The sequence below is a fragment of the Streptomyces sp. NPDC091682 genome, assembly GCF_044756625.1.
Classification (GTDB): Bacteria; Actinomycetota; Actinomycetes; order Streptomycetales; family Streptomycetaceae; genus Streptomyces.
Map to the genome: position 1 here is coordinate 1 of NZ_JBIVTH010000011.1, position 57,671 is coordinate 57,671.

Below are 57,671 nucleotides of genomic sequence, written 5' to 3' on the forward strand. Positions count from 1 at the left end.
GCCGCAACCACCACAGCCAACCCGTCGACCGGCAGAAAGTCTGCAGGTCATTGCGGCTGTCGCACCCTCACCAGACCCCTAAGTCAACGGCATTGGCCTTAACTAGGCCCCCGCTGGGGCCGGCCCTCTAGGGGGCCGGCCCCAGCGATGCGGGCGACGCCTGATCCGTCGATCTTGCTGCACGGGAGCGCCGGGCCGGCCCCGAGTACGTCCCGGTCGCGGTTCAGGCCGCCGCCCACCACCCTCTTCGCCGCTCCGAGCGCATCGTCGCCGGGCCCGCCGGAGAGCCACGCGTTCGGGTCTGAGCTCGGGGCAGGCTTCGGGTCGGCGGCGAGCGCCGGAACAATCGCGCCGCAGGGGCTGATCGTTCGGCCGCCCGGTACGGCACGGTTCTCGGGCACGGTGAACCTTCCGCAGCGGCCCCCTCCCGTTCGGGGATCGGCCCCGCCGTCCTGGGACAGGGGCCCGGCTCGTAGCGGGCGTCGGCCACGGTGCGGGAGGCGGGCGACCGTGCGCCGCTCGCTCCAGGTATCCGCACCGGGCGGTGGCCAGCGCTTCGATCGGCTGGGGCGTCCGGGGGCAAGGACCCGGTACGAAGCGTGATGCGACGGCCGTGCTGAATCCGGTGCCGGTAGCGATGGCGGTGGCGGTGGGCTTGGGCGTTCCGCTGGGCCGCGACCGCCGGCGTCGGGCTCAGTGCTGCCAGGAGGGCCAGACCGGCCCCGGCAACCGCCATCCCGTCAGGATAGCCGTGCTCTGCCATGTGATCCCGTTCCTCTGCCGCTCGACGGCCTGGCCGCCGGGCGACGCAACGGCAGCATGGGCGGAACGCACGCGGTCGACGCCACCGGGCGGTCCGAACACGTGCACACGGACGGCCGCCGGCCCCGCGCACCGCACCCCTCTCGGAGGCCTGGGAATCCCTCCGCGCCGATCAGAAAGCGGGAACGCGAGCCGAAGCGCACGCCGAAGCTCATGGCCCTTCTCGACCAGCACGGACCCTGAACGCCGCCGCGGGCCACAGGTGCGCACCGTGCTGGGCGATTGCTGATACCAGCGTGCCCGGAGGGGCCCCTGAATGGGGCTCCGAATCGCACGGATGCCCAGACATCAGGCGTTCGACGTGGACGGACCCGGGCCGGTCCCGGGTCGGCGTCCCGCCAGCCCGCCGGGTCGCTGTGGCCGCCTCGGGCGCCGGCTCCGCACCTCCGGGCCGTCGCCGCACGCTGCCGACAGCCCGAAGAGGTTAGAAAATGGAGTGATGAGCAACTATCTGGGAGGACTCCGGCGCTGGCTGCTCCGTTCTGGCACGCCCTCCTCCGCCCGCTCTCGGCCTCCCCGCTCAGGGGACCGCCAGGAGGCCCGGGACCCGGCGCGGCCCCCCGAGGGAGGGTCGCGGCGGCCGCAGCGCCTGTCTTCCCTCCTGAGCGCGCGCAGCGTGGCCGGTGAGGTGTTCCTCCTCCAGCTGGCCGTCGTCGTCCTCCTCGTCGCTGCCGCGGTCGTGGCGCTCGTGGTGCAGGGCCGCAGCGCCGCCATGATGGACGCCCGGAACCGCACCCTCGCCGCCGCCGGGACCTTCGCGGAGTCTCCGGGGATCGTCGCCGCCGTGCGCGGCCCCCACCCCAGCGCGGTGCTCCAGCCCAGCGCCCAGGCGGCCGCCAAGATCGCCGCGGTCGACGGCATCAACGTGTACACGCTCGACGGGCTCACCCTCGCCCACAGCGACCCGCGGCAGATCGGCAAGCACGTCGTCGGCCCCTTCGCCAAGGCAGCGGCCGGCCGGTCCTTCACCGAAACGTTCACCGGGTCCCTGGGGCAGTCCGTGGTCTCGGTGGTCCCCGTCAAGGCCGCCGACGACAGCGTCATCGCGGTCGTCACCTCCCCCGTCACGGTCCAGAACGTGCAGAACATGCTGAACGGGCAGCTGCCCGTCGTCCTCGGCAGCGCGGCCGCCGTGCTCGCCCTGTCCGCGGGCGGCACCGCTCTGGTGAGCCGCCGACTGCTGCGCCGGACCCACGGCCTGGGACCGGCCGAAATGACCAGGATGTACGAGCACCACGACGCGGTGCTGCACGCGGTCCGGGAGGGCGTGCTGATCGTCGGCGCCGGCGGCCGACTGCTGCTGGCCAACGACGAGGCGCGTCGGCTGCTGGACCTGCCGGCGGACGCGGAAGGGCTCCCCGTCACGGACCTGGGCCTGGAGGAGGGGATCGCCGAACGGATCGCCTCGGGCCGGTCCGCGACCGACGAGGTGCACATGGCGGCCGATCGGCTACTGGCGGTGAACATCCGGCCCACCGCCCCCTACGGGTCCGCCGGCACCGTCGTCACGCTGCGGGACACCACCGAACTGAGGGCCCTGTCCGGCAGGGCCGAGGTGGCGCGCGAGCGCCTGAAGCTGCTCTACGACGCGGGGGTGCAGGTGGGTACGACCCTGGACGTCGGGCGCACCGCGGAGGAACTGGCCGAGGTGGCCGTCCCGCGGTTCGCCGACGTGGTCACGGTCGACCTGCTGGACCCGGTGCTGCGCGGCGAGGACCCGCCCGAGCTGAACACCGAGATGCGCCGCACCGCCGCCGTCGGCCATCTGGACGACCACCCGCTCTACCCCGTCGGCAAACTGATCCGGTTCGTTCCCGACAGCCCCATGGCGGCCGGGCTGGCGGGCGGCCGTGCGGTCCTGGAGGCGGACCTGCGCACCGCCCAGCTCTGGCGGACCCAGGACCCGGAGAACTCCCTGCGGATCCTGGACCACGGCATCCACTCCTTGATCGTGGTGCCGCTGCGGGCCCGGGGCGTCGTCCTGGGGATGGCGGGCTACTGGCGGGGGCGGAACTCCCCGGCGTTCGACGAGGAGGACGTGTCCTTCGCCGAGGAGCTGACCGCAAGGGCGGCACTGTCCATCGACAATGCCCGCCGTTACACCCGCGAGCACACCGTGGCCGACACCCTGCAACGCAGTCTGCTGCCCCGGCGGGTACCGGAGCAGTCCGCCGTCGAGGTCGCGCACCGCTATCTGGCCGCCGAGGCCGGGGTGGGCGGCGACTGGTTCGACGTCATCCCCCTGCCCGGCGCCCGGGTGGCGCTGGTGGTCGGCGACGTGGTCGGCCACGGTCTGCACGCCGCGGCCACCATGGGGCGCCTGCGGACCGCGGTCTACAACTTCTCCACCCTCGACCTGCCTCCGGACGAGCTCCTGAGCCACCTGGACGAGCTGGTCGCCCATATCGACACCGACGAGCAGGAGTGGGGCGGGATCACCGGAGCCACCTGCCTGTGCGCCGTCTACGACCCCGCCACGGGGCGGGTGACGGCCGCCACCGCCGGGCATCCGGGCCCCGCCCTTCTCCGGCCCGACGGCACCGTGACCTTCCCCGAGGTACCGGTCTCCCCGCCGCTGGGCCTGGGCGCGGGGCTGCCCATGGAAACCGCGGAGCTGACCCTGCCCGAGGGCTCCGTGCTGGCGCTGTTCACCGACGGGCTGATCGAAAGCCGCGACCGTGATCCGGACGCGGGGCTGGCAGCGCTGCGCGCCGCGCTGGCCGGGCCCGCCCGCGCGCCGGAGGAGATCTGCACCGCAGTGATCGACGCGGTGCTGCCGGCCAGGCCCGACGACGACGTCGCCCTCCTGGTGGCCCGCACCCTCCGGCTGGACCCCGAGCGGATAGCCGAGTGGGACGTGCCGCCCGACCCGGCCGCGGTGTCCCGGGTGCGCAACGCCTGTGCCCGGCGGCTCGAGGAGTGGGGCCTCGAAGACATCGCCTTCACCACGGAACTCATCCTCAGCGAACTGATCACCAACGCCATCCGGTACGGAACCGAGCCCATCCGGGTGCGGCTGCTCCACGACCGCAGCCTGGTCTGCGAGGTCTCCGACGGGTCCAGCACCTCCCCGCACCTGCGCCGGGCCGACGACAACGACGAGGGCGGCCGCGGCCTGTTCCTCGTCGCGCAGTTCGCCCTGCGCTGGGGTACGCGCTACACCGATCGCGGCAAGATCATCTGGAGTGAGCAGGCCACCCACGAGGGCTCCGCACCGGTCGTGACGGTGGCGGGAGAGGCGCTCCTGGCCGGGTGGGACGACGAGCCGCTGTGAGAGGCCGACGGGACGGGAGCCACGGCACCGGGAGCCATGGACAGCGCGGCGGCGGGGAGCCCGGCTGCGGGAAACGCGGCGGACACCGCCGGCTGGGACTGCGCCGCCGGAGCCACTGAACGTACGCTGGTCTCGACCGGTACGCGACCGCCCGCCAGGAGCCTTTGTGCCCGCACCTCGTCTCCGGACAGCCGCCGTCGCCGCCCTCCTGGCCTGCGCGGCGGCGCCCCTCGGCGCCTGCGGGGACAAGCCCGCCCCCGTGCCCAGGGCCCCCGCGGTGGCCACCTCCGCCGCGGACGCCGGCGGCATGGCGGCACTGACCGCGGCGGCGAAGAAGGAGGGCTCGCTCAACACGATCGCGCTCCCGAGCGACTGGGCCAACTACGGCGCACTGATCGACGGCTTCGAGAAGAAGTACGGGATCAAGGTCACGGTGGAGAACCCGGAAGGCACCAGCCAGGACGAGATCGACGCCATCAAGGAGCACCGGCGCGACGGACGTGCCCCCGACGTGATCGACGTGGGCGGCTCGTTCGCCCGGTCCGCGGCCACGCAGGGCCTGCTCGCCCCGTACATGGTCGTGCCCTGGGACAGCATCCCCGAGGACCAGAAGGACCCGCGCGCCCGCTGGTACAACAACTACGGCGGCTACATCTCGATCGGCTGCGACGCCAAGCGCATCGCCACCTGCCCCTCGACCTTCGCCGATCTGCGCAAACCCGAGTACAAGGGCAAGATCGCGCTCAACGGCGACCCGACCCAGTCCGGCTCCGCCTTCGCCGGCGTGTACGCGGCGGCCCTGGCGAACGGGGGTTCCTTCGGTGACATCCAGCCCGGGATCGACTTCTTCGCCGAACTGCGCAAGAACGGCAACTTCATCCCGGTCGAATCCACCCCGGCCACGATCGAGAAGGGCCAGACCCCGATCAGCATCGACTGGGACTTCCTCAACCTCGGATACGCCGACGGTTTCCGCAGGAAGGGCGCGGACGTCGACTGGCGGACCGCCATCCCCTTCGACGGCAGCTTCGCCGAGTACTACGCCAACGGGGTGAACAAGGACGCCCCGCACCCCGCGGCGGCCCGTCTGTGGCAGGAGTACGTCTTCAGCCCCGAGGGCCAGAACATCAGGCTCGGCGCCTACGCACGCCCCGTCCTCATGGACGCCATGGAGGAGGACGGGACCCTCGACGAGGCGGCCGCGGAGAACCTGCCGACGGTCGAGGGCACGCCGTCGTTCCCGACGGAGGCGCAGCAGCAGAAGGCGAAGGAGACCGTCAACCGCAACTGGGCCAAGGCCGTCTCGGACTGACGACCCCGGCGGCCCCGGCGACCCCGACGGCCCCAGCGGCCCCAGCGGCCCCAGCGGGGTGGCGGGGCGAATCGGCACCCTGGTGTCCGGCCCGTCAGGGCCCCGGTGGGGTCCGCGCCGCGCCGGAACGGTAGCGGTCGGCCGCCGAGAGGAAGGCGTCGTTCTCCTCCGGCAGCCCGACGGTGACGCGGACGCCGTCCCCGGGGAAGGTCCGCACCAGCACGCCGTGACGGGCGCAGAAGTCGGCGAAGCCCGCGGCCTCCTCCCCCAGGGGCAGCCACACGAAGTTGGCCTGCGAGGGGGTCACCGGATGGCCGTGTCGCGTCAGCAGGGCCTGCAGCCGGTACCGTTCGCGGACGATCGCCGCGGAGCGCGCACACACCTCCTCGGGGCGGTCGAGTGCGGCCAGCGCCGCGGCCTGGGCGAGCCGGCTGACCGCGAAGGGGACGGACACCTTGTGGACGGCGGAGACCACGGCCGGCGCCGCCACGCAGTAGCCGATCCGCACGCCGGCGAGCCCGTACGCCTTCGAGAAGGTGCGCAGCACCGCCACGTTCGGGCGGTTCCGGGCGAGCTCCACCCCGTCCGGCACGTCGGGATCGTCGACGAACTCCCGGTACGCCTCGTCCAGTACGACCAGGATCCGGTCGGGGAGGCGGTCGAGGAACGCGCGCAGCTCGCGGCCCCGGACCGCCGTTCCGGTGGGGTTGTTGGGGTTGCAGACGAAGACGACGCGGGTGGCGGGGGTGACCGCCGCCAGCATCGCCTCCAGGTCGTGCCGGTGGCCCGCGTCCAGGGGGACGGTGCGGGCGCGCACTCCGGCGACCCGGGCGAAGACCGGATACGCGTCGAAGGACCGCCAGGCGCACAGGACTTCGTCCCCGGGGCCGCAGAACGCCTGGATCAGGTCGCGGCACAGGCTCACCGACCCGCAGCCGACGGCGATCCGCTCCCGGGGGACCGCCAGGTCGGCGGCCAGTCGGCCGACCAGGGTGTCGGAGAACCACTGCGGGTAGCGGTGGCCCTCGACGGCGGCGCGGGTGATGGCCTCGACCACGGCGGGCGGTGGCGGCAGCGGCCCCTCGTTGGAGTTGAGCAGGACGGCGTCGGGCGCCGTGCCGGGAATGTTGTAGTCGGGAACGGTGGCCAGGTCGGCCCTGATGGCGACACCCATGGAGCTCCTCGGAGTGTGCGGACTCGGTCAGTTCGGGGCGAGGCGGAACACGTCGTCGGCCAGTAGCCGGATGCGGCGGTGGTCGGCGAGGAGTTCCTCCGGGCGGTCCCCGGTCAGGAAGACCCGCAGCGGGCTGGACAGCAGGTCGTTGGTGGGACGCATCCGGTCGCCCGGGACCAGCCGGGGCACCGCCAGGTGCACGGTGTCCAGGGCGCGGATCCGGGCCAGGGCGTCCTCGTCCACTGCCTCGACGAGACCGCCGCGGGTGGTGCGGACGTGGACGACCATCCCCTCGTGGTGCTTTCGGTACAGGCTGTCGCCGGGGTGCCCCCGCCGGTACTCCTCGGGGCGGACACAGGCGAGTGCGAGCAGGTCGGCCTGGTTCCCGTCGAGGCACGAGTCGTGGTGGCCCGGGTCCATGATGCCGTCGAGCCGTGCGCCCACCTCGACGAGCACCGGCCCGGCGGCCGTCATCATGATCTCCGCGTGGGCGGCGCCGAACCGGATGTCCAGGGCGTCGAGGACGGTGTCCAGGTAGGTGACGAGGGGTTCGACCACCCGCGCGCCGGGGTCGATCAGGACGTCCCGGTCGTAGACCGGCCGGGTTCCGACGAGGGTCTTGTCGTAGCGCCAGACGCCGCACACGTGCCGGGCGCCGCCGGGGCCCCTGACCACGTCCACGATGTACTCGGTGCCGTCCAGGAAGGACTGTGCGAGCAGCTCGTCGTTGTGCCGGCCGAAGATGTCCCGACTGCCGAGGATCTCGGCGGCAGCGGCGCGCACTTCGTCCGGGCCGCGGCAGACGGAGACCTTGTCCGTGGAGGCCGAGCTGAGCGGTTTGACGACGATCGGGTAGCCGGTGGTCCGCGCCCAGGCGAGCACCTCCTCGACGTCGCCGGACTTCAGCTGGTCGGCGCAGCGGATGCCGGCGGCGCGCAGCGCCTCGATCATGCGGTACTTGTCGCGGCGCAGCGCGGAGGTGGCCGACGGGTTGCCGGGCAGGCCCAGCAGCTCGGCCGTCCGGTCGGCCGGCGGGACCCCGGTCTCCTGGCCGGGCAGCACCCCGCACGGGTGGTAGGAGGCCAGCTCCCGCACCGTACGGGCGGGGTCGGCCGCGTCCTGGACCACGTTGGCGAGGTACGGGCGCAGGTCCGGCGGGGGTACGCAGTCCAGGAACTCGGGCGTGCTCTGCAGGTGCACGACGTCCGCGCCGAGCCGGCGGAAGGCGGCGGGCAGGTACTTGCCGACCGAATAGCCGTCGACGATCACGCCGACGGGCGCGGCGGCGGGGAGGGGGGCGGAGGTGGAGGGCACGGTGGATCCCTTCTTCGGGGGTGTGCTCACGCGGCGGCGACGCTGACGCGGTGGACGGTCCGGGAGATGCCGGGCGGCAGGTCGGTGGCGACGTGGTAGGTGGTGTCGGTCTTCCACAGCAGCAGGTCGTGCGGGGTCCAGCGGTGGGTGTACGTCCGGTCGGGATCGGCCAGGAGGGTGTCCACGAGGTCGAAGAACTCCTCGTTCTCGTTGGCGTCGAGGCCGACGACCCGGTCCATGTAGGCGCGGGAGCCGTACAGGAAGCGGCGGCCGGTGTGCGGGTCGCGGCGGACGACGGGATGTTCGACGGCCGGGTACTGGCGGGCGACGAGGGCGCGCACCTCGGCGATGGACAGGCCCACGTGCTCGGGGGCGATGCGCTGCTGCTTGGTGAGGGTGTGCAGCCCGATGCGGTCCCACAGCAGGTCGTGCCACTCCTCGGGCAGCCGGTCGTACACGTCGGCGGCGCTCGCGAAGACGGTGTCGCCGTGCCCCTCGGGCACGTGGACGCCGTGCAGCACGGTGTAGGCGGAGGGGGCGGCGTCGAAGGAGGAGTCCTGGTGCCAGAAGTGGCCGACCCGCTCGATCCCGATCGGCCGGCCGGCCTTGCGCTCGTTGGACGAGACGAGGATCTCGGCGAAGTCGGGGTGGCGCCAGTCCGCCAGCAGGAAGGGGACGGGCCGGCCGATGCGGGCGGCGAGGCCTATCTGCTGCTGCGGGGTGAGGCCGATGCCGCGGACGACGACGAGGTCGCGCTGGTGCAGGGAGTCGACGACGTCGGCGAAGACCTCGGGGCGGGTGAGTTCGGTGTGGGTGAGTCCGGTGTACTCGACGCCGATGAAGGGGGTCAGGTCGCGCTTGTGCACGGTTCCTCCTTGTGCCAGGTGTACGGGTGGGTGCGGGCGGCGAGCAGCAGTAGGCAGGCGGCGCAGACCGCCGCTCCGGCGGCCGCCCACGGGGCGCCCGGGTGGCCGGGGGCCGAGAGGTGCAGGGCGAGTTGCGGGGCCGCGATGAAGGCCAGGTTGACGCCGCTCGAGAACAGGCCCATGGTGCGGTCGGGCGCCGGGCCGGGGAGCCGGCTGACGTAGTCGAGCAGTGCGGGGAAGACGACGACCTCCCCCGCCGTCCACAAGAGGGTGGCGAGCACCAGTTCCGGCCCGGTGTCGGCCAGGGCCATGAGCAAGAACCCGGCGCCCGCGAGGGCATAGCCGATCAGGAGGGTCGCCAGGTGTCCGACGCCCGCCGTGCGGATGTTGACCGGGACCTCGAACAGGACGATCCCGACGGCGTTGACGGTGAAGACGACGCCGGCCCAGTAGCCGGGCAGGCCGAGGCCGACGATGACGTGGGCGGCGACGAAGACCGAGGGCAGCGCGTAAGCCAGCTGGATGGGCAGCGAGAGGCCGAACGCGGTCCAGAACCGCGTGCGTTCGGCCGCCGTCGGGCGGAGGGTGCCGTGCGGGGCGGCGTCGTTCCCCGTACCGCCGCCGCTGCCGGTGTCCGCGTACGGTCCTACGCCGGCCGGCCGGCGTTCGCGGCGCAGGTGCAGGAGTGCCGCGGCCGCCAGCACGCACAGGGCGTTGGCCCAGAACACGGAGTGGGGGTCGAGCGCGTAGAGCAGGGCCCCCAGGAGCGGGCCGGCTGACAGTCCGAGGTTGATGGCGAGCCGGTAGCAGGAGAACGCGACCTTGCGCTGCTCGGGCCGTGACCCGGCGATCGTGGCCGCGTAGGCCGCCGGGGTGACGATCTCGTACGCGAACCCCCAGAGCAGCACGCCCGCGGCGAGCGCGGGCAGGCCGTGCAGCAGCGGCACCACCGCGACCGCGGCCGCGCCCAGCAGAAGGCCGGCGCGCATCAGCGCGTACGGGTGAAGCCGCCCGAGGAGGCGTCCGGCGGCCAGGTCCGCGGCGAGGGCACCGATCCCGAAGCCGGTGACGACCAGGCCCGCCCCGGCCGGGTCCAGGCCCCCGCCGCCCAGCAGGTGGGGGGTGAGGAAGGGGTAAGCCATGGTGCCGGTACGGAAGAACAGGGTGGTGAGGAACAGGGTCCGCAGGGGCGGGGCGAGCCCGGCCACGGTCCGCAGGGTCTCAAGTGGCACGGCGGTTCCCGGCCGTCCGGGAGGCGAGCACTGCGCCGGGGTTGAACAGGCCCGCCGGGTCGAGGGCGTCCTTGAGGCCCCGGTGGACGCGCAGTGCCACCGGTCCCAGTTCGCGTTCCAGCCAGTCCTGCTTGAGCTTGCCGACCCCGTGCTCGCCGGTGATGGTGCCGTCGAGGGACAGGGCGAGGGCGAGGATCGCGTCGAACGCGGTTCGGGCGCGGGCGTACTGCGCGGTGTCGGATGCGTCGTAGAGGACCGTGGGGTGCATGTTGCCGTCGCCCGCGTGGCCGACGACCGCGACGGTGAGCCCCGCGTCGGTGCCGATCCGCGTACAGCCCTCGATCAGTTCGGCGATGCGGGTACGGGGCACCGCGACGTCCTCGGTCATGCAGGCGCCCCGGGCTTCGAGGGCGGCGAGGCTCACCCGGCGGGCGCGCAGCAGCAGGGCGCCCTCCGCCGGGTCCTGCGTGGCGTGCGTGTATACCGCGCCCGCCTGCCGGAACACGCGTTCCATGTGGTCGAGTTCGGCTTCGCGGGCGGCTTCGGGAGCGTCGGACTGGCACAGCAGCAGGGCCTGGTCCCGTTCGCCGACGAGCTCGGTGCCCAGGTAGGCGGCGGATGCGCGCAGCGAGGTCGCGTCCATGATCTCCATGAGGGAGGGCACGAGGCCGGCCCGGACGATCCGGTTGACGCTGGCGCCGGCCCGGGCCACCGAGTCGAAGGCCGCGATGACGGTGCCGGGTGCGGCCGGCAGCGGGCGCAGGGCGAGGGTGGCCCGCGTGATGATGCCGAGGGTGCCCTCGCTGCCGACGAGGAGACGGGTGAGGTCGTAGCCCGCGACGCCCTTGACGGTGCGGCGGCCGGTGCGCAGGAGGGAGCCGTCGGCGAGGACCGCCTCCAGGCCGAGGACGTAGTCGCCGGTGACCCCGTACTTGCCGCAGCACAGGCCGCCGGCGTTGGTGGCGAGGTTGCCCCCGAGGGTGCACGTGTCGAGGCTGGAGGGGTCGGGCGGGTAGTACAGGCCGTGGGCGGCCGCGGCGGTCTTCAGGGCCTGGTTGACCACGCCGGGTTCCACGACGGCGAGCCGGTCGTCCGGGTCGAGTTCGAGGATCCGGTTCATCCGCGTCGTGGCCAGGACGATGCAGCCGTCGACGGCGTTGGCGGCGCCGGTCAGGCCCGTTCCGGCGCCCCGGGGAACGATGGGGACGCCGGCCGCCGCACAGGCCCGTACGCATGCCTGCACCTGCTCGACCGAGGCGGGCAGGACCACGGCGAGCGGCCGGCCGTACGGGGCCAGCGGCATCATGTCGTGGGCGTACCCGGTGGTGGCGTCCGGGTCGGTGACCAGCGCGCCGTCGCCGTCGAGGGCGGCGCGCAGGGCGTCCAGGAGGGCGGCGGTCATACGGGCCGCCCGTCGGTCCCGGTGACGAGGATGGCCTGGGCGGGGCACAGGTCGGCGGCTTCCAGGACGGCGTCGGCGAGGTCCTCGGCCGGCTCCGGGTCCAGCAGCAGGACGACGCCGTCGGCCTCGTCCTGGTCGAAGACCGTGCCGGCGGACAGGACGCAGTGGCCGGCGCCGACACAGCGCTCGGGATCGAGGGTGACCTTCACGGGTCGGCTCCTTGGGGGCAGGGGACGGACGGTGGCCGGGCGGTACGGGCCGCAGGGCGGTACGGGACGGTGGCCCGTGCGCGGTGGTGGGGTCACCAGGTCACGGGCAGCGCGTGCACCCCGTACACGGCCATGTCGGACTTGAAGCGGATCTCCTCGACGGGCACGGCGGTGCGCAGCGTCGGGATCCGGCGGGCCACGGCGGCATAGACCTCCTGGAGCTCCACCCGGGCCAGTGCCTGGCCCATGCACTGGTGGGGCCCGTAACCGAAGGCGAGGTGGCCGTGGGCGCGGGCGGCGGGGTCGAACTCCTCGCCGGCGGGGAAGCGTTCGGGGTCCCGGTTGGCGACGTTGATGGCGGCGACGACGCCCTCGCCGGCCCGGACCAGCCGGTCGCCGACCGTGACGTCCTCGACGGCGATCCGGCGGATGCCGCGCTGGACCACGGTGAGGTGGCGCAGCATCTCCTCGACGGCACCGGCGAGCAGTTCGGGGTCGTCGTGCGCGCCGAGGTCGGCGAAGTGGTCGGGGTGGCGCAGCAGGGTCAACACCCCGAGGGAAATCATGTTGGCGGTGGTGTCGTGGCCGGCGGTGAGCAGCAGCAGGGCCATCGCGGCGAGCTGGCGGCGGGTCATGGTTCCGCCGGGTCGGTGCCGGGCGGCCATGCGGCCGATGAAGCCGTCCCGCGGTTCCCGTTCGGCCGCTGCGACGAGTGCCTCCAGGTAGTCCTGGAGGGCCTGTCGGGCGGCGGCGGCGCTCTCGGTGGTGCCGGCGACGACGTTCATGGTGTGGGTCAGACCGCGGAAGAGCTCGCGGTCCTCGAAGGGCACGCCGAGGAACTCGCAGATGACGGTGAGCGCGACGGGCAGGGCAAGGTCGGCCACGAGGTCGGCCTCGGTGCCGCGGAGCATGCGGTCCAGGCAGCCGTCGACGACGGCGCGCACGGCCGGACGCCACCCTTCGGCCCGTTTCACGGTGAACTCGCCGAGCACCAGGCGCCGTACGGCGTCGTGCTCGGGATTGTCCATGACGAGCAGGGTCGGTTCGACGGCGGTCTCGGCGAGGGCGACCGCGCTGGACAGCGGGTAGCCGGGGCGACTCTTGTCCGCGCTGAAGCGGGGGTCGGCCAGGACGGTGCGGGCGTCGTCGAAGCGGGTGAACAGCCAGGGGCGGACCCCGTTCCACAGTGTCACGCGGGGCGCGGTGCCCGCGTCGCGGATCTCGGTGACCTCCCGCGGCGGGGCGAACGGGCACTGCCGGTCCATGGGGTAGTGGGGCTCGGCCGACGGGACGGCGGCCTTCGGGCCGGGTGTCGGGTCGGTCGTCGGGGCGGGTGTCGGGTCGGTCGTCGGGTCGGTCATGCGCGGGTGCTCCGGTCGAGGTTCTGCCACCAGCGGCCGACGAGGGCGTCGTCCAGGGCGGGCGGGAAGATGCCGTGGGCCCGCAGGGCTGCGAGGGTGGCGTCGTTGCGGTGGTCGGGCAGGCGGGCGTCCGGGTGGTCGCGCAGGTCCCGGAGGTGTTCGCGGTAGGCGAGGGCGGGCAGCACGGTGCCGTCGGCCTCGGCGTCGGCCAGGCGACCGAGCCAGGTGTCCAGCGGGACCGCGGGGGTGGTCCGGCCCGTGCGCCGGTCGTGTACGGCGTGCAGTTCGGCCAGGGGCGTCCGCCGGGGGTGGTGCAGGTGGTGGACGGTGCCGGGGGCTCCGTCGGCGAGGGCCAGGGCGACCAGGGCCCGGGCCATGGTGTCCACGGGCAGTGCGTCGGTGGCGAGCCGCGGGTCGTCGGGGTGGCAGCCGAGGGCGGTGGAGGTGACGAGGAGCCGGCTGAGGAAGTCGTCCTCGCTGACGGCTCCCGTCGTGCTGCCGCCGGCCCGGCCGAGCCGGTAGATCCGGGCGTCGGCGCCGCGTTCGAGGGCCTGGGCGACCAGGCGTTCCGCGGCCCACTTGGCGGCCGCGTAGCCGCGGCCGCGGGGGTGGCGTTCCGCGGCGGCCGGGGTGGCCTCGGTGATCGTGCGCGGGCGGGCGTCGCCGGGTCCTTCGCGGAACACGCCGAGGGTGGAGACGTGGTGGAAGCGGGCCGGGCGGCCCTCGGCGCAGATCCGCAGGAGTTCGGCGGTGCCGCCCACGTTGGCGGCCGCCAGGTGGTGGAAGCCGGACACGTGGTGGACCTCGGCGCCGAGGTGGAGGACGGTCCTCGCGCGCAGGACGCGCTCCCGGTCGGTGGCTCCGAGACCCAGGCCGGGCCGGGTCAGGTCGCCGGGGACGGGCACGATCCGCGGGTCCGAGGCGTCGGGGCGCAGCCCGTGGCGGCGCAGGGCGGTCGACAGCCGCCGGCGGGCGGCGCCGGTGTCCGCGGCCCGGACCAGGCACAGGACCGGGCCCGTGGTGCGGTCCAGGAGCTCGGCCAGGACGTGGGAGCCCACGTATCCGGTGGCTCCGGTGAGCAGGACGGCGTCGTGCGGGTCGCAGGGGCCGGGGCGCTCGGCGAAGACGATGGCGGGGTCGAGCCGCGCGTCGTCGGGTCCCACGGGCCGGGCTTCGGCCGCCGGGCCGGACGCCTCCAGCCGCCGGGCCACCTCCCGTACGGTCGGCGCGGCGAGGAAGTCGGAGACGGCGATCCGGACGCCGTGCTCCCGCTCGATGCGGCCCAGGAGCCGGATGACGCGCAGGGAGTGACCGCCCTGTGCGAAGAAGTCCTCGTCCGGAGAGCCCACCGGCCCGCCCAGCACGTCCTCCCACAGGGCGAGCAGCCGCCGTTCGGCCCCGTTCAGGGGGCCGTCGGCGGCTCCGTCGCCCAGGTGCGGCCGCTGCCGGCGCACGGCGGCCAGGTGGGCGGCGAGCGCCGGCCGGTCGGCCTTGCCGTGGCTGCCGGTCGGGATGGCGGGCACGGGCACGGCCAGCCGGGGCACCATGTGGGCCGGGAGCAGCCGGACCAGGTGGGCGCGGACGTCCCGGGGTGCGGCCGTTCCGACGTAGCCGACGGCGAGTTCGGCGTCGGCCCCAGCGCCGAGGAGGACGGCGACGGCCTCCCGGACACCGGGGTGCTCCGCGAGCGCGGCTTCGATCTCGCCGAGCTCGATGCGGAAGCCGCGCAGCTTGATCTGGTGGTCGAGCCGGCCCAGGTAGTCGATCGATCCGTCGGACAGCCGGCGCACCCGGTCCCCGGTGCGGTAGCAGCGACCGGCACCCGGAAGCGCGGGATGGCTGGTGAACGACGCGCCCGTGCGGTCGGGGTCGCCCAGGTAGCCGTCGCCGAGTCCGGCGCCGGAGAGCCACAGTTCGCCGGGTACACCGGTGGCCGCCAGTCGCCCGTGGCGGTCCACGACGTGGGCCGCCGTGCCGGACAGGGCGGTGCCCACGGGCACGCGGGCCCGGGCGTCCGCGGGGTCGGCGCGGTGGGTGGTGGCCAGGATCGCCGCTTCGGTCGGGCCGTAGCCGTTGACGACCACCCGGTCCGCGGCGAAGTGACGGGTGTCGTGGACGTCCGCGGGCTCACCGGCGACGAGCAGGACGCGTACGTCGCCCAGGTCGGGTCGGTCCAGGGCGCGCAGCAGGGAGGGCACGGTCACCATCACGGTGACCCCGGCGGTGCGCAGGGTGCGGGTGAGGGCCGGGCCGTCTGCTCGGGTGGCGTCGTCCGCGTACACCAGGGTGGCGCCGGAGACGAGCGGCATGAACTGTTCGAAGGCGGCCACGTCGAAGCCGGGCGAGGTCAGTTGGAGCCACACGTCGTCGGCGGTGAAGGGGTGCCGGTCGAGGCAGGCGAGGAGGGTGTTGGCGACCGCGCGGTGGGAAACGGTGACGCCGCGGGGGCGCCCGGTGCTGCCGGAGGTGTAGATGACGTACGCCGGGGCGGCGGGGTCTGCGACGGGTACGGCGGGCGGAGTCCGCTCGCCGGGGGCGGTGAGGGCCTCGACGTCCAGGACGGGCGGGCCGGAACCTTCCGTGCCCGGTCCGAACAGCGTCTCGGCTGTGTCCTTGGCGCAGACCAGCGCGCCGACACCGGCGTCGGCAATGCAGTGGCGCAGGCGCAGCGGCGGGTACGCCGGGTCGAGCGGCACGTACGCGGCCCCGGCCTTGAGCACCCCGAGGAGGGTCGTGGCGAGGAGCGGGGAGCGCTCGAGGCACACGGCGACGCGGTCGCCGGGCCGGATCCCGCGGGTGGTGAGGCGGGCGGCCACGGTGTCGGCGTGCCGGTCGAGTTCGGCGTAGGTGAGGCTGATGTCGGTGCCGACGACGGCGACCTTGTGCGGGTGGGCGGCGACCTGCCGGGCGACGAGGGCGGGCAGGGTGGTCTGCGCTGCCGGGGGGCCCGGCTCCGGGGCGCGGCCCAACCGCTCGTACTCCCCCGGTTCGTACAGGGTGACGCCGCGCAGTGGCGGGTCACCGTCCGCGAGGCGGTCGAGCACTGCGGCCAGCTGGCCGGCCAGCCGCTGTGCGGTGGCACGGTCGTAGAGGTCGGTGCTGAACTCGACTTCGACGTCGAGGTCTTCGCCCTCCTCCTGGAAGGTGAAGGACAGCTCGAAGGTGGCGGTGTCGCGGTCACCGGCGTCCCAGGGTGCGGTCCGCGCGCCGGGCAGCTCCAGTGGACGCGGGCGGCGCTGGCGGTGGTTGACGACGGCCTGGAAGGGGACGGCCGCGCGGCCGGTGGTGGCGGGGGCGAGCTCCCTGCCCACGGCCTGGAAGGGGACGTCCTCGTGGTGCAGGGCCTCGGTACAGGCTGCCCGGACGCGGGTGAGCAGGACACCTGCCGTGGTGTCCGCGTCCGCCTCGACGCGGACGGGCAGCAGGTTGACGAAGCAGCCCACGAGGTCCTGTGCTCCGGCCCGGTTCCGCCCGGCGGCCAGGGCGCCCAGGGTGAGGGTGTCGCGTTCGGTGTGGGCGGCCAGGACCGTGTACACCCCGGCCAGGTGGAACATGTACGGGCTGACACCGTGCCGGCGGGCGGCCTCGGCGTGGCGCGCGTGCTGCGCGGCGCCGATCCGCTGCCGCACCCGGTCGCCGGATCCGCTGAGGACGGCGGGGCGGGGCCGGTCGGTGACCAGGTCGAGGGCGGCGCCGCCGCCGGCGAGCGCGCCCTGCCAGAACCGGGTCGCGGCGGTGAGCCGTTCGGGGCGGGGTGCGAGGGAGCCGCGCAGGTGCTCGGGGTAGCCCGGGTCCAGGGGCGGCAGGTCCGCGGCCGGGTCCGCGTAGAGGGCGGACAGCTCGGACGTGAAGAGGTCCAGGGACCAGTCGTCGGCGATGGCGTGGTGGACGGCGAAGTGGAGCAGCGTGCTCCGGGCGTCCAGGGTGAGCACCAGGGTGCGCAGCAGCCGGGTGCCGTCGGCGTCCGGCTCCGCCGTGCGGTGCTCGGCGGCCAGGGCGCGGGCCAGGGCCTGGCGTTCGCCGGCCGGAACGCCGGTGAGGTCGATGTGGCGCACCGCCGCGCCCGGGTCGGCGGTCAGGCTCTGCCGCCAACCGTCGGCGTCTCGCCGTACGACGGTGCGCAGGGCGGCCTGGCGCCTGCCCAGTAGGGTCAGGGCGTTCCGCAGCCGGGCCCGGTCGAGGGGGCCGTCGATGAAGTACCCGCGTCCGATGACGTAGCGGCCGGTGTTTCCGGTGGCCTCCTGGTCGAACCAGATCCCTTCCTGGGCGGGCGACAGCGGCAGCCGGCCGGGATCCGCCCCGGGGCTGGCCGGGGCGGGGGTGGCCGGGGCGGGGCTGGCCACGAGGGCTGCCAGGGCGCGGATCGTCGGGGCGGCGAAGAGGTCGGCGACCGTCAGGGCCGCGCCCTGGTCGCGTTCGAGGCGAGCGAGGATCGCCAGAGCGGACAGGGAGTCGCCGCCGGCGGCGAAGAAATCGGCGTCCGGGCCGACGGCGCGGCCGAGGACGGCCTCCCAGTGCGCGGAGACGGCGCGCAGGGCGGCGGCGGCCTCCTCGGCATCGGGGCTCGCGGGAGTGGAGCTGACCGGACCGCGGGGCGCCGCGGCCGCGCGGTCGGCGAGGACGGCGAGCAGCCGGCGGTCGGCCTTGCCGTTGGCCGTGGCCGGCAGCTCCGGCAGGACGGTGACGACGTCCGGAACCGCCGGTTCGGTCAGCAGCCGGGCGATGTGGGCGATGAGCCGGTCGCCCGAAGCCGGGGCACCCGGGTCGGTCGGGGTGGTGGGGGCGTCGACCGGTGTCAGGGTCACGTACGCGGCCAGTCGGCGGGCGTTCGCGGCGCCGTACGGAACCACGACCGCCTCCCGGACCGCCGGGTGGGTCCGCAGTGCCCGTTCGGCCTCGGCCGGTTCGACGCGGTGGCCACGGATCTTGACCTGGTCGTCGAAGCGCCCCAGGAAGGCGAGTTCGCCGCCGGGGAGGCGGCGGACCCGGTCGCCGGTCAGGTAGGCGGTGCGGCCGGGCCTGCCCGGCTCGGGGACGAACCGCTCGGCGGTCTGCTCCGGCCCGCCGCGGTAGCCCTGGGCAACGCCCGGGCCGCCGATGCAGAGTTCGCCCTCCTCGCCGGGCGCGACCGGGGTGCGGTCGGGGCGCAGGACGTGGGCGGTGGCCCCGGCGAAGGGGCGGCCGATCGGCACGTCCTGCCAGGCTCCGTCCCAGTCGTCCGGGCCGTCGAAGGTCTGCCAGCAGGCGTAGACCGTGGTCTCCGTGGGTCCGTAGCCGTTGACGATCCGGCAGCCGGGCAGCTCGCGCAGGGCGGTCCGTACCGCGTCCGCGTCGGCCCGGTCGCCGCCGGACACGCACAGGCGCAACCCGCTCAGGTCTGCGGTGATGTGTTCCATGGCCAGCCGGAACAGCGGGGCGGCCAGCCGCAGGACCGTCACGCCGTGGCGGGCGCACTCCCGGCCGATGTCGTGGATTCCGGGCCGCTCGGACTGCGGCAGCACGAGCCGGGCGCCGTTGAGCAGGGCGCCCCAGATCTCGAAGACGGAGGGGTCCACGTGGAGCGGGGCGAGCTGTAGAACGGTGTCGGCGGCGGTCAGTCCGGCCTCGGGGGCGCGGGCCAGTGCCAGGACGGAGTGGTGCGCGACGCGGACGCCCTTGGGGGCACCGGTGCTGCCGGAGGTGTGGATGACGTAGGCGGTCCGCCCGGCCCCGGGGGCGTGCGACGGGCTCCGGTCCGGGTCCGGGGCGAGGTCGAGATCGAGGTCCGGGTCCGGGTCCGGGTCCGGTGCGTCCTCGTCGACGGGCAGGACCGTCACCCCCACGGGCAGGAGGGCGCGCAGCCGCGCGGTGTCCTGCCCGGCTGCGAAGACGGTGCGCAGGTGGTTGTCGAGGACGAGCGCGCGGATCCGTTCGTCCGGCGCGTCGGGGTCCAGCGGCAGGTAAGCGCCCCCGACCAACACCGTCCCCAGCAGGGCGGCGATGGTGCCGGGCGAACGCCGGGCGCAGATCCCGACGCTCTCGCCGGGGGCGGTCCGGTCGGCGAGCCGGCGGGCGGCGGCCGCGGCCCGGGCGGCGAGTGCGCCGTAGCCGATCCGTAGGCCGCCGTGGATCAGGGCGGTGCGGTGGGGGTGGGCGCGGGCCACGGCGGTGAAGGCCGCGCCGAGGGTGACGGGGGTGGCGGGGGTGGTGGTGTTCACGGGGCCGAGGTCACCTCCTGCGGGTCGCGTTCCAGGGCCTCGACGACACTGGCGGTGTCGAAGAGGTCGAGGTAGCGGGAGATGAGCCCGTCGCGGACGGTGAAGACGTTCATCCACTGGGCCTCGTAGCGTGCGCCGTTGGCGAGGACGTGGGTGCGGCTCACGCCCAGGACCACGACCCGGTCCCCGGCGTCGAGGTACTCGTAGGCATCGCACTCCTGGACTCGGATCAGCTCGTGGACGATGGCGAAGAACGCGCGGAAGCCCTCGACGCCCCGGTAGACGCCGGCCCACGGCAGCGAGGCGGGGCCGTGGTAGACCCACTCGAAGTCGGGGGCGAGCAGCGGCTCGATGTCGGCGAGGCGGCCCTCGTCGAACAGCCGGAAGAAGGTGCGGATCACTTCGACGTTCTGCGTGCTCATACGGTGCTCCTCGAAGGTGCGGGGGTGCGGGACGGGCCGGGCTTCAGCAGGCCGGAGAGCCGTTGGCCGAGCCGGAACAGGGCGGCGTGGGCGAGGAGCCGGGCCGGGCCGGTGCGCGAAAGCCTGCGGGCGCCGCGCATGACCTGGAAGACCTCCCGCTCGGTGGCGGTCAGGGGCAGCAGGAACACGTCGTAGACGACGAAGGCCCGGGCGCGGGTGATCCACCAGAGGATGAGGGCGTACGTCATCCCCTCGCCCTCGGGGTCGACGAAGCGGCCGAGCGCTCCGGGTACGCGTGGTTCGAACCGGCCGAGCATGCCTTCGGCGAAGCGGCGGCCGATCACTCCGCGCGGCCCGGTGTCCATCGCGGCGAGTCCGGCGGCCACGAGGTCCGACAGGGCCCGGACCCGTTCGGGCAGGCCGAGGGCGTCGACCTGGCGAATGGCCTGGAGGGCGAAGTGGGCGCCCAGGGCGTGGGCGTGGTGGGTGCGCAGTTCCTCGACGAGCTGCGGGTTGGCCCGGCGGGCGGCGTCGTACACCTCGTCGGAGACGAGGGCGGCACCGGTGGGGAAGCAGCCGTAGCTCAGTGCCTTGGACAGGCTCATGAGGTCGATGTCGGGGAGCCGGCCGTGGTGGGCGAATCGGGTACCGCAGCGGTAGTAGGACGTCAGGACCTCGTCGACGCCGACGAGGTAGCCCTGTTCGGACCGGCCCGCGGTGACGGCGTCGAGGAGCGGTCCGGGGATCGGGGCGTAGGCGTCGGAGCTGCCGTGGACCAGTTCGATCCACACGAGCCCGATCTCGCCGGTGGCCGCCTCCTCGCGGAAGTCGTCGACGGCGTGCGGGGTGAAGGGGTCGATGTAGCGGATGTCGTCGTAGAGGGGGCCGAAGGGCGCGCGGGTGCGTCCGGCGGCGGTGGCCAGCAGCGAGACGAGGGTCTTGCCGCCGTAGTTGTGCTTGAAGACGACGATGCGCCGCCTGCCGGGGCGGGCGAGACGGGCGAGGGTGATGGCGCTCTCGACCGCGGACGCGCCGCTGACGGCGGGGAAGGTGTGGGGCAGTCCGGTTTCGCGGGCCAGGACCTGCTCGAGCTCGCGGACGTGGTCGCGGGCGGGGTCGTGGCCGCGTACGACGTCGGTCAGCGCGTCGGCGGGGTTGTGGCCGGCCACGCCGAGCCCGGCCCCGCACAGTCCGTCGACGAGGTCCAGTTCGCGGCCGGAGTCGAGGCGGACGGTGAGCCGGGAGCCCTTGGCGCGGACGACGTTCAGCGCGCCGTGCAGCTTGCGGTGCATGCGGACGGCCATCGGGTTCACGTGGCGGGCGTACAGGTCGAGGGTGGCCTGCCGGTCGGCGGCGGCCGCCGCGAGGACGCGGTGCACGGGGGCGGCGGCGTCCCATCGGGGGCGCAGCCGGGCGCCGACGGCGCGCACGGCGACGCTGTTGCCGCCGTAGGTGTTGGAGTGCAGGAACCCGGTCTTCGGGGTGGTCCACGGCGCGAACGTGTCGTGGGTACCGGTGAAGGCGCCGAACGGGACCTCGTACCCGGTGAGGGATTCGCCCAGGACGACGAGGTCGGGGCGGAGCGCGGTCACGGCGGGGTCGGCGGGGCTGTCCGGGGCGACGTCGCTGAGGTCGACGACGACGCGGGCTCCGGTGGCGCGCGCGGTACGGGCCAGCTCGACGACGGCGGCGAGGGCGCCCGTGTCGAGGAGTTCGGGGGCGCGGACGACGAGCCCGCACACGGTCGTGCCGTGCAGGGCGGTGCGCAGGCCGGCGACGGTGGTGCGGGTGAGGAGGCCGGGGGCGAGGGCGCGGTCGGGGCCTTCGCCGAGCGGGTCGGTGCGGCGGGTGAGGGTGCCGTCGGGGTCCAGGACCAGGACGCGGCCCCGGTGGGTTGCGGCGGTCGTGGCGGCGCGGTGGCGCAGGAGTTTGACGGCGCCGTGCAGGGCCTCGTAGCGGGAGTTGGCGAAGAAGGTGCGGTAGTGGGTGCCGGGCGGGCGGCCGCCCAGTTCCCTGACGAACTCGCTGACGAGGTGGCCGGCCTGGGCGGACTCGGTGGTCACGAACCAGGACGGCATGGCGAAGACGGGTTGTTCCTGCGCGATGAGGTCGGCCAGGATGCCGAGGGTCTGCGGGCCGGCCGGGCGCAGGTGCGGTGCCGGGCCGGGGGCGGCGTGGGGGTTCGGGTTCATGACGCCATCTCGCTCGTGGGAGGAGTCCCGGCGGCGGGTGTCCGCGGGATCGCTGCGCTTGCGGGGTGCGGGTGCGTTGCGGGGGTGCGGGTGCGGGGTGCCGCGACGCGCAGGCGGCGGAACCACAGCCGGGCGGACCCCGGCCCGGCGCCCGGTGGCCGGCCACCGCCGGGACCGCCTCGGCACTGCGCCGAGGCGCCGCCGATGGCGGGACCACCACCGGGCAACGCCCGGCACGGCACCGCGCCTTGGCGAGGTCGACCGCGGCCGCCGCCTGGCAGGGCCCGCGGCGGGGCCGAATACGGCCCCGCCGCCAGGCCGTTGCGGCGATGTGCCCGGAGTGAACCGACTGCGGGCCACGACCGGGCAGCGCCGGTCACGGCACCGCACCCAGGCAAAACCGACGGCAGGACCGCCTGTCAGAGCCAGGAGCAGTACCGGGGCCGGCACCCGGTGGCGGGAAACCGCCGGACCGTTGCGGCACCGCAACCCGGCAGAACCGACGGCCAGACCGGCGGGCGCAGCCAGGGGCGGCCGCCGGGGAGCCACCGCCGGGCACGGCCCGTTGCGGCACCGGCCGGTCTGGCAGGGCCGACACCAGACCTGCGGGCGGAGCCAGGAGTGGTACCGGGGCCGGCACCCGGTGGCGGGAAACGGCAGGGCCGACGGCGGACCGTCCCCGGGCTGAGCCGGTCACGGCATCGCGTCCGGGCGGAGTTGATGGAGGGAACGCCGATGGCAACGCCGGTCACGGTGCCTCGTCCCCGACGGCGGGGTAGGGCCGGGCGGCGGGGGGCGCGCTGTCAGGTACGCTCCCCCGCCGCCCGGGGTCTCAGGTGGCCCGGACGCGCGTCGCGTCGGCCTTCTCGCCGCCCCAGCGGAGGGCGACGGGGGTGGCGGACGGCTCTTCGGGGGTGGCGAGCCATCCCACGAGTGCGCCGTCGCGGGTGACGAGCACCGCGGCGGAGCCGGTGGGCAGGTCCAGCGTCCAGCCACCGCCGGTACCGGTGACCCGGTCGTCGGCGTCGGTGGGGTTGAAGGCGCCGATGACGCGGACGCCGTCGGGGCCGGACCGGCTCAGGACGCGGGCCCCGCCGTGCTCCGTGGTCCAGCGCTGGCCGGCCGGAGCCGGGAGCGCGTCGGCGAACGCGGCGAGGAACGCGGCGGCCGCGCCGTCCGCGGACTCACCGGCCGGCAGCGTCAACTCGCCGGGACCGTCGCCGGCGGGGTGCCCGGCCCGCAGCACGGCGACGGGGACGGGGGTGCCGTCCGCGGCGGGGGCCGGCCGCTCGTCGAGCCAGCCGAGCCCGATCAACCTTCCGGAGTCGGCCAGTTGGTGGTGCACCGCGTCGGCGAGTTCCGCGAGGACGGTGCGGCCGGTGCGCTGCCAGGCGCCGGCCTCGGGCAGGGCCCGGTCGACGAGGACCACCGCGTCGCGGTCCAAGGCGGTGCCGGCCAGCAGGTCGCCGTGGCGTTCGAGGAACGCGGCCAGCAGCCGCAGGCCCTCGGCGTTGGCCTGGTGGGCCCCGCCCTCGGCGAGCGGTGCGCCCGGGGTGTACGGCGGTGCGTGCAGGGCGGGGTCCACCCCTTCGGCGCGCAGCCCGTCGGGGTCCATGTCGACCAGCGGGCCCCAGTTCTCCGTGGCGCAAGCGGTGTAGACGCTGACGGTGGTGGAGCCCAGGAGGAGGGCCAGCAGGGCGTTGAAGACGGGGGTCGCCGGCCGGGCGAAGGACTCGTCGGTCCAGGTGAACCCCCAGTTCGCCTCGACGACGTCGGTGCCGCCGAGGAGGATCCCGGCCAGGTGGGAGCCGAAGGCTGCGGTCTCCCTGGCCGGGTTGCCGATCCATTCGGTGTGGCCGACGAAGTACCCGGAGCCCTGCACGGCGCGCTGCCGGGCGGCCCAGGCGTCGAGGGCGGCGCGCGGTGCGGCGACCGCGGTGAGGGGGACGTTGGCCAGCCGGGCCGGGCCTTCGGGGAAGAGCGCGGAGATCCGGTCCCACAGGTCGACGATGGCGTGCCCGGACCAACGCGACCACTGCTGTCGCGTGGCGCTGGTCCACCGGGTGACGTCCTCGGTGGCGAGGGCGGCCTCGTCGGGCAGGCCGCGTCCGGTCAACCAGCGGGCGAAGGCCCGACGGGCGGCCGGCGAGGCGTCCTGGGCGTCCACGGGGAGGTGGGCGTCGCCGCAGGTGCCCTCGTTGCCGAGCTGGAGGGCGACGACGGGGCCGTCGGGGGCGGCGGCCCGGGTGACGACCTCGTCGGCGACGGCCTTCAGCCAGGTCTCGGTCTCGGCCTGGACGGCCGGGTCGAGGAGGCTGGGCAGCGGCTCGCCCTGGGAGGTGAGGACGGCGCCGTCCAGCCCCTGGTAGGGGGTGTGTCCGGGGCCGCAGAGGCGGTCGGGCAGCCCGCCGAGCTGGACCTCGGCGTGGATGAAGGGGCCGGGCTTGAGGAGGACGCCCAGTCCGGCGGCGGCGGCCAGCTCCAGCAGTCCGACGATGTCGCGCTGCGGGTCGGTCTTCCCGGTGAAGTCGAAGGAGCGGTCGTCCTCCTGCGCACCCGTTTCGTGGAAGCGCCACGGGAGGTAGCAGGAGACGACGTCCACGCCGAGGGCCCGCAGTTCGCGCAGGTCGGCGCCCCAGTTGGCGGGGGCGGCCCGGTAGTAGGGGTACTCGCCGACGACGACGGGCCGGGTGGTGCCGGGGACGAGCGCTCCGGCGAGCGTGGTGCGCGGGACGGGGCTCATGCGGCCGCTCCGTCGTGCGGGGGTACGAGGACGACCTTCAGGGCGGTGTACTCGGCGCCGGGGACGGCGGCGAGGGCCTTGAACGCCTCTTCGTGGTCGGCGAGGGCGAAGCGGTGGGTGACCACGCGCTCCAGCGGCAGCTGCCGGGCGAGCTCGACGGCCTTGGGGAAGATCATGCTGTTGTAGTCGCCGGCGCCGATGATCTGCAGGCCGCGCTGGAGCAGGGTGAGGGGCCGGACGGTGGCGGAGGCGTTGCTGTTGAAGCCCATGACGACGACGCGGCCGCGCACGGCGGCGTAGCCGATGCTCTGCTCGAGGAGGTTGCCCACGGAGTCGACGACGAGGTCGCCGCGTTCGGTGAGGGCCGGGTCGTCCGGGGTGTGGACGGTGACGCGGCCGCCGAACTCGGGGGCGTCGAAGATCTCCTGGCCGAGCCGGCCGCGTACCGGGTCGGGTTCGACGAGGAGGACCGTCGCGCCGTAGCGCTGGGCGGCCATGGCGGTGACCACGCCCATGGGGCCGCCACCGACGACGACGGCGGTCTCGCCGGCCGCCAGGCGGCCGGCCTCGATGTTGTTGAGTGCGCAGGCGAGCGGTTCGACGACGACGGCGCGGTCGAAGTCCATGTCTTCGGGGATCGCGTGGCAGAAGAGCTCGGGGAGGCGGATGAACTCGGCGAAGGAGCCGTCGTAGTCCAGGCCCACCTCGGTGCCGGCCTTGTGGCCGCAGAAGTTCCAGTGGCCTTCGAGGCAGGTGGGGCAGTTTCCGCAGTACAGGGTGGGGTTGACGATGACCCGGTCGCCGACGGCGAAGCGGGTGACGCCGGGGCCCGTGGAGTCGACGACGCCGACGGCCTCGTGGCCCATGACGACACCGGTCTCGGCCGGGAACTTGCCGACGAGGACGCTGCGGTCGGTCCCGCAGATGCCGCTCTGGGTGACGCGGATGATGACGTCGTCCGCGGCCAGCGGCTCCGGCTTGGGGTGGTCGACGAGGGCGAGCGTGCGGTCGGCGGTGAGCGTCAGTGCCTTCATGATTCCTCCCTCGCGGGCGCGGCGGCGGCGCGGCCCAGGTCCCAGCGGATGGTGTCGAGCAGTTGCTCGTGGAGTTCGGGGGTGGCGGCGGCGATGCAGGACTTCTGGTTCATCGGGCCGAGGTCCACCAGGGACGTGCTGCCGAGGTCGTCGCCGTAGGCGTCGGTGATGACGACGCCGGCCTGCCGGGCGAGGTAGACGACGGCGGCGATGTCGTAGGGGAAGAGGTGCAGGATCGAGCCGCGGCCGACCCGCAGGAACGCCTCTTCGGTGTCGGGGTGGTCGCGCAGCACGCGGTTGCCGATGTCGACGTAGGCGTCGAGCTGGCCGGTGATGATGCGGGAGATGGAGAAGGTGCTGCTGTTGAAGACGAAGATGCCGCCGGTGTTGGCCGAACGGTCCACGAGGTGGCCGTACGCCTCGGTCATCAGGTCCATCGGGTGGCCGTTGAACTCGATCGACCAGAACATGTGGGTCGGGTCGGTGTTCCGGCTCAGCCGCGGGACCGGGGTGGCGAATCCGCCGCTGTCGAGACCGCCGGTGTCGTCGCCGTAGAGCCATGCGCCGCTCTTGATCTCGACCAGGCAGGCGGCGTCGACGTCGGCGAGGGTGGGTTTGCCGTCCCCGTAGGGGGCGGCCGCGATGGACACCATGCCCATTTCGAGGCCGGCCGAGGTGGGGCGGGTGCCGTCGATCGGGTCGACGACGAGGAGGACCTGCGGCTCGGGGGCGAGCTCCACGTAGGAGCCGTCCTCGGTGTAGAGGGCCGCGGGAACGTGGGCGTGCTCGCGCAGGTAGTCCAGTACGGCCTGCTCCGCCACCTCGTCGACGTCGAACTGGGCGTCGCCGCCGGGCGAGTCGCCGTGGACGCTGCGCTCGCGGCCGGTGGCCTCGTAGGCGAGGAGTTCGGCGCGGACGTGCTGTCCGAGGGAGATGAGCAGCCGCTTCATCGGGTTGTCGGCGGCCAGCGGATCGTCGGCCGTCACCGGGGTGTCGGCGGTCGTCGGGGTGTCGGCGGTCATCGGGCCAGCTCCGCGAGGAAGAGGTTCTCGAGCTTGTCGCAGATCTCCTCGGCCTGGTCCATGGTGAGGATCAGCGGCGGGCGGATCTTGAGCACGTTGCCGTAGCCGTAGCGCGAGGTGCGCAGGATCAGGCCGTGGTCCATGGCCTTGGTGGCCAGGTGGTTGGTGAGCTTCACGGCGGGCTTGCCGTCGGCTTCGGCGATCTCGAAGCCGATCATCAGTCCGACGCCGCGGACGTCGACGATCTGCGGGTAGCGGCGCTTCATGTCGTCGAGGCGCTGCATGATGTAGTCGCCGGTGCGGGTGACGTTCGCCAGGAACGCGGGCTGCCGCACGATGTCGAGGGTGGCGTTGGCCGCAGCGGCGGCCAGCAGGTTGGCGCCGTAGGTGAAGGAGTGGTGGTTCGCGGGGAGGCCGGCGAGCCGCTCGTTGGTGATGATGGCGGCGACCTGCGCACCCGATCCGCCGAGGCCCTTGGCCGTGGTGATGGCATCGGGTTCGACGTCGAAGTACTGGGCGGCGAACATGTGGCCGGTACGGCCGATGCCCGTCTGGATCTCGTCGAATATGAGGGCGATGTTCTGCTCGTCGCAGAAGGCTCGCAGTTTCTGCATGTAGCCGTCCGGCGGAACGATGTTGCCGCCGTTTCCGGAGATCGGCTCGATGAGTAAGGCGGCGACCCGGCCGGAGCTGGCGTAGTCGACGAAGTCCTCCAGCCGGTCCACGCACATCATCCCGCAGGAGCCCTCCTTCTGCCCGTAGAAGCAGCGGAAGCAGTACGGGTCGGGAACCTGGAGGCTGCCGGGGAAGAGGTTCGGGAACGGCTCGCGGCGGAACGCGTTGCCGGACATCGACGTCATCATCATCGTCTGGCCCACGTGGCTGCGGAACAGCGTGATGACCTCGGACTTGCCGGTGGCCATCTGGGCCATCTTGATGGCGCCCTCGTTGGCGGCGGAGCCGCCGGAGACCTTGGGATGGACCTTCGTCAGGTTGTCCGGGGAGACCTCGACTAACCGCTGGACCAGGCCGTTGACCGGATCGCTCTGGTAGGAGGAGGTGATGTGGACCACCTTGTCGAGCTGGTCCTTCATCGCGGCGACGACGGCCGGGTGGGAGTATCCCAGGCTCAGGTTGAAGGTCGCCGACGCGCAGTCGAGGTAGCTCTTGCCGTCCTCGTCGTAGAGGTAGACACCCTCGCCCCGCGCCATCTTGTAGTCGCTGACGGGGTAATAGATGTGCTCGGTAACGTCCTTGGTTTCCATCGGTCCCTCTCACACGGGTCGTTCGAGACGTCAACACGTCGAAGAATGGACGGCAGAATTGCAGTTCACGTCCAGTGGAAAAGAATTCGGATACGGCGACTTGATGCCGGTGGGGGGCGGCCCGGATACTTCACCCGTTGGAGACAGGGATCTCGTGGCAGCGCCTTCTCTTTCATCTGATCACATTCCAACTCGGCCTGACAAGTGACCATTTGGAAATGCGGATCTTTTTACTCCCTTTACCGTCCGGTTTCTCTACCCGGGAAAGGAGAGGGCGCCGGCGGAGCCGCTCGGGGAACGGGGCACGGCCGTCGCGGCGTGCGCGACGGGCAGCCCGGCCGGCCCCGGTGCGGCCACGGCCCGCAGGGTGCGCCGGGACGCCTTGTCCCGGGACAGGGCGGGCCGGCACAGGTGATGCAGTCCGGGTCGGGGGCGGCGAGCGCCGCGGGACCGAGGCGTTCCGCCCAGTCGGACGGCGCCGTCACGTCAACGCCGCCTCCAGCGCGACCAGTAGTTCCTCCGGCGAGGTGAACACGTGGCCCTGGAGGCCGAGTCTGCGTGCCGCGTCCACGTTCTCGGCCCGGTCGTCGACGAACAGGATCTCTCCGGGCGGCAGCCCGAGTTCGCGGACGCACCACTCGTAGGCGGCGGGTTCGGGCTTGGCGCTGCCGATCCGGCAGGAGAGTCCGCGGACCGCGAACCGCTCCAGCCACGGCTGGGTGGCCTCGTACCGGGCGGCCAGGTCCTCGGGGATGTTGGAGAGGAGGCCGAGCACGAGCCCCTGGTCGGCGAGGAGGCCGAGCAGGTCCACCATGCGCCGGTCGATCTCGCTCCAGCTGGCGAGGTCGGCGGCGGTCAGCTCCTCGGTCAGCCGCCCGTCGAGCGGGACGTCCAGGTGCGCGAAGACCGCTCGCCAGTAGCCGGGCCCGGTGACCTCGCCGCGGTCGTAGGGGGGTCGCTCGGACCAGTACGCCGCCCAGAAGCGGTCGGGGTCGGCACCGGCCGTGCGTTCCAGGACGGCCGTGGACTCGGGCGACTGGACACGCGCGATGACACCGAACATGTCAAAGAGGACGGCTTTCATCCTTCGGTTCCTCACGTTCTACGGGTTCAGGGGTGTGGTGACGGCGTCCGTGCGCCCGGAGTCGCGCGGGCCGGGCACGCCCCCAGGGTCGGGGGCGTTGCGGCGCAGCCACAGGCTCAGCGCGCCGCAGACGACGGCGAGCAGGAACAGCAGGAGCGGCACCGTCTTCACCTCCATCGTGTCGATGACGGCGCCGAGCAGCGGCGGGAACGCCACGCCGCCGATCATCGAGGCGGCGATCACATAGGCGCCTGCGGCGCCCACGCCGGGCACGGCGCGGTTCAGCCAGGGCAGGCAGGTGGGGAAGATCGGCGCGATCATCAGGCCGACGCCGAAGTACGCGTACGGGGCGAACGCCGGGACCGTCGCCAGGAGGAGGAAGCCGGCCATGCCGACGCAGCAGACGAGGAGGATCGACGGCGCGGACCAGCGCAGGCTGATCGGCGCGGCGACGAACCGGCCGAGGGTCATGGCGGCCCAGTAGGCGGAGGTCGCGGTCGCTGCGGTGGCGGCCCCGTACCCGACGGCTTCGAGGTGGGTGGGCTCCCAGCCGCCGACGCCGGTCTCGATGGCGACGTGCAGGACGTAGATGCCGATGAACACCCCGATGATCGGGAGCACCCGGGCGCCTCCCGCCGGGGCGCCGTCCACGGGGGCGGGGGCGGGCTCCCGGGCGGCCACCCCGCCGAGGGTGACGAGGATCAGCAGGCTGATCACGCCGGTGCCGATGAAGATCTCCGGATAGCTCTCCGCCCCGAGCCAGCCGATCAGGGCGGGACCGGCGATCGCACCGATGCCGAAGTGCCCGTTCAGCAGGTTGAGCATGGCGGTGCTGCGGTGGCCGAAGCCGACGGCGAAGAGCTGGTTGAGGCCGTAGTCGATGCCGCCGAAGCCCAGGCCGATGACGAAGGTGCCGGCGAGGGCGAGGGTCCAGCTCGGGGAGAAGGCGAAGGCGGCGGCACCCACGGCCATCAGCACGTAGGAGCCGCCGAGCAGCACCCGGTTGTTCAGGCGGCCCCGCAGGAGGTGGTAGATCAGCACCCCGAGGAGGGCGCCGACGAAGTGGGCGCTGAGGCTGAGCCCGGCCACGGCCGGGCTGATGCCGAACTCGTCCCGCAGGGCCGGGATCGCCGGACCGTAGAGCGCTTGGAGGGCGCCGACCACCACGAACGCCAGGCACGAGGCGACGATCGCGACGGTGGTGAGGAGGGGTTTCCCTCCTTCTGGCAGGTCGGCCTCACGGGTGGCGGTCATGGCTCTCCTCATCGGTCACGGCCGAATGAACACGATCAATGTTCACAACGGCAGGAAGTTCCCCCTACTCCGCTCAAGTTACACATCACGAATGTTCATTTCAACAGTTTGAATGTTCGAAACGCACATCCTGGCGGCCCTCCGCCCCCATCTGTGCTAAAAGCAGACACATGAACGTGATGGAGAGGCACAAGTTCGTCGTGGAACTGCTCGTGCAGCAGAACCGCGCGACGGTGGCCGAGCTGGCCCTGGCCACCGGGGCGTCCGAAATGACCATCCGCCGGGACCTGGAAGTACTGGAGTCCCGGGGAGCACTGCGCCGCGTGCGCGGCGGCGCGGTGAGCAGCCTGCCCGGCGGAGTCGAGCCCCCCTACGCGATCCGGGCCATGTCCGGAACGCGGACCAAGGAGCGACTGGCGCGCGCCGTGGTCGAACTGCTCACCGACGGCGAGACCGTCGCGCTGGACACGGGCACGACCGCCGCGGCCATCGCCAAGGCCATGGCGGACCGTCAGCTCACCGTCACCCCCCTCTCACTGCACGCGGCCTTCACCCTGTCCGCACACCCCGGCATCCAACTGGTGATGCCCGGCGGGCAGGTGCGCCCCGAGGAGCTGTCCTTCTACGGCCACGCGCCCGTGCAGACCTTCAAGGACCTGTGCTTCGACACGTTCATCCTGGGCTGCTGCGGTGTCGACCCCGTCCAGGGAGCCACCGCCTACAACCTCGACGACGTCCAGGTGAAGCGGGCGGCGGTCGCCGCGGCGCAGCGCGTGATCCTGGTCGCGACCGCCGACAAGATCGGCCGCGCCGCGCTGGGCCGCATCTGCTCCATGGAGGAGATCGCCCTCGTCGTGACGGACGCCCCCGCGGACTCCCCCGCGGTCGAGGCCCTGCGCGACCAGGGGGTCGAGGTGGTTCACCCGGCGGACGACTGAGCCCGACGGCCGACCCGGGCGGCCCCGACGGACGGGCCCGATGGACGGGCCCGCCGGTCGTCTGGGATCCATGCGTTCGTGCCTTTCCTGCACGGTGCGCAGCCCCGATCGGCGCGCCCCGCCCCAGCATCGAGCGGCAGACGGCCGCCCGCCAATGGGATGCGACCGTCGTCTTACCGACTGTCAGAAAGACGACAGCAAGGGCTTGCTGCAACTTTTCGTAGGGCTCCTACGTCTTCCGGCCATCCCCGCGGAGGCACGTCGTCCGGCTCACCGATTCGCGCCGGCCGGCGAATTCCGCTACGGATCAAGGGTCTTGCGCCGACCTCCCGGCAAGCCCCGCGCACGGAAAGCGTGTCCGATACACGTTCCCGGGGCGGCGGGCCGGAGCGGAGTCTCCTAGCATCGCGATCGCGACGGATGCGAACGAGAGGGCAGCGAAATGAAATCAGGCGCGCCGAAACAGCCGCAGGACCGTGACCGACCCCAGGAGCTCACGTCCGAGGAGATGGCCCTCTACCGGGAGTTCGCAGAACACGGCCCCCTCCAGGAAAGCCAGCTGCTCGCCCGGGCGGAACCCGCCGCCATGGCCCGTACCCTCGACGCCCTCGTCTCCAGCGGCCTGGTCCAACAGATCGGCCCCGACTGCCTTGCAGCCACCAACCCCACCGACGTGTCGGCGCGGTTGCTCAAGCAGTGGGAGGAACGCGTCCAGGGGGCCCAGCTCGACCTGCTGCGCATGCGGGGGCAGCTCGCGGAACTGGCCATCGTGCACGCCGCACGCCAACGCACCCTGGAGGGGCCGCCGCTGGAACGCATCGAGTCGGCGGACGAACTCCAGCGCATCCTCGACCGGCAGGCCGCCGCGTGCACGCAGGAGGTGCTCTGCGCCCAGCCGGGCGGCCCCCTGCCCGAGGTCGAACTGCGCCGCGCCCGCGTCCGGCACCGGGACCTGCTCTCCCGTGGTGTCCCGGTACGCACGCTGTACCAACACTCGGCCCGGTTCGACCCGCCGACCGTGCGGTACGAGACGGAGCTGGCGGCTCTCGGGGCCGAGGCGAGGACGGTCTCCGGCGGCCTGGCCCGATGCCTGGTCTTCGACCGGTCCCTGCTCGCCCTCCCGCTCCCGGAGACCGCGGGCGGGGCACTGCTCGTCCGCAGCCCCGACCTGGTCGCGTTCGTCGCCGAGCTGTTCGACCTGCTGTGGGCGACCGGCGAACGCATCGGCAAACCGCGCGAGAAGGCCTTCATCCAGGACGTCGCCGACCAGGCGAAACGATCCGTGCTGCAGCACCTGATGCAGGGCGACGACGACCGCGCCACGGCCCGCGCCCTGGGCATCTCGGTGCGCACCTGCCAACGCCACGTCTCCGCCATCATGCGTCAGCTCGGCGCGACGAGCCGCTTCCAGCTCGGCTACTTGGCGCACCAACACGGGCTGCTCGCCCCCGACGGACCGGACACCGCCCGTACGGTCGTCCCGACATCGATGTCACATCCCGCGCCCGCGCCGGCCGCTCCCGAGTCCGCGGGGTGCGCCGCGGACCGCAGCACCTGGATCCACCTGTCACGGGATCGCGGTACCGGGGAGTTCTCCGAGCGAATCGGGTGTCGTCAAGAGGCGTATTAGTGGGACTTTCGGGACCGTCCGGCCGTCGCGGACAGTGGCCTCACGTCGTCGTTGATCGACCGATCCGACTGAGGAGACTGACCACCGCATGGCCACTCACGACCGCGGGCCGCTGCCCCTGACCCCGCCGCAGAACGGCGTCTGGTTCGCGCAGCAGCTCGACCCCACCCATCTCGACTACACCATCGCCGAGTACCTGGAGATCCGCGGGGCGGTGGATCCGGAGCTGCTCGCCGAGGCGGTGCGCACGACGGTGGCCGGAACCGAGACGCTGTGCGTCCGCTTCGCCGAGGTGGACGGAGTGGTGTGCCAGATACCCTCCGGTCCGCCGCCGCTGCGGATGGAGACGGCCGACGTCAGTGACCACCCGGACCCGGACGCCGAGTCCGAGCGGCTGATGCGCGCCGAGCTGGCCCGGCCGACGGACCTGGCGACCGGTGACGTGTGCCGGCACCTCCTGGTGCGGACCGGTCCGGCGACGTACCGCTGGATGCAGGGGTACCACCACCTCGTCGCGGACGGGGTCACCGGTTCGATCCTGGCCCGGCGGACCGCCGAGGTGTACTCGGCGCTCGTCGCGGGAGAGCCCGTACCGGCCCCGGAGTCCACGCCGTGGGAGCAGATCGTGGCCGGGGAGGAGGAGTACGCCCGCTCCGAACGGTCGTCGGTCGACCGGGAGTTCTGGCGGGGCCGGCTGGACGGCGCCCCCGAGCCCGTGTCCTTCACCGGCAGCGTCCCGGCGCCCGCGTCGGGTACCACGGTGCGGGTGAGCGGCGAGCTCGACCCCGCCGATGCCCGTACCCTGCGCGATGCCGCGCGCCGACACGGCACGCGCTGGTCCGCGCTGGTGATGGCCGCGGCCGCCGCCCACCTGCACCGCGCGGGCGCCACGGAGGACGTGGTCCTGGGCCTACCGGTCACCGGCCGCACCACACCGGACGCCCGCCGGACACCCGGCATGTTCTCGAAGGTCCTGCCGCTGCGGCTGGCGGTGACCGGGGACACCACGGTCGGCGAACTGCTCCGCCACACCTCCGCCGGCATCAAGGAGGCCCTGCGCCACCAGCGGTACCGGATCGAGGAACTCACCGGAACCGGGCCCCGGCTGTGGGACGCCGCCGTCAACCTCATGTCCTTCGACTACGAGCTGTCGTTCGCCGGCGCGCCCGCCTCCGCGCACAACCTCTCGGTCGGCCCCGTGGAGCACGTCTCCCTCAACGTCTACGACCGCGGTGGCGACAGCCCGCTGACCGTGCAGGCCGAGGGCGACGCCGCCGACGTCGGCCCGGCGGAACTCGACGCGCTGCGCGTGCGGTTCACCCGCTTCCTCGTCGCGCTCGCCACGGCCGACGACGAGGCCCCGGTGAGCTCGCTGCCCTTCCTCACCGCCGAGGACGAGAAGCAGCTCGCCGCTTTCGCGGAGGGCGGCGTCGACCCGGCCCCCGGGGACGGGCTGCTGCACACGCTCTTCGAGGAGGAGGCGGCGCGCACCCCTGACAAGGTGGCCGTGATCTGCGCCGATCAGGAGGTGACGTATCGTCAACTCGATGCCTGGGCGGCGGACATCGCGGACCGGCTGGGTCGGGCCGTGGATCCGGGCACGCCGGTCGGCGTGTGCGTGGAGCGCTCCCCCGCGATGGTCGCGGCCCTGCTCGGCGTCCTGAAGGCGGGCGGCTGCTACGTACCGCTCGACCCCGGCCTGCCGCCGGAGCGCATCGCCTACATCGTGCGCGACGCGGGGCTGGGCACGATCGTCGCCGGGCCCGGTAGCCTCGACCGGCTGCCGGTCGACCTCGCGTCCGTGGTCGACCCGGGAACGGTGAGCGGCCGGACGGGCGGCAACCGGGCGGGCGCAGCAGTGCCGGCCGCGTCCGCCGCGTACCTGCTGTACACCTCCGGCAGTACGGGCGAGCCGAAGGGCGTCGTCGTCCCGCACGCGGCGGCGGTCGACTTCGTCCACGGCCACCTCGCCCTGTGCGGCGCGGGCGGCAGCGGCGCGGGCGGCAGCGGCGCGGGCGGCAGCGGCGCATCCGGATCAGGTGACACCGAGCGCTTCCTCGGCTTCGCCTCGCTCTCCTTCGACGTGTCCGTCCTGGACGTCTTCGGCGCGCTGCTGAGCGGTTCCACCCTGGTCCTGGCCACCGAAGCCGAACGGGTCGACGTCGACCGCCTCCAGGCCCTGCTCGCCGAGCACGCGGTGACCGTCGCCGATCTCCCGCCGGCGCTCCTGCCGCTGCTGGACCCGGCCGCCCTGCCCGCACTGCGGTTCCTGTCCACGGGCGGCGAGGCCCCGTCGGGGGACGCCGTCGACCGCTGGGCGGTGGACGGCCGCGAGGTCTGGAACGCGTACGGGCCCACCGAGGCCGCCGTGTCCGTCACCATGCACCGGGTGGTTCCGCCCTCGTACGGCCGGATCCCGCCCATCGGGCGGCCGATGGCCAACCACCGCGCCTACGTGGTCGACCGGGCGCTGCGGCTGCTGCCGCCGGGCGCGACCGGCGAGCTGTGCGTGGCCGGTGCCGGTCTGGCTCGGGGATACGCGGGACGCGCCGCCATGACGGCCGACCGCTTCGTGCCCGACCCCTTCTCCGGCGTTCCCGGTGCGCGGATGTACCGGACGGGCGACCTCGTGCGCTGGTCGGCGCGGGGCGAACTGGAGTTCCTCGGACGGGTGGACCGACAGGTCAAGATCAACGGGCACCGGATCGAACTGGGCGAGATCGAGGCGGTGCTCGGCCGGCAGCCCTCGGTGGGGCAGGCCGCGGTCGTGGTGCACGCCCCCGCGGGCGAGGCCCGACGGCTCGTCGCCTTCGTGGCGCCGCCGGGCGACGGTGGCCCGGCGCCCGAACCGGACCTGCTCGCAGCGGAGTTGGGTCGCCTCCTGCCGACCTACATGGTGCCCCGCACCTTCGTGGCGGTGGACCGGCTACCCCTCACCGCGAGCGGCAAGGTGGACCGCGCCCGGCTGCACGTACCCGAGGCCGCGGACCGTCCGGAGCGCCCCGAGCGTGCCTACGGCGCCACCGAGTTGGCCCTCGCGGCGCTGTTCTCCGAGGCCCTCGGTACCGCCGCCACCCCCGACGACAACTTCTTCGAGCTCGGCGGCGACAGCATCGCCGCCCTCAGCCTGACCAGCCGGGCCCGGGCCCGGGGCTTCTCCTTCACCCTGCGCGAGGTGTTCGCGCACAAGACGGCGGCCGCCCTCGCCGCGGCCGTCGGCGAGCCGGCCCCCGGTGCCTCCGAGGCCGCCGGTCCGGCCGTCACGGAGCACGGTCCCCTTCCCGCGACCCCGGTCATGCGCTGGCTCCTCGACGGGCCGGGCCCGATCGGGCGCTTCAGCCAGTCCATGGTGCTGGCCCTGCCCGAGGGTGCGGACGACGCCACGCTCGTACGGGTCCTGCAGTCGGTCGTGGACCGGCACGGGGCGCTGCGCCTGGGCGTGACCACCGGACCCGAGGGCCCGCTGTGCACGGTGGGCGAGCCCGGTTCCGTCGACGTGTCCCGGCTCTACCGCACCGTCGGTGCCGCGGGGTCGGACGGGTCCGCCCGCGCCGCGATCGTGGCGCAGGCGGCACGGGAGGCGGCCGGACAACTGGATCCCGCGGCCTCGGTGATGCTGCGAGCGGTGCGCTTCGATGCCGGTGGGGCGTCGCCGGACCGACTGCTGCTGTGCGTGCACCACCTGGCCGTGGACGGGGTGTCCTGGCGGATCCTGACGGCGGACCTGGCCGCGGCCTGGGAGGCCGCCGTCGCCGGGCGTCCGCTGCCGGCCTCGGACGGGGAGGTCTCGTTCCGTGCGTGGGCCCACCACCTCGAACTCCAGGCGCGTTCCCCGGAAGTGCTCGCCGAACTCCCGTTCTGGCGCTCGACCTTGGAGACCCCCGGGGCCGGCGCGGACCTGCAGGAACCCTGGCACCGGGTCCCCGACCCGGCACGGGACACCGCGGGCACCGCCCGCACCCTGACGCTCGACCTGCCCGCCGAGGTCGCCGGCCCGCTGCTGACGCGGGTGCCCGGCGCGCTGCGCACCGGTCCGGCCGAGGTGCTGCTCGCGGGCCTGGTCCTCGCGGGCCACCGGCTGCGCTCCCCCGGCAGCGCCCCGGGGTCGTTGCTGGTCGACCTGGAGGGCCACGGCCGCGTCGACCGCACCGGCCGTCACGACCTGGCGCGCACGGTCGGCTGGTTCACCACCCAGTACCCGGTCCGGTTCGACCTGGACGGCCTCGACCTGGACGCGGCGGCCCGGGGCGGCGACGCCCTCGCCGAGCTGGTCGCCCGCATCCACGCGGCGGTCGCCTCCGTACCGGACCACGGCACGGGCTTCGGTCTGCTGAGCCGGCTCGATCCGCGGAGCGCCGCACAGCTGTCCGGCCTCCCCCGCCCCGGCGTCCTGTTCAACTACCTGGGCCGGTTCGCCGGCGGGGACGGGGCGCCCTGGAACCCGGCCCCCGAAGCGGGCGGACTGCGGGCCGACGTGGATCCGGCGATGCCCGTCGAACACGCCCTGCAGATCGACGCCATGGCCGTGGACGGCGCCGACGGTCCCTCCTTCACCGCGGTGGTCACCCATCCCCGCGCCCTGCTGACCGATGCCGAGGCGGACGCCCTGGTGGCGGCTTGGGACGAGGCCCTGCGCCTACTGGCCGGCTGGACCGGCGCCCCCCGGCCGCGCCGCCTCACCCCCCGCGACCTGCCGCTGGTACGGCTGACACAGCCGGAGACCGACGCGCTGGCCGCGCGTTACCCGGGGCTCGCCGACGTTCTGCCGCTCTCGCCGCTCCAGGAGGGCCTGTTCTTCCACTCCGCCTTCGACACGGGCGCGATGGACGCCTACACCGGCCAGATCGTCCTCACCCTGGACGGCGCCCTGGCCGAAGACGCCCTGCGGACGGCCTGTGACCGGCTGCTGCGCCGCCACACCGCGCTGCGCTCCGCCTTCACCGACCAGGGTCTGGACCGGCCGGTGCAGATCGTCGTCGAGTCCGCCGGAGCGCCGTGGGAAGCCGTTGACCTCGGCGGGCTCGGCTCGGCCGACCGGCAGCAGGAGTGGGAGCGGCTGCTCGCGGCCGACCGGGCCCGCCGCTTCGACCTGGAGCGGCCGCCGCTGGTGCGCTTCACCCTGGTCCGGTTCGGCGCGGGCGAGCACCGGCTGGTCATGACGAACCACCACATCGTGTGGGACGGCTGGTCCTCGGCGGTGCTGCTGCGCGAACTGCTCACCGGGTACGCCGAACACGCCCCGGGCGCCGGGGACGGCGCGGTCGCGGAAGCGGTCCCGTACCGCTCGCACCTGGACTGGCTGGCCCGCCAGGACGACGGCGCCGCGGAGGCGGCGTGGAGCGGTGCGCTCGCCGGGCTGGAGGAGCCGACCCTGCTGGGCGCGGCCGACCCGAACCGGATCGACGCGCTGCCCGAGCGGGCCACGGTCGAGCTGTCGGCGGAGCTCACGACGCGGCTCGCCGCGCGGGCCCGTACCGCGGGCGTAACCCTCAACAGCGTGGTCCAGGGCGTCTGGGCGGTCCTGCTGGGCCGGGTGACCGGGCGGGACGACGTGGTGTTCGGCGGGACCGTCTCCGGGCGGACCGCGGACGTCGCGGGCATCGAGGAAATGGTCGGCCTGCTGATCAACACCCTGCCCGTGCGGTTCCGGATCCGGGAGGACGAGCCGCTGCTGGCGGCGCTCGCCCGGTTCCAGGACGAGCAGGCGGAGCTGATGGACCACCAGCACGTCGGGCTCGCCGGCATCCAGCGGGCGGCGGGTCTGGGCGCCCTGTTCGACACCACGGTCGTCGTCGAGAACTATCCGCTCGACCTGGAGTCGATGCGGGACCTGGCCGGTGGGCCGCGGCTGACCGGGGTGGAGGGCTCGGACGCCACGCATTACACCGTCAACCTCATCGTGCTGCCCGGGGAGCGGCTGCGGCTGCACCTCGACCACCGCACGGACGTCCTCGACGCACGGACGGCCCGCAGCCTGGGCGAGGCGCTGGAGCGGCTGCTGACGGCCGTGGCCGACGCCCCCTCCACCCCGGTCGGCGAGGTGGACCTGCTCTCCGCGGAGCAGCACCGGCTGATCCGGGAGTGGAACGGCACGGCCGTGCCCGTCCCCGACACCACGCTGGTGGAGCTGTTCGAACAGCAGGTGGCCCGGACGCCCGGCGCCCCGGCGACCGTCTTCCGCGGCGAGCGCCTGTCGTACGCCGAACTCGACGCCCGCGCCGAGCTGCTGGCCGGTCAGCTGTCCGCCCGGGGCGCCGGTCCGGAGCGGATCGTCGCGGTCGCCCTGCACCGCTCCACCGAGATGGTGGTCTCTCTGCTGGCCGTGCTGAAGTCGGGCGCCGCCTACCTTCCGGTGGACCCCTCGCTGCCGGCGGACCGGATCGCGTACCTGCTGTCCGACGCCGAGCCCGTGCTGCTGCTCGCGGACCACGCGGTGGCCGCGACGCTGCCGGCCGCGGCGGACCTGCCCCGGCTGGATCCGGGGGCCGTCCACGACGGGACCACCGGTACGGTGCGCCGGGCCCCGCTGCCCGCGCACCCCGCGTACGTGATCTACACGTCCGGGTCGACAGGGCGGCCCAAGGCCGTCGTCGTGGAGCACTCGGCCATCGTCAACCGGTTGCTGTGGATGCAGGACCGGTACCGGCTGGGCTCGGACGACCGGGTGCTCCAGAAGACCCCGTTCGGCTTCGACGTCTCGGTGTGGGAGTTCTTCTGGCCGCTGCTGACCGGCGCCGCCCTGGTGGTCGCCGAGCCGGGCGGGCACAAGGACCCCGCCTACCTCACCCGGGTGATCCAGGAGGAGGCGGTCACCACCGTCCACTTCGTCCCGTCCATGCTGGCCGCGTTCGTGGAGGATCCCGAGGCGGGCCACTGCCGGTCGCTGCGCCGGGTCGTGTGCAGTGGCGAGGCGCTGCCGGAGGAGCTGAAGAACCGCTTCCTCGACGTGCTCGACGTGCCCCTGCACAACCTGTACGGGCCCACCGAGGCGGCCGTGGACGTCACGCACTGGGACTGCCGCCGCGAGGAGAGCGGGCCCGTACCGATCGGCCGTCCGATCTGGAACACCTCGCTGTACGTGCTCGATCCGCGGGGGCGGCCCGTGCCGGTGGGGGTCGCGGGCGAGCTGTTCCTGGCGGGCGCGGGCCTGGCCCGCGGGTACCTGCGCCGCCCGGCGCTGACCGCGGAGCGGTTCCCGCTGGACCCGTTCGGCCCGCCGGGCTCGCGCATGTACCGCACCGGCGACCTGGCCCGCCACCGGGCCGACGGCTCGGTGGAGTACCTGGGCCGCACCGACGACCAGGTGAAGATCCACGGCTTCCGGATCGAACTCGGCGAGATCGAGACGGCGCTGGGCCGCCTCCCGGGTGTCGGGCGGGCCGCGGTCGTGGTCCGCGAGGACGTTCCGGGCGAGCGCAGGCTCGTCGGGTACGTCGTCCCGGAGGCCGGGGCCGGGGCCGGGACGGCCGCGGCCCCGGACCCCGAGTCGATGCGCGCCGAACTGGGCCGCTCCCTGCCGGAGTACATGGTCCCGGTGCTGGTGGTCGTGGACGGGCTGCCCGTCACGGCGAACGGCAAGCTCGATCGCAGGGCGCTGCCGGCGCCCGCCGCGGCGGCCGCCGCCACCGGGTACGAGCCGCCCGCCGGGGAGACCGAGGAACTGGTCGCCATGGTCTGGGCCTCCGTACTGGACGCGCCGCGGATCGGCCGCCACGACGACTTCTTCGCCCTCGGGGGTCACTCGCTGAGCGCCACCCGGGTGGCGGCCCGACTGCGCCAGTCCCTCGGCCTGGACCTGCCCCTGCACACCCTCTTCGAACAGCGGACCGTCGCCGCCCTCGCCATGGCGGTCGAGACCGTGCTGCTGGCCGAACTGGAGGCCGAGACGGCCCCGTTCGCCGCCACCGCCGACGCCGTTCCTTCACTCGTACTTCAGGGAGAGACCTCGTGACCACCCAGGAGAGCCTGCCGGCCACCGGCACGGACAGCCGCCTGGCCGCCGCCCGCGAACTGCTGCGCCGCCGGGTGCGCGCCGCGCTGGACGACTCGGCGGCCGGTCCGGCCGCCGCGACCGCCCCGGCCCCGTCGGCCGACGGCCCCGCCGCCGAGCCCGTCGCCTCGTTCGCCCAGGAGCGGATGTGGCTGGTGGACCGGATGATGGACGGCACCCCCGGCTATGCGATCCCCGAGGTCGTACGGCTGCGCGGCCCCGTCCGCCCGGACCTGCTGCGCCGGAGCCTGACGGCCGTCGTGGCCCGCCACGCACCGCTGCGCACCGTCTTCGAGGAGCGCGACGGCGCCCCGCACCCGGTGGTCCTGCCCGCGCCGGAAGCCGTCCCGCTGCCGGTGCTGGACCTGGGCAGCGCCCCCCTCGCCGAACTGGAGGAGCGGGCCCACGCCCTGGCCCGCGAGGAGGTCCGCAGACCCTTCGACCTCGCGGCGGGCCCGCTGCTGCGCGCCCTGCTGATCCGGCTGGGCGCGGAGGACCACCTGCTGGTGCTGGTGGTCCACCACATCGCCACCGACGGCTGGTCCATGGGCCTGCTCTGGCAGGAGTTCTCCGCGGGCTACGCGGCCCTGCTCGGTGAGCGGCCCCTCCCGCACGTGCCGCTCCCCCTCGACTACCAGGCGTACGCCCGTACCCAGCGCGACCGGTTCGCGAGCGGTGCGATGAACGGACAGCTGCGCTGGTGGGAGGAGCGCCTCGCGGGGCTGGAGCCCCTCGAGCTGCCCGCGGACCGGCCCCGGCCCACCCGCCGCAGCGGCGACGGCGCCAGCCTGGACTTCACCCTCGACGCGACGCTCACCGCACGGCTGCGCGGGATCGCCGAGGGCTCCGGCGCCACCCTCTTCATGACCCTGCTGGCCGGCTTCCAGGTGGCCCTGGCCCGCTACGCCGGCCGCGCCGACATCGCCGTCGGCACTCCGGTGGCCGGGCGCGACCGGGTGGAACTGGAGCCCCTCGTCGGGTTCTTCGTCAACACCGTGGTGCTGCGCGCCGACCTGTCGGGCGATGCCGGGTTCCGCGAACTGCTCGGCCGGGTCCGCCGGGCGACGGTGGACGCGTACGACCACCAGGAGGTGCCCTTCGACCGGCTGGTGGAGCACCTGAGCCCCGAGCGCGTCGGCGACCGCAACCCGCTCGTGCAGGTGATGTTCGCGTCCGCCCCGGACGAGACGGCCGGACTGCGACTGCCGGGCCTGGACGCGCGGTCCGTGCGGACCGACTTCGGCGGATCGCTCTTCGACCTGAGCGTCTTCGTCTCCGAGGGCGCCGAGACCTGCTCCGGCTCGCTCGTCTTCGACACCGACCTGTTCGACCGGGCCACGGCCGAGCTCGTCCTCGGCCACTACCTGGAGCTGCTGGCCTCCGCCGCCGAGGAGCCCGACCGCCCCGTGGCCGAGCTGCTGCCCTCCGCCCCGACCGCGGCCCGGCTCGCGGCCGAGGGCCACGGCGCGGTCCGCCGGGACCTCGCCCCGGCCACCCTGGTGGAGCTGTTCGCCGAGCAGGTCCGGCGCACCCCCGGCGCCGAGGCCGTGGTCTGCGGCGCCGATCGCCTCGGCTTCGCCGAACTCGACTCCCGCTCCGACCTGCTGGCGGCCCGGCTGACCGCCGCCGGGGTGGGGCGCGAGACCCCCGTGGCCCTGCTGATGGAGCGCTCGGTCCACCTTCCGGTGGCGATCCTGGCCGTCCTGAAGGCCGGCGGGGTCTACGTCCCGCTCGGCGACGGGTTCCCCGTCGCCCGACTGCACTGGATGCTGGAGCGGACCGGCGCCCGCCTGCTGCTCGCCGATCCGGCGACGGCCGACCACGAGGCGGTCCGCACCTCGCCCGTGCCGGTGCTCGACGTGGGCGCCCCGGCGGACGGGATCCCGGCCGGCGCGCCGGGCCCGTACCCGCCCTGCGCGCCGGACCAGCTGGCGTACGTGATGTACACCTCCGGTTCCACTGGAGAGCCGAAGGGCATCGGCGTCACGCACGCCAACGTCGCGGCGCTCGCCCGCGACGCCGCCTTCGGCGCCGCACACCGGCGGGTGCTGGCCCACTCCCCGCTGGCGTTCGACGCCTCGACGTACGAACTGTGGGTGCCGCTGCTGTCCGGCGGACAGGTGGTCATGGCGCCGCCCGGCCGGATGGACACCGCGGCCCTGGCCGCACTGGTGGAGGAGCACCGGATCACCTCGATGTTCCTCACCGCCGCCCTGTTCAACCTGGTGGTCGAGGAGTGCGTGGAACTCCTGACCCACGTACGGGAGGTGTGGACGGGCGGCGAGGCCGCCTCTCCGCACTCCTTCGCCCGTGCCCTGGAGCAGGCTCCGGACACCGTCCTGGTCAACGTCTACGGACCCACCGAGACGACCACCTTCGCCACGGGCCACCGGCTGGACCCCCGCGCCGGAGCCTCCGTGGACGGCCGGATCCCCATCGGCACCGCCCTGGACGACACCCGCCTGTACGTCCTGGACGAGCGCGGCCGCCCGGTGCCGCAGGGTGCCGTCGGCGAGCTGTGCATCGGCGGCACCGGCGTGGCCCGCGGCTACCTGGGCCGGCCCGGCCTGACCGCGCGGCAGTTCACCCCGGACCCGTACGGCGCCCCGGGCGCCCGGATGTACCGGACGGGCGACCTGGCCCGGCGGCGCCCCGACGGCACCGTCGACTACCTGGGCCGCAGCGACCAGCAGGTCAAGATCCGCGGCCACCGGATCGAGCCGGGCGAGATCGAGGCCGAGCTGGCCCGCTGCCCGCAGGTCGGGCACGCCGCGGTGGTGGTCCGCGAGGACACCCCCGGCGAGCAGCGCCTCGTCGCCTACGTGGTGCCCTCGGACGGGCAGGTGGCCGAGCCGGCCGAGCTGCTCCGGGCCCTCGGCGCCCGGCTGCCCGCGTACATGCTGCCCTCGGCGATCGTTGCGCTCGCGGCCCTGCCGGTGACCCCGAACGGCAAGCTGGACCGGCGCGCGCTGCCCGCGCCCCCCGAAGAGGGGGTGCGCCGGGCCGAGTTCGCCGCACCGGCCACGCCGACCGAGGAACTCGCCGCGGCCGTATGGGGCGAGGTGCTGGACACCGGGCGGATCGGCCGCCACGACGACTTCTTCGCGCTCGGCGGCCACTCCCTGCGGGCCACCCGCGCCGTGTCGCGGCTCGGCGCCCGGCTGGGCACCGGCGTGCCGCTGCGGCTGCTGTTCGAGCACCCGACGCTGGAACGGTTCGCGGCGGCGCTGGACGCGCTGCGCGCTGAGGGTGCCGCCGCGGCCACGGTCGCCGTCACCGCGATCGGCGCCCGGCCCGCCGGGGAGCCCGCGCCGCTGTCGTTCGCGCAGCAGCGGCTGTGGTTCCTGGACCAGCTCCAGCCCGGCCGGCCCGACTACAACATCCCCGTCGCGACCCGGCTGCACGGCCCGCTCGACGCCGACGCGCTGGCCGCCGCGCTGTGCGCGGTGGTGACCCGGCACGAGGTGCTGCGCTCGCGGATCACCGAGGGCCCGCGGGGCCCCGTACAGACCGTGGAGGCACCGGAGGTCTTCGCCCCCGTCCGCACCGACCTGGGGGACCTGCCCCGCGAGGAGGCCCGCTCGCGGGCGCTCGGCCTGGCCCACGCGGACGCCGCCGCCCCCTTCGACCTGGGCTCCGCTCCCCTGCTGCGGGCCCGCGTGGTGCGGGTCGCGGACGACGAGCACCTCCTCGTCCTGGTCCTGCACCACACCGTCGGCGACGGCTGGTCGATGCCGGTGCTGTGGCGGGAACTGTCGGGGGCCTACGCGGCGCTGCGCCGCGGCGAGCGTCCCGCACTGCCGGAACTTCCGGTCCAGTACGGGGACTTCGCGTACTGGCAGCAGCGGCGACTGGCGGACGGCGACGCCGACGCGGGCATCGCCCACTGGCGGGCGGCCCTGGGCGGCCTCCCGGCCCTGGAGCTGCCCACGGACCGGCCGCGGCCCCAGGTGCGCTCGGGCGCGGGCGACGCCTTCGTCTTCGAGGTCCCGGCCGAGCTCGCCGAGCGGCTCGGCGCGCTGGCCCGCGAGCGCGGCGCCACCTTGTTCATGGTGCTGCTGGCCGGCTTCCAGGCGCTGTTGGCCCGCTACACCGGCCAGGCGGACATCGCGGTGGGCTCGCCCATCGCGGGCCGCGACCGCACCGAACTGGAGCCGCTCGTCGGCTTCTTCGTCAACACCCTGGTGCTGCGCACCGACCTGTCCGGCGACCCCGCCTTCGACGAACTGCTGGGCCGGGTGCGCCGGACCGCGCTGGCCGCGTACGAGCACCAGGACGTCCCCTTCGACCGGCTGGTGGAGGAGCTGCGGCCGGAGCGCGACCTCAGCCGCAACCCGCTCTTCGACGTGCTGTTCCAGCTGCATCCCGAGCAGCTCGACGCCCTGCCGCTGGACGGCGTGGAGGTCGAGAGCCTGGACACCTCCAACGGGACCGCCAAGTTCGACCTCAGCCTCGCGATGACCGAGCACCCCGGCGGTCTGACCGGCACCGTCCAGTACGCGACGGACCTCTTCGACCGGGCCACGGTCGAGCGGTTCGGCGGGCACTACCTGCGGCTGTTGGCCGGTGCGGCCGAGACCCCCGACGCGCCGCTGTCCCGGCTGGACGTGCTGTCCCCGCAGGATCACGCCGCGCTGCTCGGCGAGGAGTCCGCGGCGCGGCCGGACCGGCCGGTGGCCCGGACCCTGCACTGGCTGGTGGCGGAGCAGGCCCGGCTGCGGCCGGACGCGCCGGCCGTGACCTGCGAGGGCCGCACCACCAGCTACGGCGAGCTCGACGCGGCCGCCAACCGGCTGGCCCACCGCCTGCGGGAGCTCGGGACCGGCCCCGAGACCCGGGTGGCCGTCCTCGCCGGGCGCGACCCGCGCATGCTGGTCTGCGTCCTCGCGGTGCTGAAGGCCGGCGGCGCCTACGTGCCCCTCGACGCGGGACATCCGGCCGAGCGGATCCGCACGGTCCTCGCCGACAGCGGCGCCCACCTGGTGCTGACGGCGGGCCTGCCGGGCGGGCTGCCCGCGGACCTGACCGGCGACCTACCCGTCCTGGACCTCGACGCCGAGCAGCAGCTAATCGACGCGCTGCCCGCCACGGAGCCGGCCGCCCCCGCCTCCCCCGCGCACCTCGCCTACCTGCTGTACACCTCCGGATCCACCGGCCGCCCCAAGGGCGTGGCCGTCACCCACGCCGCGATCACCGGCTATCTGGCGGCGCTGGCCGCCACCTTCGACCTCGGCCCCGAGGACGCCGTGCTCGCCCGTACGGCGCTGACCTTCGACCCGTCGGTACGCGACCTGTTCGCGCCGCTGACCACCGGTGGGCGGATCGTGCTGGCCTCGCAGGACGAGGCCGGGGACCCGGACGCGCTGGCCCGGCTGTTGCACGCCGAAGGCGTGACGGCGCTGCTGTCGATCGTCCCGTCGATGCTGGAACCGCTGGTCGCCGCCGTCACCGAGCCCGCGGCGGCACTGCGGCTGGTGATGACCACCGGTGAGGCGCTGACGGCCGGACTGGCCCGCTCCGCGCACACCCTGGGCGCGCCCGGCACACTGCGGCTGGTCAACCAGTACGGTCCCACCGAGTGCACCAACACCACCACGTACCACGTGGTGACGGAGGCCGACATCGAGGCGGGCCGCATCCCCATCGGGCGGCCGCTGCCCGGCGCGCGGGTGCTCGTGCTCGGCGAGCACCTCGAACCGCTGCCCCGGGGCGCGATCGGTGAACTGTTCATCGCCGGGCGCGGGGTGGCCCGCGGCTACCTCGGCGATCCGGCCCGCACCGCCGAGGCCTATCCGCCGGATCCGTACGGGCCGCCCGGCGCGCGCATGTACCGCACCGGCGACCTGGCACGGCTGCGCTCCGACGGCGTGCTGGAGTTCCACGGCCGCCGCGACAACCAGGTCAAGGTCCGCGGCCACCGGATCGAACTCGGCGAGGTCGAGGCCGCCCTGCTGCACCACCCGGACGTGACCCGGGCCGTGGCGGCCGCGCACGGCGAGGGCGCCGACCGGCTGCTCGCCGCGTACGTGGTGTGGCGGGACGGGAGCGGTGATCCGGCCGCCGTACTGGACTTCGTGCGCGCGGCCCTGCCGGCCGCGATGGTGCCCTCCGCGCTGGTGGTGCTGGACGCACTGCCGCTCACCCCGAACGGGAAGACCGACCGCCGGGCGCTGCCCGCGCCGGAGCCCGGCTCGGCCGGCGGGCACCGGGCGCACGTCGCCCCGCGCACGCCGCTGGAGCAGACGGTCACCGAGGTCTGGGAGGAGGTGCTCGGCGAGGGCCCGATCGGGGTCCGCGACCACTTCTTCGAGCGGGGCGGGCACTCCTTGCGCGCCACCCGGGTCATCTCCCGGCTGCGCGCCCTGCTGGAGCTGGACATTCCGATGCAGCTGCTCTTCCGCCACCCGGTGGCCGAGGACCTCGCCCGGGCGCTCGCCTCGCTGGGTGCGGCGGGCACGACGGGACCGGCGATCCCCGCGCTGCCCGAGGGGCCCGGCCCGCTGTCCTTCGGACAGCAGCGGCTGTGGCTGCTGGACCGGCTCCAGCCGGGCCGGCCCGACTACAACATGCCCGGTGCCGTACGGCTGACCGGGGAGCTCGACACCGCCGCTGCCCTGGCGGCGCTGACGGACGTCGTCGCCCGGCACGAGGTGCTGCGCTCGCGGATCGAGGAGAGCGAATCCGGGGAGGAGAGCGGCGGGGGCGCCTTCGCGGCCCGCGTCGTGCCCGGTCCGGTCTCGATGTTCACCCCGTCCTTCACCGACCTGTCGGAGCTGGATGCGGAGACCGCCGGTGAGCGGGCGCGGGAGCTGGCGGCGCACGACGCCGCGCTGCCCTTCGACCTGGCGGCCGCGGGCCCGCTGCGGGCCCGCCTGGTACGGATCGCGGCGCAGGAGCACCTCCTGGTGATCGTCGCCCATCACATCGCCTTCGACGGCTGGTCGGTGGGGGTGTTCTGGCGGGAGTTCTTCGCCGCCTACCGGGCCCGCACCCTCGAAGGGGCCGAGCCGCTGCCTGAACTCGCCGTCTCCTACCGCGATTTCGCGTCCTGGCAGCGCGACCGGCTGAGCGGTGACGCGCTCGCCGGCACCTTGGCCCACTGGCGGGAGCGGCTCGCCGGGCTCGCCCCGCTGGACCTGCCCACCGACCGGCCCCGGCCGGCCACCCCGTCCGGGCGCGGCGAGCAGTTCCCCTTCGTCCTGCCCGAGCCGCTGCTGCACGGGCTGCGCGAGCTGGGACGCCGGCACGACGCCACCTTGTTCATGGTGCTGCTGGCCGGCTTCCAGGCCCTGCTGGCCCGCTGGTCGGGCAGTGAGGACGTGGCGGTGGGCTCCCCCATCGCGGGTCGCGACCGCACCGAACTGGAGCCGCTCATCGGCTTCTTCGTCAACAACCTGGTGCTGCGCACCGACCTGTCCGGCGACCCCGCCTTCGACGAACTGCTGGACCGGGCCCGCGAGACGGCCCTGGGGGCCTACGCCCACCAGGAGGTGCCGTTCGAGCGTCTGGTGGAAGAGGTGCGGCCGGAACGCGACCTGAGCCGCAACCCGCTGTTCCAGGTGATGTTGGTGCTCGACGAGGAGGCCGCCGCGCCGCCCGCGCCGGCCGGGCTGGACGTCGAACCGCTCTCGCTGGCCAGCGGGGCCTCGAAGTTCGACCTCTCGCTGTACTTCGTCGAGGAGGAGGGCGCCCTGCGCGGCGAGGCCGTGTTCGCGACCGACCTGTTCGACCGGGCGACCGTCGAGCGCATGACCTCGGCGCTGACCGAACTGCTCACGGCCGCGGTGGCCGACCCCGCGACCCCGCTGGGCGCGCTGCCCCTGATGGGCCCGGCCGAGGAGCGCCGGATCCTGCGTGCGGGCGGCGGGTCCGCCGAGCCGGCCGCCGACCGGCCGCTGCCCGTGCTCGTCGGTGAGCAGGCCTCCCGTACGCCGGAGGCCGTGGCCGTGGACGACGGGGAACGGAGCCTGACGTACGCCGGGTTGTGGGAGGTGTCGGGCCGCCTCGCCCGGGAGCTCGCCCGCCTCGGCGCGGGCCCGGACACGGCGGTGGCCGTCTGCGCGGAACGCTCCGTGCTGCTGCCGGCGGCGCTGCTGGGCGTCCTGCGCTCCGGCGGCCTGTACGTGCCCGTCGACCCCGGTTATCCGGCCGACCGGATCGGCTACATGCTCGCGGACAGCGGCGCCCGGGTGCTGGTGGTGTCGGGGCTGTCCGCCGCCGCGCAGGCACCGGACGGGGTCACCGTGGTGGACCTCGACGCCCTGGCCGGGGACGGGAGCGCGCGGGCCGACTTCGCACCCGTGCGGTGGGAGCCGGAGCAACTGGCGTACGCCCTGTACACCTCGGGCTCGACGGGACGCCCGAAGGGGGTCACCGTCCCGCACCGGGCGCTGGCCAACTTCACCCGGGACATGGTGCGCAGGCTGGAGCTGACGGCCGGTGACACGGTCGCGGCCGTCACCACGGCCTCCTTCGACATCGCCGTGCTGGAGCTGCTGGTCCCGCTCGTGTGCGGGGCCACCGTACGGGTCGTCGACCGGGAGACCGCGCGGGACGGCACCCTCCTCGCGAAGGAGCTGGACTCGGCACCGGTCACGGTCGTCCAGGCCACTCCGGCCACCTGGCACCAGCTGATGGAGTCCGGCTGGCAGGCGCCCCACGTGCGGGCGCTGTGCGGCGGCGAGGCGCTGCCCTCGGCCCTGGCCGAGCGGATGCGCACGGCCCTGGGCACCGTCTGGAACGTGTACGGGCCGACGGAGACCACCGTCTGGTCCACGGCGCACCGGCTGTCCGGTCCCGTCGGCGACGGGTCCGTTCCGATCGGCTCGGCGCTCGCCAACACCCGACTGCACGTGCTGGACGCGGCCCTGCGGCCGGTACCGGTCGGGGTGTTCGGCGAGCTGTACATCGGCGGCGACGGGGTGGCCCGCGGCTACCACGGGCGGCCTGCGCTGACCGCGGACCGGTTCGTGCCCGACCCGTACGCGGCGGGCGAACGGCTGTACCGCACCGGTGACCTCGTACGACGGCTCGCGGACGGCACGCTGGAGTACCGGGGCCGGGCCGACGGCCAGGTGAAGGTGCGCGGCCACCGGATGGAGCTCGGCGAGATCGAGTCCGCGCTCGCCCGCCACCCGCGGGTGCTGGCGGCGGCCGTGGCCGTCCACGGTACGGGGGTGGACGCGGTACTGGCCGGCTACGTGACCTGGCGGGACGAGGCGGGCGACGTGCGGGAGCTCGGCGACTTCCTGCGCCAGGACCTCCCCGAGTACATGGTCCCGGCGGTCCTGACCGCCCTGGAGCGGCTCCCGCTCACCCCGAACGGCAAGCTCGACCGCAAGGCGCTGCCCGCTCCTTCGGCGGACGCGGCGCGCGGCGACGGCACGGGGCACCTCGCCCCGCGCGACACGACCGAGCTGCGGATGGCCCGGCTGTGGGAGCAGACCCTGGGGACGGCCCCGATCGGGGTGCGCGACGACTTCTTCGCGCTCGGCGGGCATTCGCTCAAGGCCTTCGCCCTGATGGCGGCCGTGCGCCGGGAGTTCGGTGTGGAACTGCCGCTGAACCTGGTGTTCCGTCGGCGCACCGTGGAGCTGCTCTGCGAGGCCCTGCCGGACGCGGGGGCGGCCGCCGCCAGGCTGCTGGTCCCGCTGGCCGACGGGGACCCGTCCCGGCCGCCGCTGGTCCTCGTCCACCCGCGGGGCGGCGACGTCGTCTGCTACCGGGACCTGGTGCGGGACCTCGCCGCCCGTCCCGGGGGCGACCGGCGGATCCTGGGTCTGGAGTCGGTGGGCTACAACACCGGCGAGCAGCCGCTGGAGCGGGTGCCCGAGATGGCCGAGCGCTATCTGGCCGCGCTCCGCGAGGAGCAGCCGCACGGCCCGTACCTGCTGGCCGGCTGGTCGTTCGGCGGGACGGTGGCCTATGAGATGGCGGCCCGGCTGGAAGCCGCCGGCGAGGAGGTCGCCTTCCTCGGACTGATCGACGCGGCGGCGCCGGGAACGGCTCCCGGGGGCCGCTCCGGTGCGGCGGGCGGGCCGGGCGATCCGGACCTGCTGCGGTACGGCATCGCCGCCGGGATCGATGCCGGCTCGGCGCGCGAACTGGACGAGGAGGAGCTGCTCGACGTCCTGGTGCGCCGGGGCCGCGAGGAGGGCACGCTGCCCCGCACCTCGCCCACGGAGGCCCTGCGCAGACTGCTGCGGGTCGCCGAGGCGAACGGGGCGGCCTCCGCCGCCTACCGCACCGACGCCGTGCTCGCCGTCGGCCTGCACCTCTTCACGGTCGACGAGCGCCATCCGGAGCTCGCGACCCCGCTGGTGGACCCGGCGGCCTGGCGGCCGCGCACCGCGGGCGCCGTCGTACGGGCCGCGGTCCCGGGCAACCACCACGACCTGGTGGACCCGCCGCACTGCGCCGCACTGGCGGAGCTGCTGGCCGCGGCCCTGCCCTCCTGACCCTCCTGACTACGAGACGCCGTACCCCGAACACCTTCCGCATTCCTGATCCATCGAGGAGAACACCGTGAACGACTCGTCCCCGCAGCAGTACCTGGTCGTCGCCAACGACGAGGAGCAGTACTCCCTCTGGGAGGCCGGCCGGCCCGTCCCGCTCGGCTGGCACGACCAGGGCGTACACGGCACCAAGGAGGAGTGCCTCGCGCACGTCGAGTGGGTGTGGACCGACATGCGCCCGCTCAGCCTCCGCGTGAGCATGGCCGGCTGACCCCACGATCCCCGGGCACCACGCCGCCCGGCAGGCCCCACCGCGGGCTGCCGGGCGGCGCGGCGGTGCCGGAAGGAACCTCGTATGACCAGCTCGTACCCCGGCGGCTCCGCCTCACCGCGCCGCCGCACCCCGCTGGCCGCCCTGGTGGCCGCCTCCGGGACCTCCTCGCTCGGCATGGCGGCGACCCTGGTCGCCGTGCCCTGGTTCGTCCTGCACAGCACCGGCAGCGGCACCCGGACGGGGCTCGTCGCCACCGCCGAGGTGCTGGGCCTGCTCTGTTCCGCCGTGCTCGCGGGTCCGGTGGTCGACCGGCTGCCCGTGCGCGCGACGAGCATCGGAGCGGACCTGTTGACGGCCGCGGCGATCAGCCTGATCCCGCTCCTGCACGCCTTCGGCGCCCTGCCCCTGCCCGTCCTCATCCTCCTGGTCTTCTCGGTGGGGGCCGCGCGCGGGCCGTCCGACACGTCCAAGCAGTTGCTCCTGCCCGGGGCGATGGCACGCGCGGGGGTCACGGCGGAGCGGGCGACGGGAGCCGTCGAGGGAGCCCGCCGGATCGGCATGATGGCGGGGGCGCCGCTCGCCGGTCTGCTCATCGCGACGGTCGGCCCCGTGCGCACCTTGTACGCGGACGTGGCGGCGATGGTGCTGGTGGCGCTCCTCGTGGCGGCCCTGGTGCCGGCGGCAACCCGCCCCCGCCCGGCCGACGGCGCACCGCCGGCCGGTTCCTACGCCCAGGAACTGCGTTTCGGGCTGAGGCAGTTGCGCAGGGACCGGCTCCTGGGGGCGATGGTGGGGGTCCTGATGCTGACCAACGCCCTGGACGGGGCGCTGAACGGCGTGCTCTATCCGGCGTACGGGACCCAGGTGCTGCACAGCAGCGCCCTGTTCGGGGCGATGGTGACCGCCATGGGGGCCGGCGCGCTGCTCGGGGCGGCCCTGTACGGCTGGGCGGGCCACCGGATGCCACGGCGCGCGGTCTTCGTCGGGGCCTTCGTCCTGGTGGGGGCGGTGCGGTGTGCCGCACTGGCCGCCGAGCCCCGGGTACCGGTGCTCTTGACGGTACTGGCCCTGTCCGGCATCGGGTCGGGGATCGTGGGGCCGCTGATGATGTCGGTGGCCTACGAGCGGGTGCCCGAGGAGGTCCGGGGGCGGGTGTTCGGTCTGCTGCTGGCCGCCGCGCTGGCGGCGACGCCGCTGGGCATGCTCGGTGCGGGCCTGGCCCTGGACGCCCGGGGTCTGGTGGCGGCGCTGCTGGGCACGGGGGCGCTGTACCTCGCGGTCACGCTCGCGCCGCTGGTTTTCCCGGTGTGGCGGGAGCTAGACGCCCGGGGCCCGGCGGAGCCCGCGGAGGCGCCGGTCGGGCGCGAGCTGGGCCCTCCGGCCGCCGTAGGAGCAGGAATCCTGACCGAATAGGTCGGCTCTATTGGGATTTGCGGCCCCTCACCATCGCGCCAGGCAGCTTGATGAACAGTCTGATCGATCACCGAAGTGCCCGGCGCACGGCAAGGTTGGTCCTGCACCGACCGGCGCGGACGGCCCACAAAGTGGTTCGCGCCGAGACCAGACCGCTCGTACTCCTGGGGATCCCATGCTCAAGCGTTACGTCATCGCCCTGTCCGTGACCGCGGCCGCGCTGCTGCTGCCCGCCGGCGCCGCTCAGGCCGCCGACGGCACCTCGGACGCGACCACCGTGACGACCACCACCGGCGGCGAGGGCACCACCGCCACCACCCAGACGCCGGGTCAGATCGTGACGCCCAGCGGCCGGGTGGTGACGGTCGGCACCACGACGAACGGCCGGCTGCGCGACATCAACGACAGCTCCTGGGGCGGCTGATCGCACCGGCCCGTGAGGGCCGGACGGAAAGGGGGGAGGGAGGATCGCGGCGCGATCCTCCCTCCCCCCTTTCCGTGCACCGAGCCGTCAGTCACCCGCACCGTTGAGGGAGATGACGGCGTACTGCGCCTGCGGCGCACCGACGCACCTGCGCGACCACCGGGCCGGTACGTACAACAGCTCGCCGGGCAGTAGCCGGCACTGGAAGGACTCCGGTCGACCGCTCTCGCCGGTCCCGGTCAGCTGCCAGGTCACGGCGCCGGCGATCTGGTGGATCAGCAGGTGCTCCCGGTCCCCGGGCTGTCCGGTCCAGACCGCGTCGACACCGACGCCCGGGGCGGCCCCGGCCGTCTCCACCCGGTCCAGCCGGACGGACAGACCGGTCAGGGAGGCCAGTTCGGCGGTGAACCGGTCCACCTGCGCCGGGCACACACCACCACCCGTCGGACTCGCCCCGGCGCCCTCGGCTCCCTCTGCATCATCGGCGTCATCGGCATCGCCGAACGCCGGGTTGTCGTACTCGGGCCACAGCACACCCGGCGCCCGGTCCAGGTGGACCGAGAGGAACAGGACGATCTCCCGCAGGTGCGGGGCCTCCCGTTCGCAGGCTTCGTCCGGCATGTCCATTACGTGCCCCTCTTGTTCGGCGGCTCCACAGCTCCCATCTCAGCAGCATGCGACACGCCCGCCGGCCACGACAGACACGAAAACGCGTGACACCAGGTCAGGAGGGCTGTGCCGGGGCGTCGTCCGCCTCCGCCTCCAGGTCCAGCAGGCCGCGCGCGGCGGCGGCCACACCGGCCTGGAACCGGCTGCCCGCACCCAGCTCCTGCATGATGTCGGCGATGTGGCGCCGGGCCGTGCGCAGCGACATGCCCAGGCGCCGCGCTATGGCCTCGTCCTTCAGCCCGGCCGCGAGCAGCCGGATGATCGTCTCGTGGATCTCCCGGGCCACCTCTTCGAGCCCCTGGCCCGCCGCGGCCGAGAACGGCGAGGCCAGGTCCCAGGTCTGGTCGAAGATGTTGCACAGGTACGCGACGGTCGACGGCTCGCGTATGACCACGGCGCCCCAGCTACCGTCGGAGACGGGTATGAAGGCCAGTTCCCGGTCGAAGGCGATGAGCCGGCCGAACAGCTCGTGCGCGGTGCGGTACTGCGCCCCCAGCACGGAGGTGGCGGCGACGTAGGCCTGGCTCGGCCCGTTGAAGCGGGCGGTGTGGTGGTAGAGGGTGCGGATCGATATCCCCCGCTGGAGCATCGTCTCGTCCCGCCGCAGCGCCTCCTGCATCGCCTCCGGCACCCTGCTGCCACCCCCGGGCTGCGAGCTGAGCATCTCGGTGGTGCAGTTGAGGGAGGCCCGGTTGAGTGCCCCGCGCACGTCCTCCAGGCTTTCCAGGACCTCCAGCGACTCCCCCGTGGAGCGGCGGCCCAGGTAGTGCGGCAGGAAGCGCCCCAGGTCCTCGCGGATCCCGCTGATCTCCCGCTGCTGCTCGCGGATCTGCGCCTCCAGGGGCGCGACGAGCTGCTCGGCGGCCGTGTCCGGGGCCACCGCGAAGGCCACCGACGGGTCGATCGGGCTCACGTGCAGCAGACGTGCGGCGCGCAGGCGTGACACGCTGCTCCGGACCTCGTCCGCGTCGTGCCCCGTACCGACGGCCACCGCGTCCACGTCCACCGTGCGGTGCTCGAGCACCCAGCCGTAGACATCGATGTCAACATCAGCGCTGTTCGGATCCGGCACCACGTCAGATGTTTGCATTGCCCCACTTTGCCTTTTTTGCCCCTGGTCGCTTTACTGCCAGGCACTTTGGTGAGGTGCCCGCCCCCTGGCGCCAGGATATGCAGGGCGAAAGGCTGTACCCGACGAACAGCAGCGGGTGTCCGGCCACTTCAGGCCCCGGACGTCCGAAACGGTGCGATCACACCCCAAGTGATCGCACCGTCACCGGGGGCGCCGGCCCCGCTGCTCCTCTCCACCTTCGATCCGGAATCCGGAGCCTCACATGCTGCACACCACGCTCACCGCCCGCGCACCGGAGCTGCCCGCCCTGACCCCCCGCGAGCAGGAGGTGCTCGCCTACCTCGCGCAGGGGGACACGTACCGGATGATCGCCTGCCGGATGGGACTGAGCCCGCACACGGTCGACACCTACCTGCGCCGGCTGCGCAGCAAGACCGGCGCGGTGAACCGGACCCAGCTCACCCACATCGCCTTCCGCATGGGCTACTGAGCCGGCCGCGAGGCCTCGGCCCCGACCTCGTTCCCCACCTCCGGGGCATCGTCCTCGAACTCGCGCATCCGCCGCAGCGGGGAACAGAGCAGGACCAGCGGGGCCGCCGACAGGGCCCCGGCGCACAGCCACAGCGCGTTGCGCACGCCCAGCAGTTCGCCGAGGAGCCCCGCCAGCAGACCGCTCAGGGGCAGTACGCCCCACACCAGGAAGCGCATGGTGGCCGTCATCCGGCCGAGCAGGTGCGGCGGGCAGACCGTCTGCCGGTAGGTGACCTGGCAGATGTTGTACAGGGTGACGCCGGCCGACTGGACGAGCGAGCCGAGCACGAACAGCCCGATCCGCCAGTCGTCTTCGGCGAGCGGGAGCAGCAGCCCGAAGGGCATGGTCACCAACAGGGACAGCCACGTGAGCCGGGCCGCGCCGACGGCCCGGGTCACCCGGTCCGCGGCGGTGGCCGCGAGCACCGAGCCGATCGTGGCCGTCGTCAGCACCCAGCCGATGGCCGCGGGCGGCAGCCCCACGGTGCGGGTCAGGAAGAGCACCTCGATGGCCATCACCGCACTGAGGAACAGGTTCACGGCAGCCGTGTTCAGGGCGATCAGCCGCAGGATCCGGTGGCTGAGGACGTAGCCCAGGCCCTCCCGGATGTCGCGCAGCAGGTGCCGGCGCGGGGCGGGTTCCGGCTTCGGCTCCCGGGCCTCGATCCGCCCCAGCAGCACCACGGACACCAGTGAGGTGACCGCCTGCCCGGCCAGCGTTCCGGCCGCGCCCAGCAGTTGCACCAGGAAGCCGGCGATGCCGGGGCCGGCGAACTCCGCCCCCGACCGCACGGTCTCCAGCTTCGAGTTCCCCGCGATCAGGGTGTCCTTGCCGATGAGGGTCGGCAGATAGCTCTGGTCGGCGACGTCCCCGAACAGCCGGGCGCAGCCGAGCAGCAGGGCGACCGCGTACAGCAGCGGCATCGAGTGCAGGTCCAGCAGGTAGGCCACCGGCAGCGCCGTCAGCAGGACGGCGCGCGCCAGGTCGGCGGCCATCATCACGCGACGCTTGCGCATCCGGTCCACCCAGGCCCCGGCGGGCAGTCCCAGCAGCAGGAACGCCGCGTGTTCCGCGGCGGACAGCAGTCCTGCCTGCCACGCCGAGGCGTCGAGGGTGAGCACCGCCATCAGCGGCAGGGCCACGTATGTGATGCTGCCGCCCAGCTCGTTGCAGATGTGCGAGGACATGAAGAGCCGGAAGTCCCTGCGCCGGCGGCGCTGGACGGCCTGGACGGACTCGGCGGACCCCGCCGGCTCGGCGGACTCTTCGGTGGTGACGGACACGGGTGCGTTCCTTGTCTGGTCGCGGACCGGGTCCGCGGGCTGCTGATTCATCGGGGGTCCGGCGCGGGGAGCGCCCTGGGGTCGAGCTTGCCGCCCGGGGTCCGTGGCAGCCGGTCCATCAGTGTCACCACGGCCGGTACGAGGTACCCCGGCACCTTGGCCAGAAGGTGCCGGCGCAGGGCGTCCGGGGTGAGGGAGCTGCCGGGGGTGACGGCGGCCCAGGCGACCAGCTGCGGGCCGTCGGCCGCCCGGGCGGCGCGGGCGACCACGTCGACGACGTCGGGGTGGGTGGCCACGGCCGCCTCCACCTCCTTGAGTTCGACCCGGTGGCCGCGGATCTTGACCTGGTCGTCGGCGCGGCCGAGGAAGACGAGCGGGCCGCCGGGCGCGCGGGTGACGCGGTCGCCCGTGCGGTACATGCGCTCGCCCGGGGCGTCGGTGAAGGGGTCGGCGACGAACCGCTCGGAGGTCAGCCCCGGCCGGCCGTGGTAGCCGCGCGCCAGGCAGGAACCCGCCAGGTAGAGCTCGCCCGCGGCGCCGGGGGGCGCCTCGCGCAGCTCCTCGTCGAGGACGTAGGCGCGCACGCCGGCCAGCGGTGCGCCGAGCGGGATCAGCTCGTCGCCCGCGAAGCCGGCCAGTTCGGCCGGTCCCGGCTCGTAGGAGGTGGCGGTGATCGTGGACTCGGTGAGGCCGTAGCAGCTGATCACCGGGGGGTGGTCGGCGGCCGTCCAGCGCGTCAGGTCCGCGGTGCGGCCCGCGTCGCTGCCGATCACCACGCGGCGCAGTGCGGACGGCAGCGGCCGGGGGGCGCGC

Annotated in this window: 30 protein-coding genes (1 of these 30 running past the window's edge); 10 read left to right on the top strand and 20 right to left on the bottom strand. The window is 74.1% G+C overall.

From position 1 onward, the window contains the following. Positions 1-1,261 precede the first annotated feature (1,261 nt). Both ACIQK6_RS24745 and ACIQK6_RS24750 read left to right on the top strand, forming a co-directional pair. The gene (locus ACIQK6_RS24745; RefSeq protein WP_402695476.1) at positions 1,262-4,096 is read left to right on the top strand and encodes a SpoIIE family protein phosphatase; all 2,835 of its coding nucleotides are present in this window, start codon (positions 1,262-1,264) and stop codon (positions 4,094-4,096) included. A gap of 166 nt (positions 4,097-4,262) precedes the next feature. After that, positions 4,263-5,408 (top strand): extracellular solute-binding protein, encoded by a 1,146-nt coding sequence (locus tag ACIQK6_RS24750; protein WP_329097022.1) that lies wholly within the window; start codon positions 4,263-4,265, stop codon positions 5,406-5,408. A gap of 94 nt (positions 5,409-5,502) precedes the next feature. Here ACIQK6_RS24750 and hisC read toward each other — a convergent pair whose 3' ends face one another. The 16 genes from hisC to ACIQK6_RS24830 all read right to left on the bottom strand — a co-directional run bounded on the left by hisC (position 5,503) and on the right by ACIQK6_RS24830 (position 30,179). Next, positions 5,503-6,582 (bottom strand): histidinol-phosphate transaminase, encoded by a 1,080-nt coding sequence (gene hisC, locus ACIQK6_RS24755; protein ID WP_329097024.1) that lies wholly within the window; start codon positions 6,580-6,582, stop codon positions 5,503-5,505. A 27-nt stretch (positions 6,583-6,609) separates the two neighbouring features. Continuing rightward, entirely contained in the window at positions 6,610-7,926 is a 1,317-nt protein-coding gene (locus tag ACIQK6_RS24760; protein ID WP_329097027.1) for an ATP-grasp domain-containing protein, read from the bottom strand. After that, complete coding sequence (locus ACIQK6_RS24765; protein WP_329097029.1) at positions 7,923-8,762, bottom strand: TauD/TfdA family dioxygenase; 840 nt, start codon at positions 8,760-8,762, stop codon at positions 7,923-7,925. Before ACIQK6_RS24765 ends, ACIQK6_RS24760 begins: the two co-directional genes overlap by 4 nt. After that, positions 8,744-9,994: an MFS transporter gene (locus ACIQK6_RS24770; RefSeq protein WP_402695477.1), complete on the bottom strand. Its 1,251-nt coding sequence runs from the start codon at positions 9,992-9,994 to the stop codon at positions 8,744-8,746. The genes ACIQK6_RS24765 and ACIQK6_RS24770 overlap by 19 nt, the downstream gene beginning before the upstream one ends. Further along, positions 9,984-11,396 (bottom strand): FAD-linked oxidase C-terminal domain-containing protein, encoded by a 1,413-nt coding sequence (locus tag ACIQK6_RS24775; RefSeq protein ID WP_329097034.1) that lies wholly within the window; start codon positions 11,394-11,396, stop codon positions 9,984-9,986. Before ACIQK6_RS24775 ends, ACIQK6_RS24770 begins: the two co-directional genes overlap by 11 nt. Then, positions 11,393-11,605, bottom strand: a complete 213-nt coding sequence (locus ACIQK6_RS24780; RefSeq protein WP_329097036.1) for a ferredoxin — start codon at positions 11,603-11,605, stop codon at positions 11,393-11,395. The genes ACIQK6_RS24775 and ACIQK6_RS24780 overlap by 4 nt, the downstream gene beginning before the upstream one ends. Before the next feature lie 92 nt (positions 11,606-11,697). Then, on the bottom strand, positions 11,698-12,966 hold the full coding sequence (locus ACIQK6_RS24785) for a cytochrome P450 (protein ID WP_329097038.1): 1,269 nt from the start codon (positions 12,964-12,966) through the stop codon (positions 11,698-11,700). Further along, positions 12,963-19,163, bottom strand: a complete 6,201-nt coding sequence (locus tag ACIQK6_RS24790) for an amino acid adenylation domain-containing protein (protein ID WP_402695478.1) — start codon at positions 19,161-19,163, stop codon at positions 12,963-12,965. Before ACIQK6_RS24790 ends, ACIQK6_RS24785 begins: the two co-directional genes overlap by 4 nt. Next, complete coding sequence (locus tag ACIQK6_RS24795; RefSeq protein WP_329097041.1) at positions 19,160-19,585, bottom strand: nuclear transport factor 2 family protein; 426 nt, start codon at positions 19,583-19,585, stop codon at positions 19,160-19,162. The genes ACIQK6_RS24790 and ACIQK6_RS24795 overlap by 4 nt, the downstream gene beginning before the upstream one ends. Then, positions 19,582-21,777 carry an aminotransferase class III-fold pyridoxal phosphate-dependent enzyme gene (locus ACIQK6_RS24800; protein WP_402695479.1) on the bottom strand — a complete coding sequence of 732 codons (2,196 nt, stop codon included), beginning with the start codon at positions 21,775-21,777 and terminating at the stop codon, positions 19,582-19,584. The genes ACIQK6_RS24795 and ACIQK6_RS24800 overlap by 4 nt, the downstream gene beginning before the upstream one ends. Before the next feature lie 832 nt (positions 21,778-22,609). Continuing rightward, positions 22,610-24,520: a beta-galactosidase gene (locus tag ACIQK6_RS24805; protein WP_402695480.1), complete on the bottom strand. Its 1,911-nt coding sequence runs from the start codon at positions 24,518-24,520 to the stop codon at positions 22,610-22,612. Continuing rightward, positions 24,517-25,554 carry an alcohol dehydrogenase catalytic domain-containing protein gene (locus ACIQK6_RS24810; protein ID WP_329097047.1) on the bottom strand — a complete coding sequence of 346 codons (1,038 nt, stop codon included), beginning with the start codon at positions 25,552-25,554 and terminating at the stop codon, positions 24,517-24,519. The genes ACIQK6_RS24805 and ACIQK6_RS24810 overlap by 4 nt, the downstream gene beginning before the upstream one ends. After that, positions 25,551-26,576, bottom strand: a complete 1,026-nt coding sequence (locus ACIQK6_RS24815) for an inositol monophosphatase family protein (RefSeq protein ID WP_402695481.1) — start codon at positions 26,574-26,576, stop codon at positions 25,551-25,553. Before ACIQK6_RS24815 ends, ACIQK6_RS24810 begins: the two co-directional genes overlap by 4 nt. Beyond that, on the bottom strand, positions 26,573-27,841 hold the full coding sequence (locus tag ACIQK6_RS24820; protein ID WP_329097051.1) for an aminotransferase class III-fold pyridoxal phosphate-dependent enzyme: 1,269 nt from the start codon (positions 27,839-27,841) through the stop codon (positions 26,573-26,575). The genes ACIQK6_RS24815 and ACIQK6_RS24820 overlap by 4 nt, the downstream gene beginning before the upstream one ends. A gap of 481 nt (positions 27,842-28,322) precedes the next feature. Then, on the bottom strand, positions 28,323-28,925 hold the full coding sequence (locus tag ACIQK6_RS24825; protein WP_329097053.1) for an HAD family phosphatase: 603 nt from the start codon (positions 28,923-28,925) through the stop codon (positions 28,323-28,325). Positions 28,926-28,943: 18 nt separating this feature from the next. Next, on the bottom strand, positions 28,944-30,179 hold the full coding sequence (locus ACIQK6_RS24830) for an MFS transporter (RefSeq protein ID WP_402695482.1): 1,236 nt from the start codon (positions 30,177-30,179) through the stop codon (positions 28,944-28,946). 170 nt (positions 30,180-30,349) lie between these two features. On the opposite strand from ACIQK6_RS24830, the gene ACIQK6_RS24835 reads away from it, so the two are divergent. From ACIQK6_RS24835 to ACIQK6_RS24865, 7 genes are all read left to right on the top strand, one after another. Continuing rightward, a complete protein-coding gene (locus ACIQK6_RS24835; RefSeq protein ID WP_402695483.1) occupies positions 30,350-31,117 on the top strand; it encodes a DeoR/GlpR family DNA-binding transcription regulator in 768 nt (255 codons plus the stop codon). A gap of 442 nt (positions 31,118-31,559) precedes the next feature. Then, positions 31,560-32,747, top strand: a complete 1,188-nt coding sequence (locus ACIQK6_RS24840; protein WP_329097059.1) for a helix-turn-helix transcriptional regulator — start codon at positions 31,560-31,562, stop codon at positions 32,745-32,747. Positions 32,748-32,835: 88 nt separating this feature from the next. Further along, positions 32,836-40,698: an amino acid adenylation domain-containing protein gene (locus ACIQK6_RS24845; protein ID WP_402695484.1), complete on the top strand. Its 7,863-nt coding sequence runs from the start codon at positions 32,836-32,838 to the stop codon at positions 40,696-40,698. Continuing rightward, positions 40,695-51,194: an amino acid adenylation domain-containing protein gene (locus ACIQK6_RS24850; RefSeq protein ID WP_402695485.1), complete on the top strand. Its 10,500-nt coding sequence runs from the start codon at positions 40,695-40,697 to the stop codon at positions 51,192-51,194. Before ACIQK6_RS24845 ends, ACIQK6_RS24850 begins: the two co-directional genes overlap by 4 nt. A gap of 67 nt (positions 51,195-51,261) precedes the next feature. Further along, complete coding sequence (locus ACIQK6_RS24855) at positions 51,262-51,462, top strand: MbtH family protein (protein WP_402695486.1); 201 nt, start codon at positions 51,262-51,264, stop codon at positions 51,460-51,462. Positions 51,463-51,546: 84 nt separating this feature from the next. After that, positions 51,547-52,878, top strand: a complete 1,332-nt coding sequence (locus tag ACIQK6_RS24860; protein WP_402695487.1) for an MFS transporter — start codon at positions 51,547-51,549, stop codon at positions 52,876-52,878. Between the two features lie 175 nt (positions 52,879-53,053). Then, positions 53,054-53,302, top strand: a complete 249-nt coding sequence (locus tag ACIQK6_RS24865; RefSeq protein ID WP_329097068.1) for a hypothetical protein — start codon at positions 53,054-53,056, stop codon at positions 53,300-53,302. Between the two features lie 87 nt (positions 53,303-53,389). Here ACIQK6_RS24865 and ACIQK6_RS24870 read toward each other — a convergent pair whose 3' ends face one another. Then, a complete protein-coding gene (locus ACIQK6_RS24870) occupies positions 53,390-53,929 on the bottom strand; it encodes a hypothetical protein (RefSeq protein ID WP_329097070.1) in 540 nt (179 codons plus the stop codon). 97 nt (positions 53,930-54,026) lie between these two features. Beyond that, positions 54,027-55,061 carry a LuxR C-terminal-related transcriptional regulator gene (locus ACIQK6_RS24875; protein ID WP_402695488.1) on the bottom strand — a complete coding sequence of 345 codons (1,035 nt, stop codon included), beginning with the start codon at positions 55,059-55,061 and terminating at the stop codon, positions 54,027-54,029. Between the two features lie 244 nt (positions 55,062-55,305). On the opposite strand from ACIQK6_RS24875, the gene ACIQK6_RS24880 reads away from it, so the two are divergent. Further along, a complete protein-coding gene (locus ACIQK6_RS24880) occupies positions 55,306-55,533 on the top strand; it encodes a response regulator transcription factor (protein ID WP_030716619.1) in 228 nt (75 codons plus the stop codon). Here the strand turns inward: ACIQK6_RS24880 and ACIQK6_RS24885 are convergent. Then, positions 55,527-56,858, bottom strand: coding sequence for an MFS transporter (locus tag ACIQK6_RS24885; protein ID WP_329097075.1), 1,332 nt, complete (start codon positions 56,856-56,858; stop codon positions 55,527-55,529). The two genes, ACIQK6_RS24880 and ACIQK6_RS24885, sit on opposite strands and share 7 nt — an antisense overlap. 47 nt (positions 56,859-56,905) lie before the next feature. Then, positions 56,906-57,671, bottom strand: partial view of an amino acid adenylation domain-containing protein gene (locus ACIQK6_RS24890; RefSeq protein ID WP_329097077.1) — the 3' end only. Its footprint extends 773 nt past the window's final position; only the last 766 of its 1,539 coding nucleotides appear in the window; its start codon lies off the right edge, out of view — the gene reads right to left on this strand; its stop codon occupies positions 56,906-56,908.

What these genes read in the sequence shown, in the direction of transcription:
- ACIQK6_RS24860 (WP_402695487.1), top strand. Translation starts at nt 51,547, where the DNA reads ATGACCAGCTCGTACCCCGGCGGCTCCGCCTCACCGCGCCGCCGCACC.
- ACIQK6_RS24835 (WP_402695483.1), top strand. Translation starts at nt 30,350, where the DNA reads ATGAACGTGATGGAGAGGCACAAGTTCGTCGTGGAACTGCTCGTGCAG.
- ACIQK6_RS24800 (WP_402695479.1), bottom strand. Translation starts at nt 21,777, where the DNA reads ATGAACCCGAACCCCCACGCCGCCCCCGGCCCGGCACCGCACCTGCGC.
- ACIQK6_RS24810 (WP_329097047.1), bottom strand. Translation starts at nt 25,554, where the DNA reads ATGAAGGCACTGACGCTCACCGCCGACCGCACGCTCGCCCTCGTCGAC.
- ACIQK6_RS24875 (WP_402695488.1), bottom strand. Translation starts at nt 55,061, where the DNA reads ATGCAAACATCTGACGTGGTGCCGGATCCGAACAGCGCTGATGTTGAC.
- ACIQK6_RS24845 (WP_402695484.1), top strand. Translation starts at nt 32,836, where the DNA reads ATGGCCACTCACGACCGCGGGCCGCTGCCCCTGACCCCGCCGCAGAAC.
- ACIQK6_RS24840 (WP_329097059.1), top strand. Translation starts at nt 31,560, where the DNA reads ATGAAATCAGGCGCGCCGAAACAGCCGCAGGACCGTGACCGACCCCAG.
- ACIQK6_RS24805 (WP_402695480.1), bottom strand. Translation starts at nt 24,520, where the DNA reads ATGAGCCCCGTCCCGCGCACCACGCTCGCCGGAGCGCTCGTCCCCGGC.
- ACIQK6_RS24795 (WP_329097041.1), bottom strand. Translation starts at nt 19,585, where the DNA reads ATGAGCACGCAGAACGTCGAAGTGATCCGCACCTTCTTCCGGCTGTTC.
- ACIQK6_RS24870 (WP_329097070.1), bottom strand. Translation starts at nt 53,929, where the DNA reads ATGGACATGCCGGACGAAGCCTGCGAACGGGAGGCCCCGCACCTGCGG.
- ACIQK6_RS24785 (WP_329097038.1), bottom strand. Translation starts at nt 12,966, where the DNA reads ATGACCGACCCGACGACCGACCCGACACCCGCCCCGACGACCGACCCG.
- ACIQK6_RS24880 (WP_030716619.1), top strand. Translation starts at nt 55,306, where the DNA reads ATGCTGCACACCACGCTCACCGCCCGCGCACCGGAGCTGCCCGCCCTG.
- ACIQK6_RS24830 (WP_402695482.1), bottom strand. Translation starts at nt 30,179, where the DNA reads ATGACCGCCACCCGTGAGGCCGACCTGCCAGAAGGAGGGAAACCCCTC.
- ACIQK6_RS24815 (WP_402695481.1), bottom strand. Translation starts at nt 26,576, where the DNA reads ATGACCGCCGACACCCCGACGACCGCCGACACCCCGGTGACGGCCGAC.
- ACIQK6_RS24745 (WP_402695476.1), top strand. Translation starts at nt 1,262, where the DNA reads ATGAGCAACTATCTGGGAGGACTCCGGCGCTGGCTGCTCCGTTCTGGC.
- ACIQK6_RS24820 (WP_329097051.1), bottom strand. Translation starts at nt 27,841, where the DNA reads ATGGAAACCAAGGACGTTACCGAGCACATCTATTACCCCGTCAGCGAC.
- ACIQK6_RS24775 (WP_329097034.1), bottom strand. Translation starts at nt 11,396, where the DNA reads ATGACCGCCGCCCTCCTGGACGCCCTGCGCGCCGCCCTCGACGGCGAC.
- ACIQK6_RS24865 (WP_329097068.1), top strand. Translation starts at nt 53,054, where the DNA reads ATGCTCAAGCGTTACGTCATCGCCCTGTCCGTGACCGCGGCCGCGCTG.
- hisC (WP_329097024.1), bottom strand. Translation starts at nt 6,582, where the DNA reads ATGGGTGTCGCCATCAGGGCCGACCTGGCCACCGTTCCCGACTACAAC.
- ACIQK6_RS24825 (WP_329097053.1), bottom strand. Translation starts at nt 28,925, where the DNA reads ATGAAAGCCGTCCTCTTTGACATGTTCGGTGTCATCGCGCGTGTCCAG.